General features: G+C 69.0%; 50 protein-coding genes and 1 pseudogene (1 of these 51 running past the window's edge). 20 read left to right on the top strand and 31 right to left on the bottom strand.

Annotated features, from left to right (window positions below; all coding sequences use genetic code 11):
• From GLA29479_RS18360 to GLA29479_RS18350, 3 genes are all read left to right on the top strand, one after another.
• A protein-coding gene (locus GLA29479_RS18360; protein ID WP_057916272.1) for a HipA family kinase crosses the window boundary here: on the top strand, window positions 1–348 show its final stretch. 429 nt of this gene lie to the left of the window's left edge; only the last 348 of its 777 coding nucleotides appear in the window; its start codon lies off the left edge, out of view; the stop codon is at window positions 346–348.
• The gene (locus GLA29479_RS18355) at window positions 326–727 is read left to right on the top strand and encodes a DUF3037 domain-containing protein (protein ID WP_057972452.1); all 402 of its coding nucleotides are present in this window, start codon (window positions 326–328) and stop codon (window positions 725–727) included. Before GLA29479_RS18360 ends, GLA29479_RS18355 begins: the two co-directional genes overlap by 23 nt.
• Window positions 728–835: 108 nt before the next feature.
• Window positions 836–1,741 (top strand): EcsC family protein, encoded by a 906-nt coding sequence (locus tag GLA29479_RS18350; protein ID WP_082638796.1) that lies wholly within the window; start codon window positions 836–838, stop codon window positions 1,739–1,741.
• Between the two features lie 25 nt (window positions 1,742–1,766).
• Here GLA29479_RS18350 and GLA29479_RS18345 read toward each other — a convergent pair whose 3' ends face one another.
• Window positions 1,767–3,089: a sensor histidine kinase gene (locus GLA29479_RS18345; protein ID WP_082638795.1), complete on the bottom strand. Its 1,323-nt coding sequence runs from the start codon at window positions 3,087–3,089 to the stop codon at window positions 1,767–1,769.
• Entirely contained in the window at window positions 3,073–3,783 is a 711-nt protein-coding gene (locus GLA29479_RS18340) for a response regulator transcription factor (RefSeq protein WP_057972451.1), read from the bottom strand. Before GLA29479_RS18340 ends, GLA29479_RS18345 begins: the two co-directional genes overlap by 17 nt.
• 365 nt (window positions 3,784–4,148) lie before the next feature.
• Here GLA29479_RS18340 and GLA29479_RS18335 point away from each other — a divergent pair, with 365 nt between their 5' ends.
• Both GLA29479_RS18335 and GLA29479_RS18330 read left to right on the top strand, forming a co-directional pair.
• Window positions 4,149–4,928: a phosphatase PAP2 family protein gene (locus tag GLA29479_RS18335; RefSeq protein WP_057972450.1), complete on the top strand. Its 780-nt coding sequence runs from the start codon at window positions 4,149–4,151 to the stop codon at window positions 4,926–4,928.
• Window positions 4,925–6,598, top strand: coding sequence for a phosphoethanolamine transferase (locus tag GLA29479_RS18330; protein ID WP_057972449.1), 1,674 nt, complete (start codon window positions 4,925–4,927; stop codon window positions 6,596–6,598). Before GLA29479_RS18335 ends, GLA29479_RS18330 begins: the two co-directional genes overlap by 4 nt.
• Window positions 6,599–6,641: 43 nt before the next feature.
• Here the strand turns inward: GLA29479_RS18330 and GLA29479_RS18325 are convergent, their stop codons facing one another.
• The 4 genes from GLA29479_RS18325 to GLA29479_RS24775 all read right to left on the bottom strand — a co-directional run bounded on the left by GLA29479_RS18325 (window position 6,642) and on the right by GLA29479_RS24775 (window position 14,135).
• Window positions 6,642–7,910: a patatin-like phospholipase family protein gene (locus GLA29479_RS18325; protein ID WP_057916277.1), complete on the bottom strand. Its 1,269-nt coding sequence runs from the start codon at window positions 7,908–7,910 to the stop codon at window positions 6,642–6,644.
• Between the two features lie 198 nt (window positions 7,911–8,108).
• Window positions 8,109–9,422, bottom strand: a complete 1,314-nt coding sequence (locus GLA29479_RS18320) for a glycosyltransferase (RefSeq protein ID WP_057972448.1) — start codon at window positions 9,420–9,422, stop codon at window positions 8,109–8,111.
• 10 nt (window positions 9,423–9,432) lie between these two features.
• A complete protein-coding gene (locus tag GLA29479_RS18315) occupies window positions 9,433–13,437 on the bottom strand; it encodes a non-ribosomal peptide synthetase (protein ID WP_057972447.1) in 4,005 nt (1,334 codons plus the stop codon).
• Between the two features lie 359 nt (window positions 13,438–13,796).
• On the bottom strand, window positions 13,797–14,135 hold the full coding sequence (locus GLA29479_RS24775) for a hypothetical protein (protein ID WP_144436602.1): 339 nt from the start codon (window positions 14,133–14,135) through the stop codon (window positions 13,797–13,799).
• Window positions 14,136–14,206: 71 nt separating this feature from the next.
• Between GLA29479_RS24775 and GLA29479_RS18310 the strand changes: the two genes are divergently transcribed.
• A complete protein-coding gene (locus GLA29479_RS18310; RefSeq protein WP_057916281.1) occupies window positions 14,207–14,830 on the top strand; it encodes a TetR/AcrR family transcriptional regulator in 624 nt (207 codons plus the stop codon).
• A 21-nt stretch (window positions 14,831–14,851) separates the two neighbouring features.
• Here GLA29479_RS18310 and GLA29479_RS18305 read toward each other — a convergent pair whose 3' ends face one another.
• The 4 genes from GLA29479_RS18305 to GLA29479_RS18290 form a co-directional block, all read right to left on the bottom strand.
• On the bottom strand, window positions 14,852–15,295 hold the full coding sequence (locus GLA29479_RS18305; protein WP_144436601.1) for a hypothetical protein: 444 nt from the start codon (window positions 15,293–15,295) through the stop codon (window positions 14,852–14,854).
• A gap of 102 nt (window positions 15,296–15,397) precedes the next feature.
• On the bottom strand, window positions 15,398–16,774 hold the full coding sequence (locus GLA29479_RS18300; RefSeq protein WP_057916283.1) for an ATP-binding protein: 1,377 nt from the start codon (window positions 16,772–16,774) through the stop codon (window positions 15,398–15,400).
• Complete coding sequence (locus GLA29479_RS18295) at window positions 16,775–17,473, bottom strand: response regulator (RefSeq protein ID WP_057972445.1); 699 nt, start codon at window positions 17,471–17,473, stop codon at window positions 16,775–16,777.
• A gap of 554 nt (window positions 17,474–18,027) precedes the next feature.
• Window positions 18,028–19,011 (bottom strand): alpha/beta fold hydrolase, encoded by a 984-nt coding sequence (locus GLA29479_RS18290; RefSeq protein WP_057916285.1) that lies wholly within the window; start codon window positions 19,009–19,011, stop codon window positions 18,028–18,030.
• A gap of 91 nt (window positions 19,012–19,102) precedes the next feature.
• Between GLA29479_RS18290 and GLA29479_RS18285 the strand changes: the two genes are divergently transcribed.
• The 3 genes from GLA29479_RS18285 to GLA29479_RS18275 all read left to right on the top strand — a co-directional run bounded on the left by GLA29479_RS18285 (window position 19,103) and on the right by GLA29479_RS18275 (window position 20,946).
• A complete protein-coding gene (locus GLA29479_RS18285; RefSeq protein ID WP_248842760.1) occupies window positions 19,103–19,996 on the top strand; it encodes a helix-turn-helix domain-containing protein in 894 nt (297 codons plus the stop codon).
• 112 nt (window positions 19,997–20,108) lie between these two features.
• A complete protein-coding gene (locus GLA29479_RS18280; RefSeq protein WP_057972444.1) occupies window positions 20,109–20,564 on the top strand; it encodes an SRPBCC family protein in 456 nt (151 codons plus the stop codon).
• A gap of 70 nt (window positions 20,565–20,634) precedes the next feature.
• A complete protein-coding gene (locus GLA29479_RS18275) occupies window positions 20,635–20,946 on the top strand; it encodes an ArsR/SmtB family transcription factor (RefSeq protein WP_248842759.1) in 312 nt (103 codons plus the stop codon).
• A gap of 46 nt (window positions 20,947–20,992) precedes the next feature.
• Here GLA29479_RS18275 and GLA29479_RS18270 read toward each other — a convergent pair whose 3' ends face one another.
• The 3 genes from GLA29479_RS18270 to GLA29479_RS18260 are packed head-to-tail and all read right to left on the bottom strand — an operon-like array spanning window position 20,993 to window position 23,062.
• Complete coding sequence (locus GLA29479_RS18270; protein ID WP_057972442.1) at window positions 20,993–21,466, bottom strand: cupin domain-containing protein; 474 nt, start codon at window positions 21,464–21,466, stop codon at window positions 20,993–20,995.
• 45 nt (window positions 21,467–21,511) lie between these two features.
• On the bottom strand, window positions 21,512–22,318 hold the full coding sequence (locus tag GLA29479_RS18265) for an MBL fold metallo-hydrolase (protein ID WP_057972441.1): 807 nt from the start codon (window positions 22,316–22,318) through the stop codon (window positions 21,512–21,514).
• Between the two features lie 39 nt (window positions 22,319–22,357).
• The gene (locus GLA29479_RS18260) at window positions 22,358–23,062 is read right to left on the bottom strand and encodes a glutathione binding-like protein (RefSeq protein ID WP_057972440.1); all 705 of its coding nucleotides are present in this window, start codon (window positions 23,060–23,062) and stop codon (window positions 22,358–22,360) included.
• 107 nt (window positions 23,063–23,169) lie between these two features.
• On the opposite strand from GLA29479_RS18260, the gene pdxR reads away from it, so the two are divergent.
• Window positions 23,170–24,633 (top strand): MocR-like pyridoxine biosynthesis transcription factor PdxR, encoded by a 1,464-nt coding sequence (gene pdxR / locus GLA29479_RS18255; protein WP_057972439.1) that lies wholly within the window; start codon window positions 23,170–23,172, stop codon window positions 24,631–24,633.
• A 7-nt stretch (window positions 24,634–24,640) separates the two neighbouring features.
• Here the strand turns inward: pdxR and GLA29479_RS18250 are convergent, their stop codons facing one another.
• Window positions 24,641–25,087, bottom strand: a complete 447-nt coding sequence (locus tag GLA29479_RS18250) for a hypothetical protein (RefSeq protein WP_144436600.1) — start codon at window positions 25,085–25,087, stop codon at window positions 24,641–24,643.
• A gap of 459 nt (window positions 25,088–25,546) precedes the next feature.
• On the opposite strand from GLA29479_RS18250, the gene rpoH reads away from it, so the two are divergent.
• Entirely contained in the window at window positions 25,547–26,425 is an 879-nt protein-coding gene (gene rpoH, locus GLA29479_RS18245; protein WP_031373242.1) for an RNA polymerase sigma factor RpoH, read from the top strand.
• 161 nt (window positions 26,426–26,586) lie between these two features.
• Window positions 26,587–27,054, top strand: coding sequence for a DUF1203 domain-containing protein (locus GLA29479_RS18240; RefSeq protein ID WP_057972437.1), 468 nt, complete (start codon window positions 26,587–26,589; stop codon window positions 27,052–27,054).
• Window positions 27,055–27,170: 116 nt separating this feature from the next.
• Here GLA29479_RS18240 and GLA29479_RS18235 read toward each other — a convergent pair whose 3' ends face one another.
• The gene (locus tag GLA29479_RS18235) at window positions 27,171–28,457 is read right to left on the bottom strand and encodes an NAD(P)/FAD-dependent oxidoreductase (protein WP_057972436.1); all 1,287 of its coding nucleotides are present in this window, start codon (window positions 28,455–28,457) and stop codon (window positions 27,171–27,173) included.
• A gap of 16 nt (window positions 28,458–28,473) precedes the next feature.
• Window positions 28,474–29,424, bottom strand: a complete 951-nt coding sequence (gene tal, locus GLA29479_RS18230; RefSeq protein ID WP_057972435.1) for a transaldolase — start codon at window positions 29,422–29,424, stop codon at window positions 28,474–28,476.
• Between the two features lie 171 nt (window positions 29,425–29,595).
• Here tal and GLA29479_RS18225 point away from each other — a divergent pair, with 171 nt between their 5' ends.
• Window positions 29,596–30,468: an NYN domain-containing protein gene (locus tag GLA29479_RS18225; RefSeq protein WP_057972434.1), complete on the top strand. Its 873-nt coding sequence runs from the start codon at window positions 29,596–29,598 to the stop codon at window positions 30,466–30,468.
• A gap of 904 nt (window positions 30,469–31,372) precedes the next feature.
• On the opposite strand, the gene GLA29479_RS18220 is transcribed toward GLA29479_RS18225, so the two are convergent.
• Window positions 31,373–33,625: a primosomal protein N' gene (locus tag GLA29479_RS18220; protein ID WP_057972433.1), complete on the bottom strand. Its 2,253-nt coding sequence runs from the start codon at window positions 33,623–33,625 to the stop codon at window positions 31,373–31,375.
• A gap of 443 nt (window positions 33,626–34,068) precedes the next feature.
• On the opposite strand from GLA29479_RS18220, the gene GLA29479_RS18215 reads away from it, so the two are divergent.
• The 3 genes from GLA29479_RS18215 (at window position 34,069) to GLA29479_RS18205 (ending at window position 36,141) form a co-directional block, all read left to right on the top strand.
• Window positions 34,069–35,100: a hypothetical protein gene (locus tag GLA29479_RS18215; RefSeq protein WP_144436599.1), complete on the top strand. Its 1,032-nt coding sequence runs from the start codon at window positions 34,069–34,071 to the stop codon at window positions 35,098–35,100.
• The gene (locus GLA29479_RS18210; protein WP_057972431.1) at window positions 35,087–35,731 is read left to right on the top strand and encodes a DUF3106 domain-containing protein; all 645 of its coding nucleotides are present in this window, start codon (window positions 35,087–35,089) and stop codon (window positions 35,729–35,731) included. Before GLA29479_RS18215 ends, GLA29479_RS18210 begins: the two co-directional genes overlap by 14 nt.
• A gap of 92 nt (window positions 35,732–35,823) precedes the next feature.
• The gene (locus tag GLA29479_RS18205) at window positions 35,824–36,141 is read left to right on the top strand and encodes an antibiotic biosynthesis monooxygenase family protein (protein WP_057972430.1); all 318 of its coding nucleotides are present in this window, start codon (window positions 35,824–35,826) and stop codon (window positions 36,139–36,141) included.
• A 54-nt stretch (window positions 36,142–36,195) separates the two neighbouring features.
• Here the strand turns inward: GLA29479_RS18205 and GLA29479_RS25430 are convergent, their stop codons facing one another.
• A complete protein-coding gene (locus GLA29479_RS25430) occupies window positions 36,196–36,525 on the bottom strand; it encodes a DUF4286 family protein (RefSeq protein WP_057972429.1) in 330 nt (109 codons plus the stop codon).
• Window positions 36,522–38,000 (bottom strand): DUF3667 domain-containing protein, encoded by a 1,479-nt coding sequence (locus tag GLA29479_RS18195; RefSeq protein WP_057972428.1) that lies wholly within the window; start codon window positions 37,998–38,000, stop codon window positions 36,522–36,524. Before GLA29479_RS18195 ends, GLA29479_RS25430 begins: the two co-directional genes overlap by 4 nt.
• 122 nt (window positions 38,001–38,122) lie before the next feature.
• Here GLA29479_RS18195 and GLA29479_RS18190 point away from each other — a divergent pair, with 122 nt between their 5' ends.
• Together GLA29479_RS18190 and sppA are read left to right on the top strand one after the other, a co-directional pair.
• A complete protein-coding gene (locus GLA29479_RS18190) occupies window positions 38,123–39,553 on the top strand; it encodes an MATE family efflux transporter (RefSeq protein ID WP_081930882.1) in 1,431 nt (476 codons plus the stop codon).
• Window positions 39,554–39,665: 112 nt separating this feature from the next.
• Window positions 39,666–41,552 carry a signal peptide peptidase SppA gene (gene sppA / locus GLA29479_RS18185; RefSeq protein WP_057972427.1) on the top strand — a complete coding sequence of 629 codons (1,887 nt, stop codon included), beginning with the start codon at window positions 39,666–39,668 and terminating at the stop codon, window positions 41,550–41,552.
• A gap of 77 nt (window positions 41,553–41,629) precedes the next feature.
• Here the strand turns inward: sppA and GLA29479_RS18180 are convergent, their stop codons facing one another.
• Complete coding sequence (locus GLA29479_RS18180; RefSeq protein WP_057916304.1) at window positions 41,630–41,866, bottom strand: hypothetical protein; 237 nt, start codon at window positions 41,864–41,866, stop codon at window positions 41,630–41,632.
• A gap of 85 nt (window positions 41,867–41,951) precedes the next feature.
• On the opposite strand from GLA29479_RS18180, the gene GLA29479_RS18175 reads away from it, so the two are divergent.
• A complete protein-coding gene (locus GLA29479_RS18175; RefSeq protein WP_031372121.1) occupies window positions 41,952–42,728 on the top strand; it encodes an SDR family oxidoreductase in 777 nt (258 codons plus the stop codon).
• A gap of 111 nt (window positions 42,729–42,839) precedes the next feature.
• Window positions 42,840–43,163, top strand: coding sequence for a YbaY family lipoprotein (locus GLA29479_RS18170; RefSeq protein ID WP_057972426.1), 324 nt, complete (start codon window positions 42,840–42,842; stop codon window positions 43,161–43,163).
• Here the strand turns inward: GLA29479_RS18170 and GLA29479_RS18165 are convergent.
• The 11 genes and pseudogenes from GLA29479_RS18165 to GLA29479_RS18115 all read right to left on the bottom strand — a co-directional run.
• Complete coding sequence (locus GLA29479_RS18165) at window positions 43,106–44,104, bottom strand: MvdC/MvdD family ATP grasp protein (RefSeq protein WP_057972425.1); 999 nt, start codon at window positions 44,102–44,104, stop codon at window positions 43,106–43,108. The genes GLA29479_RS18170 and GLA29479_RS18165 overlap by 58 nt on opposite strands.
• A 15-nt stretch (window positions 44,105–44,119) precedes the next feature.
• Window positions 44,120–45,382: a Dot/Icm T4SS effector Zinc-dependent metalloprotease LegP gene (gene legP, locus GLA29479_RS18160; protein ID WP_057916307.1), complete on the bottom strand. Its 1,263-nt coding sequence runs from the start codon at window positions 45,380–45,382 to the stop codon at window positions 44,120–44,122.
• 478 nt (window positions 45,383–45,860) lie between these two features.
• A complete protein-coding gene (locus GLA29479_RS18155) occupies window positions 45,861–46,523 on the bottom strand; it encodes a DUF4124 domain-containing protein (protein ID WP_082638792.1) in 663 nt (220 codons plus the stop codon).
• Window positions 46,523–47,314 (bottom strand): DUF4124 domain-containing protein, encoded by a 792-nt coding sequence (locus GLA29479_RS18150; RefSeq protein ID WP_057972424.1) that lies wholly within the window; start codon window positions 47,312–47,314, stop codon window positions 46,523–46,525. The genes GLA29479_RS18155 and GLA29479_RS18150 overlap by 1 nt, the downstream gene beginning before the upstream one ends.
• 123 nt (window positions 47,315–47,437) lie before the next feature.
• On the bottom strand, window positions 47,438–48,004 hold the full coding sequence (tsaC, locus tag GLA29479_RS18145) for an L-threonylcarbamoyladenylate synthase type 1 TsaC (protein ID WP_057916309.1): 567 nt from the start codon (window positions 48,002–48,004) through the stop codon (window positions 47,438–47,440).
• Window positions 48,005–48,130: 126 nt separating this feature from the next.
• A complete protein-coding gene (locus GLA29479_RS18140) occupies window positions 48,131–49,132 on the bottom strand; it encodes a lytic polysaccharide monooxygenase (RefSeq protein WP_057972423.1) in 1,002 nt (333 codons plus the stop codon).
• A gap of 215 nt (window positions 49,133–49,347) precedes the next feature.
• On the bottom strand, window positions 49,348–51,876 hold the full coding sequence (locus GLA29479_RS18135) for a DNA topoisomerase I (RefSeq protein WP_057972422.1): 2,529 nt from the start codon (window positions 51,874–51,876) through the stop codon (window positions 49,348–49,350).
• Between the two features lie 239 nt (window positions 51,877–52,115).
• Window positions 52,116–53,126, bottom strand: a complete 1,011-nt coding sequence (locus GLA29479_RS18130; RefSeq protein WP_057972421.1) for an RDD family protein — start codon at window positions 53,124–53,126, stop codon at window positions 52,116–52,118.
• Between the two features lie 79 nt (window positions 53,127–53,205).
• Window positions 53,206–53,973 (bottom strand): pilin, encoded by a 768-nt coding sequence (locus GLA29479_RS26000; RefSeq protein ID WP_057972420.1) that lies wholly within the window; start codon window positions 53,971–53,973, stop codon window positions 53,206–53,208.
• A gap of 261 nt (window positions 53,974–54,234) precedes the next feature.
• Complete coding sequence (locus GLA29479_RS18120) at window positions 54,235–54,723, bottom strand: DUF494 family protein (RefSeq protein WP_031372132.1); 489 nt, start codon at window positions 54,721–54,723, stop codon at window positions 54,235–54,237.
• Window positions 54,724–54,824: 101 nt separating this feature from the next.
• Window positions 54,825–55,529, bottom strand: a pseudogene (locus tag GLA29479_RS18115) (DNA-processing protein DprA); the annotation flags it as partial.
• Window positions 55,530–55,537 lie beyond the last annotated feature (8 nt).

Genomic DNA, 55,537 nt, shown 5'->3' with positions numbered 1-55,537 from the left:
CATCGGCGCCTGACCCTGATCGACCACGGCGCCGCCCTGTACTTTCATCACGACTGGGCCAACGCCGGCAACGCCGCGGGCAGTCGTTTCGCGCCGGTCAAGGACCATGTGCTGCTGCCGTTCGCCAGCCACATCGCCGAGGTCGACGCGGCGATGGCCGCGGCGGTCACGCCCGCGCTGGTGCAGTCCATCGTCGAGCTGGTGCCCGACAGCTGGCTGGTCGACGAACCCGGCTTCGCCGATGCCGCCGCGCACCGCCAGGCCTATGCCGATTATCTGAACCGCCGCGTGCAAGCGCCGCGCGCATTCGTGGAGGAGGCGATCCATGCCCGCTCGCTCTCCCTATGACTATGCGGTGATCCGCGTGGTACCGCGGGTCGAACGCGAAGAATTCGTCAACGTCGGCGTATTGGTCTCGTGCCCGGGTTCGAGCCTGCTGGTCGCCGGGATCGAACTCGACGAGGCGCGCCTGCGCGCGCTCGACCCCGGCGTCGACATCGAGGCGGTGCGACTGCACCTGCAGGCGATCGAGCGCATCTGCCGCGGCGGCCGCGACGCCGGCCCGATCGGCCAGTTGCCGGCGCGGGCTCGGTTCCATTGGCTCACCGCCAAGCGCAGCTCGATCATCCAGATGTCGCCGGTGCACACCGGCCGTTGCCTCGAACCCGAACGGATCGTCGAGCACCTGCTCGAGCGCATGGTGCGGCCGATCCCGGCGCGGGACTGACGCCGCGCCGGCGCGGGCTTGTTGCGCGGCGCCGGCGCCCCTATGTTCGCCATACCGCGATCGTCCGATCGCGGCAGCGAGCGGCAAGCCGAGACGGAGCGAGAGCGAATGGAGCAGGGCCAGGACATCTTCGACGACACCGCCGACGCGGCCGATCTCAAGCGCGCGGTGGCGCTGCTGGAAACCCCGTCGATCACCGCGCGCATGACCGCTTTCGTCGGCGCACCGATCGAATTCGGCATGTCCAAGCTGCCCGGCTTCGTCAGCCGCAGGATCCAGAACATCGTGCATGGCGCCCTGCATAAGGCGGCCGCGGCGGCGCTGTGGACGGTCAAGGACGAGCCGAGCAAGGCCTCTTCGACCAAGAGCCACAAATTCGTCGCCGGCGCGGTCGGTGCGGTCGGCGGTTTCTTCGGCGCCGCCGGCCTGGCCGCGGAGTTGCCGGTGTCGACCGTGGTGATGATGCGCGCGGTCGCCGACATCGCCCGCAGCGAAGGGTTCTCGCTGTCCGATCCCGAAGTGCAGGCCGCTTGCGTGGAAGTGTTCGCCTTCGGCGGCGGCAGCGACGAGGACGATGCGTCCGCGTCCGGTTACTACGCCGTCCGCACCGCCCTGGCCGAAGTCGGCCGGCTGGAACTGGCCGGGCTGGCCGGCCGGCGCGGCGCCCAGCACGCCACCCATGCCTACGCCAAGAAGCAGGCCACGGCCTGGATGAGCAAACTGGTCGACGTGGTCGCCACGCGCTTCGGCGTGGTGGTCGGCGAGAAGACCGCGGCGCAGCTGGTGCCGGTGATCGGCGCGGCGACCGCGGCGACGATGAACATGCTGTTCACCAATCACTATCAGGACATGGCGCGCGGCCACTTCATCGTCAAGCGCCTGGAACGCAAATACGGTCACGCCGAAGTCGCGCGCGCCTACGAACGCCAGCGCACCGCCCCGGCGTCGCTGTCGGCACCGGCGCCGACGCGGGCCTTGCCGGCGCCGCGCGGAGACGAAGCGGCGGGCGACTAGGCCACCCGCTCGCCATCCCCGCGAATCAACCGGGCCGCAAGCTCAGCGTAGTGCGCGTGCCGCGTTCGGCGGCATCGAAACGCAGACTCCAGCCCAGGTGCTCGCACAGGCGCGAGATCAGGTCCAGGCCGATGCCGCCGCCTTCGCGGCCGCCGCGCGCGACGCGCGCATAGATCGCGCTGATCTCCTCCGGCGTCATGCCGTGGCCCGGGTCTTCGATGATTACGGTCGCATCCGCGGACAGGCGGATCGCGATCTCGCCGCGGTCGCTGTTCTCGATGGCGTTGCGCAGCAGGTTGCCGATCGCCGCCTGCACGATCGGCAACGGCGCGACGATCTCGCAATGCGGCATCGGCCCCAGCGCCAAGCTCAGGTCTTTGTCGCGGGTCAGGTGACGGTGGTCTTCGACGATTTCCGGCAGCAGCTGATCCAGGGCGACGCGGTCGGCGCTCGCGGCCAGGCGCTGCGGGTCCTTGGCGAGCACCAGCAACAGCGAAATCAGCTGTTCGACGTCGCGCGCGGTACGGCGGATGCGTTCGAGCTGCAACTGCGCGCCGGTCGGCAGTTCGCGTTGTTCGAGCGCCAGTTCGGTCGAGCCGGCGATCACCGCGATCGGCGTGCGCAGTTCGTGGCTGGCGCTGTCGATGAAGGCGCGTTCGCGTTCGACGAAGCGATCGTTGCGTTCCAGATAGTCGTTGACCGCATCGGCGATCACCACCAGTTCCGAACTCGCCGCGTCCGGCACCTCGATGCGCTGGCCGGCGCGATCGGGCTGCAGACCGCCGATGCGTTGGGCCATGTGGCTGAGCGGGCGCACCAGGCGGTGCACGCCCCAGGCGATCATTACCGCCAGCAACAGCAAGGTCGTCAGCGCCGCGCCGGCGATGGTCAGCGCCAAGTCGAATTCGCTGTGCTCCATATCGGTGATGTCGAGCGACAGGGTCAGGCGCCCGCCGTCGACGTCGCGCACCATCACCACGCGCTCGCCGCCGTCGACCAGGATGTCGTCGTGCACGCCGGGCCCGAGCGCCTGCAAGTCGGCGGGAATCGGCCGGGTGCCGCGGCTGTCGTAGAGCCTTAGCGATTCGGTGTCGATCCAGCGGTAGTCGGGCTCGATCCGGCGGCGCTCGATGAAGTGATCGAGCTCGGAATCCATCAGCGAGGTCCACACCAGGTGCTCGGCGTGCTCGTTGACGATGAAACCCTGCACGACCACCGCGATCGACAGCAGTGCGGTGTAGCCGAGCACGCCGAGCAGGATGCGGCGTTGCAGGCTCGAACGGAAACGGCCGCGGCCGTTCGCGCTCGCGTCGGCAGAGGCTGCGCGAGGGTCAGGCGGCGCCGGCATCGTCTCCCTCCGCGGCCGCGACCGGCACTGCGATGCGATAGCCGACGCGCGGCAGGGTCTGGATCAGCTTGACCGGATAAGGGCCGTCGACGGCGCGGCGCAGCTCGTAGATATGCGAGCGCAGCATGTCGCCGTCGGGCGGGCTGTCGCCCCACAAGGCGTGTTCGAGGCGTTCGCGGGTGACCGCGGCCGGGCTCGACTGCATCAGCACTTCGAGCAACTTGCGGCAGGCCGGATACAAATGCAGCGCACGCCCGTCGCGGCTGACTTCCAGGGTGGTCAGGTCGAGCCTGAGGTCGGCCAGTTGCAACACCCGGCTGCGGCCGCGTCCGGCCGCGCGCGCGATCAGCGCTTCCAGGCGGACCTCGAGTTCGGGCAGGGCGAAGGGTTTGGTCAGGTAGTCGTCGGCGCCGGCGCGGAAGCCGGCGATCTTGTCGGGCAGTTCGTCGCGTGCGGTCAGCATCAGCACCGGCACGTCGGACCCGGCTTCCTCGCGCAGGCAGCGCAACACCTCGCGCCCGTCCAGGCGCGGCAGCATCCAGTCCAGCACGATCGCGTCGTAGTGTTGGGTCACCGCCAGGTGCAGGCCGGTCGGGCCGTCGGGTGCGGCATCGAGGGTGTAGCCGCGCGCCTCGAAATAATCGAACAGGTTGGCGACCAGGCTGCGATTGTCTTCCACCACCAACAGGCGCATGCGCCGAGTCTCCCGCCGCCGCTCGCGGCTCGTTGCGATAGTGCCCGATTCGCATCGGCGCGGCCCGTGGCCGCCGCCGACCGTGTTCGGTCCGGACCTGGCGCGGGCGCCGGGCCCCACCGCCGGGTCAAACCGCCAGCGTCGCCCAGGCCGTGTCGGAGCGGTGTCGGAGCGTCGCCGGGACACTCGCGATCCACGCCGGCAGCTGAACGCTGGCGGTTGCGGCTTGCGCCATCGGCTGCGCTTTAACGAAGCGCGAACCTGGCTCCGACCGCTCTCCGACAGCCGCGCTTCGATGATCGCCGCCGGTCCGGCCGATCCCATTGCGGGATCGCCTTCGCCGCCCTGCGAGCCCGCCGCCGTCGATGAACCATTCCGCCTATTTCCTCGCCCGTTCCGCTCTCTTGCCGCCGCACGACCCGACGCATCGCCGTTTCCTGCGGACTCATCTCGCCGCGCCGCTGCTGCTCTGGTTCGCCCTGACGGCCTGGGCGATGACGGGCGGCGACTTCTGGCTGGCCGACCGTTTCTATGCCTGGCAAGGCGGGCATTGGGCGCTGCAGAACGCCTATCTGACCGAGCAATTGGTCCATCGTTTCGGCCGCGACGCCAGTACCGCCGCCTGGTTCGGCGTGCTCGCATTGTGGATCGTCGCTCGCCTGCGCCCGGGCTTGAGCGAATGGCGGCGGCCGCTGGCGTATCTGTTGCTGTCGACCGTGCTGGCGATAGCGCTGGTGTCGGCGCTGAAGTCGCTCACCGACATGGATTGCCCCTGGGACTTGAGCCGCTACGGCGGCGTCAACGAGTTCTTCGGCTTGTTCTCGCAGCGCCCATCGGGGCTGGCGCGCGGGCGCTGTTTTCCGGCCGGCCATGCCAGCGCGGGTTATGCCTGGGTCGCCTTGTATTTCTTCTTCCTGGCCGTGCAGCCGCGGCTGCGTTGGCTCGGGTTGTCGGTCGGCCTCGGCCTCGGCTTGCTGTTCGGTTTCGCGCAACAGCTGCGCGGCGCGCACTTTCTTTCGCACGATCTGTGGACCCTCGGCATCGCCTGGTCGGCGGCGCTGACGCTGTACCTGGCGATGGCGCCGCCCAAGCACGCGGCGCCCGCGGCGGTCGCCTTGCCGTTGGCGCCGGGGGCTGGCCGATGAACGCGATCGTCCGATCGCGGCTGCGTTGGCCGGCCTGGTTCGCCTACCGGCCCGAGGCCAGCGTCGAGACCATCGCCCTGGGCGCGAGCCTGTTCTTCGCGGTGTTCGCCAACGGCGCGTTCTGGCGCGCGGCCTCGGCCGCCGGTGCCCTCAGTGCCGGCAAGGGCGCCTGGATCGCCGCCTGCATGTTCGTGGCGATCGTGGCGATCACTCTGCTCCTGCTCGGGGTGCTGTTGAACCGTTGGACGGTGAAGCCGCTGCTGACTCTCCTGTTGCTGGTCACCGCCGCCGCCGCGCATTTCATGAGCCAATACGGCGTGTATCTCGACACCGGCATGGTGCGCAACGTGCTGCAGTCCGACGGCAAGGAATCCGGCGAACTGCTCAGTGCCGGGCTGATTCTGCCGATGCTGTTGTACGGCGTGCTGCCGTCCCTGCTGCTGTGGCGGTTGAAGTTGAAGCCGCGCCCGCTCGGTCGCGCCGTGCTGGTTCGCCTGGGTACGCTGTCGGCCGCGCTCGCGGTCAGCGTGCTGGCGCTGATGCTGTCGTTCCAGGATGTCTCGGCCTTGATGCGCAACCACAAGGAGATTCGCCACTTGGTGACGCCGGCGAATTATCTGGTCTCGCTGGCGCGGGTGGCGCTGGACGATTCGGCCTCGCGGGTGCGCGGCCGCATGCCGATCGGCACCGACGCGCGCCTCGCCGCCCGTGCTCCCGGCGCCAAGCCGCGTCTGCTGGTGCTGGTGGTCGGCGAGACCGTGCGCGCGCAGAACTGGGGCCTCAACGGTTACCAGCGCCAGACCACGCCGGAGCTGGCGCGGATCCAGCCGATCAATTTCCCCGACATGACCGCCTGCGGCAGCAGCACCGAGGTCTCGGTGCCGTGCATGTTCTCGCCGTACGGGCGCGAGAACTACGACAAGCGCCGCATCGAGGGCTCGGAGTCGTTGCTCAACGTGCTCGAATACGCCGGCATCCAGACTCTGTGGCGCGACAATCAGACCGGCTGCAAGAACGTCTGCAAGGGCCTGGCGTTCGAGTCGTTCGAGCACGACCGCGATCCGGCCTTCTGCGATGCCGAGCGCTGCTTCGACGAGGTCATGCTGCGCGGTCTACGCGAACGCCTCGACGTGCGCGGCGGCGATGCGGTGGTGGTGCTGCATCAGCTCGGAAATCACGGGCCGAGTTATTTCCGCCGCTATCCCGAGCGCCTGCGCCGCTACACGCCGACCTGCGACACCAACGAGCTCGGGCGCTGCAGCCGCGAGCAGATCGTCAACGCCTACGACAACGCGGTGTTGGCCACCGACGAATTCCTCGCCCGCACGATCCGTTACCTGGCCGGCGACGCCGGTCGCGACACCGCGTTGATCTATCTGTCCGACCACGGCGAGTCGCTCGGCGAGAACGGTCTGTACCTGCACGGCGTGCCGTACGCGATCGCGCCGAAGACCCAGACCCGGGTGCCGATGGTGATGTGGATGTCGCCCGGCTTCAGCGCCGCGCGTGGCCTCGACCTGCAGTGCTTGCGCAACGAATCGCGCCGGCCGGCCAGCCAGGACAACCTGTTTCATTCGGTGCTCGGCCTGATGCAGGTCGAAACCGGCGTCTATCGCAAGGCCCTGGACCTGTTCGCGCCTTGCGTGCCCGGCGCCACAGCGCCGGCCTGAGGCGGCGCCGGGCTGACGCAGCGCAGACGGCGCGCCAACGCGCTCAGCTCGCGCCCCACCAGCGCCGGTGCAGCACGCGCCGGTGGCTGTGGCGCAACAGGCGCCGGACTTCGCTTTCGTCGGCGCGCTGCGGATATGGCCAGTTCGCGCTCTGGGTACTGTCGGGATGCCAGCCGTTCTGCCGCCACATCGCGTCGACGGCAGCGAAGTAGCCGTGATTGACCAGGACCTCGAACTCGGGGTCGAGGAAGCGATCGAGATCGGTGCGGAACCGGCCGATCACCTCGCGCACCAGCGCCGGGCTGTAGCCGTCGGCGCCTTCGTCGCGCGAGCCGTTCAAGCTCCAGTACACGCCGGTCAGCGAGCCGCTCTCGGCCTGGCCGAAGAACAGCCGCTTGCGCAGCGCCTCGGCCTGGTTGCCGACGACCTGGGTGTAGCGCAGCAGCCGCTGCAGCCACCAGCGCCGGGTCTCGAACGCGAACGGCCCGCCGGCGTCGGACACCAACACCTCGCGGTAACGGCGCAGCGCCGGCTCGGTGGCGAGATTGTCGTAGACGCCGCCGTCGCTGAGTTCGATGCGCGCGCGTAATTCGTCGCCATCGTCGCCCTGGTAGTGGCCGCCCTGGTAATCGCCGGCTTCGGTGTCGAAGCGGACCGGGCCGAACACCGGCGGAAACGACGAGGACGCGGCCACCGCGCAGGCCAGGCCGACGCGCCGTGCGCCGTCGCGCAGATAACCGGCGAGGTAGTCGCCGACCCGGCGACGCGAAAACTCCCAGTTCACCCCGAAGGTGAGGTCGGTCGCGCAGAACACGAAGGCCGGCGATTCGGGCAATTCGTCGAGCGTGCGTTCGCCGAAGACCTCGGCATAGCGGCGTTCGAGCAAGCCGATGCGGTGCGAGGGCCAGAGCCAGTTGTAGGCGACGGTGGCGAGCACGGGTGCGGTGCGGATGTCGCGGGCGACGACGGCCCGGAACGGCTCGACCACGACCGCGCTGAAATCGATGCGGTCGCTCCAGGCGGCGAAGGCTTCGCCGTCGAGGCGGGTGTCGAGATAGCGGCAGGCGAGCCAGGCCGAGACGATGCTGCCGCCCGAGACCGAGCTGAACATCGTCACCCCGGCGAGCAATCCGCTCTCGTGCAAACGCAACAGGGCGCCCAGGTGGAACAGCGCGGCGCGATAGCCGCCGCCGGACAGGCAGACGGCACGGCCCTCGCGTTCGACTGCGACGCGGGTGTCGGCGGCGAGCGCGGCGCGGCGCGCTTCGCGGCGGATGCGCAGGCGCTCGAGTTCGACATCGGTGCTTTTCATGGAGGACGCCTCGGCGGTTTGAGGCGCGACGAGAACATCGCGCGATCAGCCGGTCATTCTCGCCGAAGCGCGTCTTGCAGGTTGGGATGGGGGGCGGCGCCGCGAGAACCCGTCTGCGCCCCGAGCCTGGTCGCTTCGTACGCCTCGCCCTTGCGGCCTGAGGCGCTCGCGAGGGCGACGGCGCCTGCCTTTTCCCGTTTACGGAAGAAGGTGGCCCGCAGGGCCGGATGAGGGCGGCAGGCCGCCGGGCCGATGCCGCCGCGTTTCAGGCCTCCAAGGCCTCCACCGCGCGCAGCCGCGCCGGTGTTTCCTTCCGAGTTGCGCGGCCGCCTGCACCATAGGCGCCTGCAGCCCGGCGCCGATCGCCTGCGCCATCTGCGCCGCGGTCACGCTCACGCGGTCCAGGGCCGGCGGCGCCGCGCCCAGCTCGTGCATACGCCGCGCCCAGAACGGTTGATCGCCGAAGAACGGCACGAACACCGAGGGGATGCCGGCGCGCGCCGCCGCCGCGGTGGTGCCGGCGCCGCCGTGATGCATGGCCAGCGCCATGCGCGGGAACAGCCAGTCGTGCGGCGCGTTGTCGATCACGTAGGTGCGCTCGTCGCGACGCCCGGGCTCGCCGCGCAGGCCGCCCCAGCCGGTCGCCAGCACGGCGCGGCGGCCGCTGAGGCGCGCGGCTTCGAGCACGGTCGCGGTGAAGGCCTCAGCGTTGTTGGCCAGCATGCTGCCGAAACCGATGTAGATCGGTTTCTCGCCTTCGTCGAGGAAGTCCTGCAGGGCCTGCGGTGGCTGCCACTGCTCGGCCTGGTCGAGGAACCAGCCGCCGGTGACGCGCGCCTCCTCGGGCCAGTCGGTGGGGCGCGGCAGGATGTGGCGGCTGTAGCCGTACAGCACGCGTTTGCGCAAGCGATCGCGCTCGAAATAGGGGCCGTACCAGGGATAGCGCGGCAGGCCGAGTTGCGGGCGGATCACGTCGTTGACCGCGGGCTTGAGCGTGTACCAGGCCAGCAGCTTCATGAGTTGGTAAAGGCCGAGGTTGACCGCGCCGGGGAACCGCGCCTTCGACCAGAACGCCAGCGGCGAGAGTTCGCGCGAAGGCGTGAACGGTTGCAACTGCGCCTGCACGAAGGCGATGCCCTCGGCCTCGCCGAGGGCCTTGGCCAGTTGGGTGGCGATGCCGTTGCCGATCAGCAGCGCCGCGCCCTCGCAGGCCGGCCGCGTCTCGCGCACCCAGGTCGCAGCCATCGAGGCGAATTTCTCGCGCGTGTGCTTGACCAGGAACAAGGGGTTGAGCGCCTTGTCGACGGTCTCGGGGTTGTTGGTCAGCAAATCGCTGAAGTCGGCGCTGAGAGCGAAGAACTCCAGCCCCGCCTCGCGCACCATGCCGGCGAAGTTGTCGCTGGTGACGATGCGGACCCGGTGGCCGGCCTGGCGCAGGGCCACGCCGAGGGCGACGCAGGGGCGTGCGTCGCCTTGGGTGCCGACGGTGAAGATGACGATGGCATCGGACACGGGCGTCTCCTTACGAGTACGCGACCGCGAGCGCGGCCGGCGTCGGTGGCGGGGAAGGCAGAGGCGGCGAGTCCAGCCGCTCGCGCAGCACGCGGCCGATGTGGGCGGCCGCGCGCGGTTCGAGCATCGACTGGTGATGGCAGTCGACGTCGTGGATCTCGATGCGCCCGCCGATGAAGGGCTGCCAAGCCGCGGCGTGGTAATGCAGCAGGCCGTCCAGATCGACGTGCTCCTTGAGGCCGGCGTTGAAGAACACCACGTCGGTCTCGATCGGCGCCGGCCGGTAACGCCGCGCCAGCATCAGATTGTTGCGGGTCACCGCGGTGACGTTCTCGATCAGGCGCGCATCGGCCTTCATGATTTCTTGCACCAGCGGAATCGAGAACACCTCGTACTCGCGGCACAGCAGATCGGCCAGGCTGCGCATGTCCTGCGGCGGGTTGTCGCGGGTGCGGTGGTGGAAGCCGAGGAACTTGAGCACGGCCACGGCCTGTTGGGCTTCGCTCTGGGCGTCGTGGGCGTCGGCCACGAACGGATACGAATCCATCATCGCCAGCAGTTCGATGCGTTCGCCGACCTGCTGCAACTGCGCGGCGATGGCATGCCCGATCAGGCCGCCGAGCGACCAGCCGAGTAAACGGTACGGCCCCTGCGGCTGGATCCGGCGCATCTGCGCGATGTAGTCGGCGGCGATCTCCTCGATGCTGCCGGGCAGGGCGCCGCCGCCGCGCAGGCCGCGCGACTGCAGGGCGTACACCGGCAGGGTCTCGTCGAGGTGGCGCAACATGCCGGCGTAGGACCAGCTGAAGCCGGTTACCGGATGGATGCAGAACAGCGGCCGCTCGCGATCGGTCGGGCGCAGCGACAGCAGCGCGCCGAGCGGATCGTTCTCGCCGCCGCTGCGCTCGAGATACGCGGCCAGGCCGGCGATGGTCGAGCCGTCGAACAGGGCGCCCAGCGACAGCTCGCTGCCGAAATGCTGCGGGAAGGCGGCGACCAGTTCGGCGGCGGTCAGCGAATCGCCGCCGAGCTCGAAGAAGTTGTCGTGGATGCCGACGCGTTCGAGGCCGAAGATCTGCTGCCACAGCGCCACCAACTTGCGTTCGATTTCGCTGCGCGGCGCGGCATAGACGGCCTGGCGGTTGCGCTCCGGCGGCGCCAGCGCCTTGCGGTCGAGTTTCCCGCTCGGCGTCAGCGGCAGGGCCGCCAGTTCGACGTAGACGCTAGGCACCATGTGGTCGGGCAGCTTGGCGGCGAGACGACGGCGCAGGCCGTCGCTGTCGAGGCTCAGGCCGGTCGCCGGCACCAGATAGGCGGCGAGCAGCGCGTGTCCCGCGGCGTCGGTGTGCAGGGCGACCGCGACCTCGGCCACGGTTTCCTCGGCGCGCAGATGGGTTTCGATCTCGCCCAGTTCGACCCGGTGGCCGCGGATCTTGACCTGCTGGTCGGCGCGGCCGAGGTATTCGATGATGCCGTCGTCGCGCCAGCGCGCGAGGTCGCCGGTGCGATACAGACGTGCGTCGGCGGCGCTGAGCGGGTCGGCGAAAGGATCGGCGATGAAGCGCTCGGCGGTGAGGTCGTCGCGCCCCAGATAACCCTTGGCGACGCAGGCGCCGCCGATGTAGAGCTCGCCGACGCTGCCGGTCGGCACCGGGCTCAGCGTGGTGTCGAGCACGTAGGCGCGGGTGTTCGACAGCGGCTTGCCGATCGGCGGCGGCGCGCCGTCGGCGAGGTCGGCCGCGGTGATCTCGATCGCGCTGGCCCACACCGTGGTTTCGGTCGGCCCGTACAGATTGGTCACGCGCGCGGCCGCGGCGACCAGGCGCTGGGCGAGTTCCGGCGGCAAGGCTTCGCCGGTCGACAGCGCGTGCACACCGTCCAGGCGCAGTTCCGGATTGGCCAGCAGCATGCGCCACAGCGACGGTGTGGCCTGGACGAAATTGAGCGCGTGCTCGGCGATCAGGCGGGCCAGGGCGAGCGGATTGCGCACCACCTCGGCGGTGGTCACGACGATGCGCGCGCCGACGCTGAGCGGCAGGAACAGCTCGAAGCAGGCGATGTCGAAAGCGACCGTGGTCTGGGCCAGGAATCGATCGGCCGCGGTCGGCGCGAACAGGCGCTGGGTCGCGAGCAGGAAATTGCCGAGATTGCGCTGAGTGACTTGCACGCCCTTGGGCCGGCCGGTCGAGCCCGAGGTGTAGATCAGGTAGGCGGTGGCGTCGAAGCGCGCGCGCGGCAGGGCGGCGTCGACGTCGATCTCGTAGGCCTCGTCCTGTTCGTGGGCGAACACCAACGGCAGGGCGCGGCCGGCGAAGGCCTCGGCGAAGTTCGCAGTGGTCAGCAACAGACTGGGCGCGGCATCGTCGAGGGTCAGGGCGATGCGCTCGATCGGCGCTTCCGGGTCCAGCGGCAGGTAGGCCGCACCGGCCTTCCACACCGCGAGCAGGGCCGCGATCAGCACTTCGTCGCGCGGCAGGGCGATGGCGACGATGTCGCCGGGGCGCACGCCACGCGCGATCAAGCGGCGGGCCAGGCGGGTGCTGCTCTCGTCGAGTTGGCGATAGCTCAACACGGTGTCGCCGGCGATCACCGCGACCGCATCCGGGGTGCGCGCGGCCTGCTGTTCGAACTGGTCGAGCGCGGTGCTGTCCGGCAGCGGTGCGTCGGTGTCGTTCCAGCCCCGCAGCAGGCGTTCGCGTTCTTCCCCGCCGAGCACGTCGATGGCGCCGAGGCTCAGGGACGGATCGGCCGACACCGATTCGATCAGCCGCATCAGGCGGCGCCGGTGTTCGTCGAGTTCCGCGGCCGGGTACAGGGTCGGGTTGGCGTCGAGGTCGAAGCTCAGGCCTTCGCCGTCGTCGCGGTCGTAGACGAACACGGTCAGGTCCTCGGCCGAACCGTTGTGCAGGTTATGCCCGGTCGCACGATGGCCGCCGAAGCTGCCGTAGTCGAAGGGCTCGATGTTGATGCCGAGCCAGGCCAGGTGCTGGTCGGGATTGACCAGGCCGAGGTCGCGGCGCAGGTCTTCGTAGCGATACTGCTGGTGGCGCAGCGCCTGCCTGACCACGCGCGAGACCTGCGCGAACAGTTCCGGCATGGTCGTCTGCGGGCTCATCGCCAAACGGATCGCGACCACGTTGGCGACCATGCCCGGGGTGCTGCGCAGGGCGTGATTGACGCGGCCGGTGACCGGCATGCCGAACACCAGGTCGTGGGCGCCGGTGGCGCGATGGTAGTAGGCGGCGATCAGCGCGATCAGTACCTGCGGCAGGCTCACGGCGCAATCGCGCGCGATCTCGACCAGGCGCGTGCGCGCCGCGTCGTCGAGCAGGCCGCGCGCGCGGCGCAGGCCGCCGTTGTTGCGCACGCGTCGGCGCGCCAGGGTCACCGCCTCGGGCAGGGCCGCCAGTTGCTCGCGCCAGAACGCGCGGTCGCGCTGGAAACGTTCGGAGCCGCGGTAGGCGGCTTCGCTTTCGACCAGCGCCGCCAGCGAACCGTAGCCGCAGGGCTCGGGCTCGCGGCCTTCGACATAGGCGCTGTACAACTCGCTGATGCGGCGTACGGTCATGCCGCCGCTGTAGCCGTCGTAGATCGTGTGATGGGCGCGCTGGTACCAGCAATAGCGGTCGTCGGCGAGCTTGAACAGCGCGCCGACCCAGAGCGGGTCGTGGACGAAGTCGACCGGCTTGGCGAGTTCGGCCTGCATCCAGCGTTCTGCGGCCGCGCGCGGGTCGGCTTCCAGGCTGAGGTCGAAATAAGGGAAGTCGCTTTCGTATTCCTCGCGCACGATCTGGCGCGGCAGGCCGCCGTGTTCGACGATGCGCACACGGGTGGCATCGGCTTCGCGGGTGAATTGGCGCAGTGCGCGCAGGAACAGCTCGGCATCGACCGGGCCGCAAATCTCCACGGCTTCGGCGATGTTCATGGAGGCTTCGGCCGAGGCGATCTTCTGCCCGACCCACAGTCCGCGCTGGGCGGTGGTCAGGGGCAGGGCAAGGCAGTGGGATTCATTCATGGCGCGCATCCTTTGAGGCGGCCGTTGGCCGCACGCCGTCAGCGGCCGGCGGGCGCCATGCCCGACGACGCGTTGTTCTCGCGCGCGATCCCGCGGCCAGCTCGTTACGAGTGGCCCCCTCTCCATGTTTGTTTCGAAATAAAAGTACGTCGTCGCCGCGGCGCTTGGCGCCGGGGCCGAGCCCTGTCCGTAGCAGCCGACTGCGCTACTCGCGCGGATGGCGGGCTTGCGTTCTTATGTGGTTCGCCTGCGGCGGCGGCGATCCGCATCGCGCTTCGCTGCCGCTTCGGATTCAATATCCCTGAGCGCTCCGGCCGTGTCCATCGAGATCGGTGAGAGACGGATCACAAGTCGAATATTTACGAAGCCGGCGTTGAGAGCCGGATCACAAGACGGATATGTGAAGTTTTTTCTACAAGCGACAAGATCGCGCGAATATTGTCGCCGCAGCGATTTTTCGCGTTTGCGCCGCTGAAATATCGGTATCCGCGCGGTATCGCAACGCGGTTCGAAATCACGATCGGCTTGTGATGCCGCGCGGCATCGAGGCGCTTTCGATTTTCGGTTTCGCGAATGAATTTTCCCGTCGGCGAATATCCGCGGCGCGCGCGCTGCCGCTTTGAGCGATGCGGGGCGATCGATTGCGACGCGCGGCCGGCCCGGATCGAGACGTCCGGCGAACGCGGGGCAAGCGGCATGGCCGGTAGCGCCGGCGCGCGCCGTCATGGCCTGGGATATGATGAGAGCCATTCTCATTTGAGGCCGGTCGATGCCGTCCCCGTCGTCGTTTGCCCTGCCCGAGCCCGCTTTCGCGGCGGCCGCCGTCCCGACCCGCGAAGCGCTGCTGGACGTCGCTGCGCGCCTGTTCGTCGAGCGTGGCACCGAGCGCGTCGCCCTGGCCGACATCGCCGCCGGCGCCGGCCTGGAACTGCGCGTGCTGCGCGACCACTTCGCCAGCCGCGAGCATCTGCTGCTGGCCTTGCAGCAGCGTTTCGTCGAGGGCTTTCGCGTCCGTCTTCACGACGCCATGGACCGCTGCCGACCCAACGATTGGCCGGCACGCCTGCGCGCCTGGGTGCAGAGCGCGGTCGAGGGCTACCTCGACCAGGTCGCGCTGCACGATGTCGTCTTCCACGACCTGCGCACCCACGACCGCCATGCGATGCAGGAGAACCCGGTCATCGATCAGCTGGTCGAACTGCTCGAAGGCGGCATCGCGGCGCGGGTCTGGGCCGCGCCGGACCCGCGCCTGACCGCGGTGATCTTCTTCACCGCGATGCACAGCGCGGTCGACCGGGTCATCGCCTGCGGCGAGCCGCAGGACCGGCAACGCCTGGTGCAGACCCTGATCGGCTACTTCGAGCGCTCGGTGCAATGGTGGGCGCGCTTCTGAACCCGCAGCGCGTCGTCGCGATCAGGCGGCGCGGGCGGTCATGAGCTCGGCGATGGCATCGCGATGGACGTGGTCGATCGCGTCGAGGAACTCCGCACCGATCATGCTGCGCGCCTCCTCGAGGGCCTCCAGCGCGGCCTGCACGCGTCCGCTGCGGTACAGCGCCTGACCCAGCAGCAAGGCCGCCAACGGCGCCTGGTGGTGCCGGCACCAGTCGCGGGCCTCGCGGGCCGCGGCGATGCAGGCTTCGTCTTGACCGAGCCGGTAGTGGGCGTCGGCGATGCCGCTGCGCAGCCAGTAGCGGATCTCGTCGTCGTGCATGCCGGTATCGGCCAAGGCGATGGCCTGTGCCCAACGCTGGGCGGCCTGGCGGTAATCGCCGCCGGCCTGGTGGCCGATGGCCTGGTTGGCGAGGTCGAGGACCTGGGACTCGACGTCGTCGAGGGCGTTCATTTCCATATGCATATCGGTTCCTTCCCGGCCGCCGTCATTGGCGGCCTGCGCATGGGTTAACGCACTGCGCCGGAAAAAGGGGTCACCGCTGGGCGCCGATCCCTTCGGTGCCGATCATTGCAGATGAAACGAATGTTCGAAGTGGCCGGCGTCCGCCGCGGGTTCTTCGCGCGGGGCCCGGCTGCGGCCGCGCCACTCGCCGGGCTGGTGCCAGGGAATGCGCATGACGAAGCGCGCGCCGCCCAACGGCGAGCTCTCGATGTGGATCTCGCCGCCGTGGCGGTCGATCACCTGGCGCACGATGCTGAGGCCGAGCCCGAAGCCGCCGGTGGCGCGGTCGCGGCTGCGGTCGAGGCGATAGAACGGTTCGAACACGCGCAGGCGGTCCTCCGGCGGGATGCCGACGCCATCGTCCTCGACCACCAACTGCCAGCCGTGCTCGACCGCTTCGGCGCCGACCCGGATGGTGCCGTCGGCATAGCGCAGGGCGTTGCGCATGAGGTTGGAGAAGGCGCGGCCGAGGCTGCGCGGTTCGACCACGACCTCCTTCAGGGCCGGGGCGAGCTCCCACTCGATATGGGTGCTGCGGATGCGCAGCTCCTCGGCCGATACGCCGGTCGAGGCGCGCAGGAACGCGGACAAGTCGATGCGCTCCAGCGCCGGCATCGGGCCGCTGCGTTCGAGCATGCCCAGGGTCAGCAGTTCGCCGACCAGCAGGTCGAGTTCTTCGACGTCGCAGCGCAAGGCGTGCACGCGCGCGCGCGCGACCCGATCGTCGAGGGTGTCGCCGAGGTTGGCCAGGCCGAACTCCAGGCGGGTGATCGGCGTGCGCAGTTCGTGCGAGGCGGCGTTGACCATGTCGCGCTGCGACTGGATCAGGCAGCCGATCTGGTCGGCCATGTTGTTGAAGTAGACGCATAGCTGGCGGATCGACGAGCCGCCCGGCAGGCGCGCGCGGGCGTTGAGGTCGCCGTCGCCGAAGCGCGCGGCGGCGTCGCGCAGCCGCTCCAGGTCGCGCCAATGCGGCTGCAGCCAGATCATCAGGCCGACCAGCACCATCGCGAACACGGTGGCGTAGGCGATGTAGCGGATCGGGAAATCGCTTTCGTCGTAGCTGATCTGGACCACGTCGCCGTGGTCGAGACGGACATAGACGTGGTGATGCTCGGTGCTGACGTGGTCGCTGGCGGTGCCGGAGGCGGCCAGTTCGGCCAGCACCCGCGCCGGCAGGCGCAGCGCCATCGCCGGCGACAGCACGCTGTAGCGGTCCGGGTTGCTGCGGTTGAGCGCGGCGATGCGCTCGGGCAATTCGCCGATGCCGACGCCGCGCAGGTGCTCGCGCAGCAGCGCCAGCTCGCCGCTGAATTCGTGCCGCGCCGATTGCGAGTACTGGTCCGGAAACAGATACGGAAAGGCTTGCTGCACCAACAGCATCGAGCACAACAGCAGGCCGGCCACGGTCAGGTACAGCCGCACCAGCATCGCGAACATTCAGTCCTCCCAGGCGATTGGACTGAACAGGTAACCGCGGCCCCATACGGTCTTGATCTTGCGCGGCTCGTGGGCGTCGTCGCCGAAATGCCGGCGCAGGCGCGAGATGCTGACGTCGACGGTGCGGTCGACGCCGTCGAAGCCGATCCCGCGCCAGCGCCGCAGCAACTCGTCGCGATTGAGCACACGGCCGGCGGCCTGGGCCAGGATCACGAACAGGTTGTAGTCGGCGGTCTTGAGGTCGATCTCCTGGCCTTTCCAGCGCACCTGGCGCGCGGTCATGTCGATCTGCAGGCCGCCGTACAGCAGCATCGAGGAGCCGTTGGGCTGCGGCCGCGCCTGGCTGCGGCGCAGGATGGCGCGCAGTCGCGCCAGCAGCAGCCGCGGTTCGACCGGCTTGAGTACGTAGTCGTCGGCGCCGACCTCCAGGCCGGTAACCTGATCGAACAGATCGCCGCGCGCGGTCAGCATCACGATCGGCAAGCTCGATTGCTTGCGGATCTGGCGGCAGACGTCGAAGCCGTCCATGCCGGGCAGCATCAGGTCGAGCACGATCACGTCGGGTGGATCGTCCTCGATCGCGGTCAGCGCCTGGTCCCCGCGCAATACCACCGAGGTTTGAAAGTCGTAGCGTTGCAGGTATTCGGATATCAGCCCGGCCAGTCGGGCGTCGTCCTCTATCAGCAGGACTTTATTCATGGCCACCTCATGCGAGCCGGCATGGTAGCGCCGGCGGGTGGTGCTCGTCGGGACCGTACAAATAAACACATCCGGGTATCGAAGCCGGGGTCGGGCGGCGCGCGCGGCGGGCGCCGCGGCGGCGGACTGGCGCGCGCGTTCGCAACCGGGTCGGGCGAAGGACGTTCGTTTCGGAAACGCAGCGGTGAGGGCATCGAAGGCGGCGCAGTAAGTGGGCTTGCTGACAGTGATGCCGCGATCGTGCGCAGGGTTGCAAGCGCGATGCGCGGGCGGCGTGGGCGGCGACGCGATGGCGCGGCGACCTTGCACGACAGCGTAATGGCGGTTGCTGTACGCAGAGACAAGGCGAAACCGATGGACGGATCGCAAGAGCGTACCAGCGGCGCATCGAGGACCGCTGCGATACGCGCGACGGCGGCATTGCGCCGCCGTCGTAGTCGAGACACGAGCCTGGCGATGGCCAGGCATGAACTTCATCGTTGTCGTCGCAACGCGCTGGCGCGGCCACGATTGATGACAAACGTCATACGGATGCGACGCAGATTTCGCTGCGATCAGAGCGTCGCCCAGAGCTGCCGCGCTTCGTGCGCGATCACTTCCGGAAACTCTTCCGGGTAGAACAGTTTCGCGCCCTCGATGAAGCGGATGCCGCGTGAGTTCGGGAACAAGCGGTCGAGGTAATGCGGGCTGGCCGGCGAGAAGATCGTGTCGCCGGTGCCCCAGACGATCCGTACCGGTTGCGTGCAGCGCTTCAGTGCCGCCTCGATACCGGCGAGCGGGTTCGGGTCCAGCCCCATCGCATAGGCGTCGGTGAGCTGCGTGCGTTGCGGCGTGCTGACCAGCGGGGTGAAGTAGGTCTCGATCGCTTCGTCGCTCGGATGATCGGGATAGGTGAAGCACTGTACGCCGATGCCCTTTTCCGAACGGGCGAAGGCATGGTCGGCCAGCTGCGGCGGAAACGTTTCCAGTGCGAAGCGGCCGCGGCGTGCGGCTTCGATCACCGGCACCACCGCGGCCGGCGGGCTGTCGTTCTCGACGTCGCAGTTGGTCAGCAGCATGCTGCGCACGCGCTGCGGATACTTGACCAGGAACATCTGCGCGACCGCGCCGCCGCTGTCGTTGGCGATCAGGTCGACGCTGTCGACGCCGAGCCGGTCGAGCAAGGTCGCGAGCATGTCGACCTGCGCGTCCGGCGCCACGCTCTGACCTTCTGCGACCCGCGTATAGCCCAGGCCCATGAAGTCGGCGGCGATGCAGCGGCGGTACGGCGCCAGATAGGCCATCGCGCCGCGCCACTGGAAGCTGTTGAGCGGGAAGCCGTGCAGGAACAGGGCCGCCGGCCCCTGGCCGCGCTCGACGTAGGCGATCTCGCCGAACGAGGTCGCGACGAACCGACGCGCGGCGTGGAACGCGGCCGCGTTCCAGGCTGCGGCATCGGCCGCGGTCGCGGTCGCGCCGGACAGGCCGGTGGCGCAAGCGCCGAGCAGGCCGACGCTGGCCGCGCCGACGCCGAGTTGGATGAAGGTTCTGCGGTTCATTTCGTCTCCCAGGCCCGGACGGGCGTTTCGATGGGAGGCGATGATCGATATCGGCGGTCATGCCGGCAATGACGTCGCAGGTGCAATCTGCATGACCTGCGAGGTCATGGTTTTGATCGAAGCCGGCTCCTATCATGGCCGCATGAACATGGCCCTCGCTACGAATCCGAACACCGGCCCGCGCAACCAGTGCGTCGGCGCGCTGCTGCGCGAGTGGCGCGCGGTGCGGCGCTGGAGCCAACTGGACCTGGCCCTGGACGCGGGCGTGTCGGCCCGTCATCTGAGCTATGTGGAGACCGGCAAGTCGCAGCCGAGCCGGGAGATGATCGTCAAGCTCGCCGACGCCCTCGACATGCCGCTGCGAGAACGCAATGTCCTGCTAGTCGCGGCCGGTTTCGCGCCGAAGTACCCCGAGACCGCGTTGGCGACGCCCGAGTTCGCCCAGATCCGGCGGGCGATCGAATTCATCCTCAAACAGCAGGAGCCGTATCCGGCGTTCCTGTTGAACCGGCATTGGGACGTGTTGATGGCCAACGAGGCCGCGGTGCGCACCAATGCCTTCGTCATGCGCGGCCGCCCGAACCGCCACGCCAACATGATCCGGCAGATCTTCGATCCCGAGGATCTGCGCCCGGCAGTCGCGAACTGGGAGGAGGTGGCCGGCGAACTGATCCGCCATCTGCATACCGCCGTCGCCGCGACGCCGGGCGACAGCGCGGCTCGCGCCTTGCTCGACGAAGTCATGGCCTATCCGGGCGTGCCGTGCCATTGGCGCCGGCGCCAGTTCGATGCGGCGCCGTCGCCGCTGCTGACCACGATCCTGCGCCGCGACGAACACGAGCTGCGCTTCTTCTCCACCATCACCACCTTCGGTACCCCGCGCGACGTGACCGTCGACGAATTGCACGTGGAGTGCTGCTTCCCGATGGACGAGGCCACCGCGCAGCTGTGCCGCGCGCTGCAGGACGGTTCGCTCGGGGCCTGAGCCGGCGCGCCGGTCGCGGCGAACGGCCCGGCCGCTGCGGTAGCGATTTAAGGCAACCAAATGGTTGCATTTGGCCGCGGGCGGGACTAGCCTTCGGGTCGGAGGTACGACCATGAACGCATCCACCGATCGCATCGAGAAGCAGATCCTGCTCAAGGCGCCGCGCTCGCGGGTCTGGCAGGCCTTGGCCGACGCCGAGTCCTTCGGCGAATGGTTCGGCGTCCGCCTCGAAGGCCAGCGCTTCGTGCCCGGGCAGATCACCCAGGGCTACATCACGTATCCGGGCTACGAGCATCTGCTGATGCAGGTCGAAGTCCAGCGCGTCGAGCCCGAACGCCTGCTGTCCTTCCATTGGCATCCCTATGCGGTCGATGCCGAGGTCGACTACTCGCATGAAGCGCCGACCCTGGTCGAGTTCACTCTCGAAGAGGTCGACGGCGGCACCTTGTTGCGCGTGGTCGAGTCCGGTTTCGACCGCGTGCCGGCCTCGCGCCGCGACGAAGCCTTCCGCATGAACAGCGGCGGCTGGGACGAACAGATGAAGAACATCGAGCGCTATGTCGGCTAAGCCGGGAGCGGCTAAGCCGGGAGCGGCGAACCGGGCGGCGTTGAAGGCGCCGGCGTTGCGCAAATCGGCTTTGTTCAAGTCAGCACGGGTCTTCGCTGCGCTCAGCGACGAGACCCGGTTGCGCCTGGTCGTGGCTTTGTGCGCGGGCGGTGCGATGTCGATTGCGCAACTCACCGGCGGCACCGACATCAGCCGCCAGGCGGTGACCAAACATCTGCAGGTGCTCGCCGAGGCCGGGCTGGTGCGCGACCTCAAGGCAGGGCGCGAACGCCTGTGGGAGTTCGAGCCCGCGCAACTGGACGAGGCGCGGCGCTCGCTCGATGCGATCTCGCAGCAGTGGGACCAGGCCTTGCTGCGGCTTAAATCCTTCGTCGAAGACTGAAACTGGACGCAGCCGACGCTCGCCGGAGCAACGCCGGCGGCATCGGTCATCGCTCCATCAGATCGCGCAGCGGCAGCCCGTGCTCGCGGCAGTACTGCTCGTACTCGGCACGTTGGGTCTCGGCGGTGGCGCGCATCCGCACCACGCCGCCGGGGCCGAGGAATTCGACCGCGCCCATGACCACGACCAGGGCGATCATCGGTTCGTCGCCGACGATCTTCCACCAGTCGGTATTGCCCGGCGGCTCATAGACATAATCGCCCGGGCCGATCAGCTCGCCGGTGCACAGCAGCCGACTGCCGCAGAGGTTGTAGGCATGGATCTCGCCGGTGTGGCGGTGCAGCGGCATGACCACCCCCGGGTCCATGCGCAGCAGTTCGACGAAGCCTTGGTCGTCGGCGAGAAAGCGCAGCGGCTTGGCGGCCTTGCCCGGGGTCGAGGACGGAATCCACGGCAGGTCGGCGCTGGCGCTGAAACGCGCGGGCAGGTAGTCGTGCAGGGCATCGAGTCCGTGCGACATCGGGTATTCCTCGGAAGATAGGGAAGGCAGCCAGGCGCGGCCGGTTCAGCCGGCGACCGCGGCGAGGAAGCGATCGAAAGACTCGTCGACCGCCTGGCGGCCGCCGCCGACGATGTTGCGGCCCCAGGTGTAGCCGTAGACGTCCTCGAATGCGTAGCCGGCGACGCGTTCGCGCATCGCCCGCACGTCGCTCGGCTTCATCGGGATGTAGTTCGGATAGCTGTACATGAAAGTCACGTGGCGGCGGTCGAACACCACCTGCAGCGCATCGCCCGGGAACAGCGCGCCGCCGCCGCGCGGGCCGCGCTTCCAGTGCAGCGCGGTGCTGCCGGGGAAGTGGCCGCCGCAGCGGATCAGAGTGACGTCCTCGGAGAGTTTGTGTTCGTCGCCGCTCCAGTAGCGGATGCGTTCGGACGGGCGCTGCACCCATTCGCGATCGGCCTCGTGGATCAGGATCGGCACGCCGCCGAGCGCTTCGCTCCACTCGACCATCGAGGCGTAGAAATGCGGATGCGAGATCGCGATCAGGTCGACGCCGCCGCGCGCCTCGAGTTCGGCCACCGCTTCGTCGGTGACCAGGGCCAGGCATTCCCACAGGATGTTGCCGGCGTCGGTCTGCAGATACAGCACGCGTTGGTCGATCGCGAACGCCGGCGCCAGGCCGATGCCGAGCAGGCCGGCATCGTCTTCGAGCCGCAGCGTATGACCTTGCGCCAGCGCTTCGTGGGTGGTCCAGCGCTGCCCTTGCCAGCCGACGTATTGGCGATCGTCTTCGCAGATCGGGCAATGCGCCGGCACGCCGGCATGAGGGGCGAATTGGGTGCCGCAGGTTTCGCAGATCGGCAGAGACATGGCGGGCCTCATGGAGATGGGCTGTACAGGCGCGACGAGTCAGGACTTCGCGCTCGTCGCGCCCTGGTTGAACAGGACTTTTCGCGCTTGCTCCGACAGCACCGGCGCCTTCGTGTACGGGTCGTCGATGCCGGCGTAGACGCGCTGGGTGGCCGGTCGTGCGGCGATGCTCTGGAACCAACGCTGCAGGTGCGGGGTCGCGGCGAGGTCCTGGCCGAGCCCGGTGTGCGGCACGATCCACGGGTAGCAAGCGATGTCGGCGATCGAATAGGTGTCGCCGCCGAGATAGGCGCGATCGGCGAGGCGGCGGTCGAGCACGCCATACAGGCGCTTCACTTCCTGGGTGTAGCGCTCGATCGCATACGGCAGCGGCTCGGGCGCATAGACGCGGAAGTGCCCGGCCTGGCCGGCCATCGGGCCGAGCCCGGCCATCTGCCAGAACAGCCACTGGGTGACTTCGAGACGGGCGCGGGCGTCCTCGGGCAGCAGCAGGCCGGTCTTCTCGGCGAGATAGAGCAAGATCGCGCCCGACTCGAACACCGCCACCGGTTCACCGCCGTCGCGCGGGGCGTGGTCGACGATCGCCGGGATCTTGTTGTTCGGCGAGATCGCCAGGAACTCGGGGGCGAACTGTTCGCCGGCCGAAAGCTGCACCGGCACGATCCGGTGGGCCAGGCCGGACTCTTCGAGGAACAGGCGCAGCTTCAGGCCGTTGGGGGTCGGGCTGTAATAGAGGTCGATCATCGGGAGGGGCTCGTCGGGGAGGGGCGGTGCGGCGGCGTCGTGCCGCTTCCATGGACTCAGCTTAGGAGTACTCTGGCGCCCTGGATGAGCCAAAACGGTGATATTTCATGGGTCCAGTTTTCCCGTTTCCGCTTGCACTGCCGGACCGCGGCCAGGGCACCCTGACCCAGGAACTGCACCAGCAGCTGCGCTCGGCGATCCTCGACGGCCGCCTCGCCGCCGGTGCGCCGCTGCCGGCGACGCGCCAGGTCGCCAGCGAGCTCGGCGTCGCCCGCAACACCGTCGTCACCGCCTACGACCTGCTGATCGCCGAAGGCTATGCGTTGCCGCGCAAGGGGGCGAAGACGGTGGTGGCCGACGTCGCCGGACGTCGCGAACGGCGCGCACCCTCGCATCTGGAGCAGGGGCTGGAAGACCCGCGCCTGAACCCGTTGTGGCGCACGCCGTTCATGCGTCCCTCGCCGCCACGCAGCCTGCCGGAGCGTTGCTTCCGTCTCGGTATTCCCGACCACCGCCATTTCCCGCACGACGTCTGGCGGCGGTTGTCCGCGCAGAGCCTGCGCGAATGGTCGAAGACCCATTTCAGCTATCCGCCGTCGGAAGGCATCCCGGCCCTGCGCGAGGCGATCGCCCAGCACGTCGCGTTCGCGCGTGCGGTCGCCTGCGCGGCCGACGACGTCATCGTCACTTCCGGCGCGCAGCAGGCCTTCGACCTGCTCGCCCGCTTGCTGGTGACGCCGGGAGTGACCCAGGTTGCGGTCGAAGAGCCGGGCTATCCGCCGGTGCGCGCGGCCTTCGCCGCCGCCGGCGCGCGCCTGGTGCCGATGCCGGTCGACGACGAAGGCCTGTGCGTCGATCGCCTGCCCGAGGACGTGCGCGTCATCAGCGTCACGCCCTCGCACCAATCGCCGACCGGCGTGGCTTTGTCGCTGCGCCGGCGCAAGGCGCTGCTGGAGTTCGCCCGTCAGCATCATGCGGTGGTGATCGAAGACGACTACGACGGCGAGTTCCGCTTCGGCGGACGCCCGCTCGACGCGCTGCAAACCCTGGATCGCGACGCCCTGGTGTTCTACGTCGGCACCTTCTCCAAGAGCCTGTTCCCGTCGCTGCGCAAGGGCTTCGTGGTGGCGCCGGCATGGGCGCGCGATGCCTTGATCACGGTCAAGCAATGCGCCGATTCGCATTGCGACACGATCACCCAATCGGTGCTCGCGGCCTTCATCCGCGACGGTCATCTGGCCCGGCACGTACGGCGCATGCGCGCGATCTACGGCGAGCGCCGCGACGCCCTGCTCGACGGCCTGCGCCGCGAACTGCATCCGTGGCTGGAGCCGATTCCGTCGGAAGCTGGGTTGCACCTGGCCGCGCGCATCCGCGACCCCGGGCTGGCGCCGGCGATCCTCACGCGCATGCTGCGCCACCTGCCCGGTGCGCAGTCGGTCGGCGACTATGCGATCAGCGCCTTGGAAAGGCCGGCGCTGACCTTCGGTTACGGCGTCATCGATGCCGACGAGATCGCCCCGGCCTTGAAGCGTTTCCGCCGATCGCTGGAGGAGCTCGGCGGCGCCTAGCTCCGGCTCAGGCGCGAGCCACCGGAATGAAGCAGCGCGGCTTCATCCGGCCGAAGTCGGTCCTGCGTTCGCTGCGCACGCGCGGATTCGGGTCGAGCACGCAGCCGCCTTCGTGCGAGTGCAGATAGACCACCCAGTGCCAGCTGCCCTCGCGGCGGTTGGGATTGATGCCGGCGATGCCGCTGCGATCGAGCGCATCCCATCGCGCCAGGCGGCGTTCCGGCCCGGCGCGCAGGCCGAGCAGCTTGAGCATGCGCCGCAGCTGCCTGGCATCGCTGAAGTAGGCGTTGCGGATCGTGCGGGTTTTGCCGACCCGGCCGACGACCTGGTCGCGCGGGCCGACGCCGAGCCGACGCGCCAGCACCCGCGCCTGCGCGTAGCCGATGCCGCCGAGCATCGCCACGCAGGCCAGGCCGCAGCCGGTGGCGTCTTCCTGGATCTTTCTTCGGATCACGGGCAGTCCGGGGCGGTCGGCGTCGCCTCACTGTAGTGGCGTGCAGGCCGCGGGCGCGAGCAGGGTCGTCGGGGTGAACCTTCGTCCGGATCGCGGGTCGAAGCCCCGGTCGCCGCCCTCGGCCCGGCGCCGGTTTTGCGATCTGGGACCCTGGTCCTGATGGAATGTGCGCCCGGATCAGGCCGATAGTGGCGTTTCGCCGCACCGGTTCAGGCGGCCGACGGCGCCGTGGGCGGATAGTCGAGTGCCCGGGCCCCAGGCTGAATGGGGCCGGCGGCCAGTTCGCTTTAATAAGTTATTAATTGCAAAGGGTATGTTGATGACCGCGCCGCCGTTTCATCGGTCCGGCGTTCCGCCGCCCGGGCCGGTCAAGGCCCGGGCGCCCGTTCCAGTACCGCAACACTGTGGAACTTTCCCCACCTTTAGCAGTCATATATCGCGACTGCTAAGATGACCCCCATGACCTCTATCGCCCAATCCACTGCTCTAGTCGCCAACAACCTGCCTGTGCCCAGCGCGCTCGGTTCGCTGGACGCGTATATCGGCGCCGTGCACCAGATCCCGGTGCTCAGCGTGGAAAACGAGCAGGCGCTGGCGCGCCGCTTCCGTGAAGGGGAAGACCTCGACGCGGCCCGTGAACTCGTCCACTCGCACCTGCGCTTCGTCGTCCACGTGGCCCGCGGCTACAACGGCTACGGTCTGCAGATCGGCGACCTGATCCAGGAAGGCAACATCGGCCTGATGAAGGCGGTCAAGCGTTTCGACCCCGACCAGGGCGTCCGCCTGGTTTCGTTCGCGGTCCATTGGATCCGCGCCGAGATGCACGAGTTCATCCTCAAGAACTGGCGCATCGTCAAGGTCGCCACGACCAAGGCGCAGCGCAAGCTGTTCTTCAACCTGCGCAAGAGCAAGACGCGCCTGGGCTGGATGAACGCCGAGGAAGTGCGCCTGGTCGCCAAGGACCTCAACGTCTCCGAGCGCGAAGTGCTGGAGATGGAATCGCGCCTGTCGGGTCGCGACATCGGTTTCGATGCGCCTTCGGACGAGGACGACGATCATGCGCCGCCGTCGCCGGCCGCGTACCTGCGCGCGAGCGATGAAGATCCGTCGCAGTCGTACGAGCGCGAGGACGAGGAAGACAACCAGCTCGGCCTGCTGCGCGAAGGCCTCGCCGGCCTGGATGCGCGTTCGCGCGACATCATCAAGCGTCGCTGGCTCGATGCCGACAGCAAGATCACCTTGCAGGAACTGGCCGACGAGTACGGCGTCAGCGCCGAGCGCATCCGCCAGATCGAGGCCAACGCCCTGAAGAAGATGCGCGGCCTGTTCGTCGCCTGACCGGCGGCACGCAAGATCGGCAACGACGGCCCGGGAAACCGGGCCGTTGGTTTTTGTGGGGACGGCGCAGTCCGCGCGCCGGCGAGGCGCAGCGCAAGAAGCGGATATCGCCGTCGGCGCGCGGCGTCTAGTTTGTGGCCCTGTCTTCCAGGAGCCGCACCATGTCCCGCTATCGCATCGCCGGCCTGTCGCCGGAACCCTTCGCCACCCTCGGCGCGCTCGACGACGCCAGCCTGCGTGCCCACGGCATGCGCCGCATCGTCGCCGACTCGCCGAACGGCTACCCCTGCCGGATCAGCCTGGCCGACGCCACGCCCGGCGATTCGGTGTTGTTGCTGACCTTCGAGCATCACCCTTGCGACGGCCCGTACCGCTCCAGCGGCCCGATCTACGTACGCGAGGGCGCCACCGCGGCCTCGTACGACGACGCGCTGCCGGCGTTCCTGCGCACCCGCACCTTGTCCTTGCGCGCCTACGACGCCGACGGTTGGATGCGGGGCGCGCGAGTGGCCGCCGGCGCCGAAGCCGACGCAGCGCTGGCGGAACTGCTCGACGATCCGGACACGACCGAAGTGCACGCGCATAACGCCCGCACCGGTTGTTTCATGTGCCGGATCGATCGCCTCTGAGGCGACCTTGCGGACAGCCGCCGAGTCCGCAGCAAACACGAAGGGCGCCGCAAGGCGCCCTTCGTCGTCGTGGTTGCCGACTGCCGTGATGCGCGCATCGCGGCGCGTGCATGCGTTCAAGGCGGAGGTGCGGCAGCGTCGGTGCGAGCGGGCTCGCCGGTGCCGAAGATGATGCGGGCGTGGCGTTGGTAGGTGAAGTAGGCCCACGACCAGTTGAGCATCACGATCAGGCGGTTGCGGAAGCCGATCAGGAAGAACACGTGCGCGGCGAGCCAAAACACCCAGGCGATGAAGCCGGAGAACTTGAAACCGCGCAGGTCGACGACCGCGGCGCGGCGGCCGATGGTGGCGAGATTGCCGAAGTCGACGTAACGGAAGGGCTCGACCGCGCGATGGCCGAGGCGCGCGCGTATCGCGGATGCGACGTAGGCGCCCATCTGCTTGGCGCCCGGCGCGACCCCGGGCACGGGCTGGCCGTTGGCTTGCTTGACGCTGGCCAGGTCGCCGGCGACGAAGATCTCCGGATGCCCGGGCACGCTGAGGTCGGGTTCGACCAGGACGCGGCCGGCGCGGTCGCGCGGCGCGTCGAGCAGGGCGCCGAGCGGGGAGGCGGCTACGCCGGCCGCCCACAACACCGTGCGCGCCGGCACGAACTCGGCGCCGAGTTGGTAGCCGCGCGCGTCGATCGCGGCGACCGGGGTGCCGGTGGCGACTTCGACCCCGAGCCGTTGCAACTGCGCGCGGGCTTTTTCCGACAGCGACTCGGGAAAGTTGGCGAGCACGCGCGGGCCAGCCTCGATCAAACGCACGCGTGCCTGCGCCGGGTCGATGCGACGGAACTCGCGGCGCAGGGTCTTGCGCGAGATCTCGGCCAGGGTGCCGGCGAGTTCGACCCCGGTCGGGCCGCCGCCGACCACGGCGAAGTGCAGCCAGGCCGAGCGCTCTTCCTCGGTTTCGGCGGCTTCGGCGCGTTCGAAGGCGAGCAGGACGCGGCGGCGGATGTGCAGGGCGTCGTCGAGCGTCTTCAAGCCCGGCGCATCGTCGGCCCACTCATCGTGGCCGAAGTAGGCGTGGGTCGCGCCGCTGGCGAGCAGCAGGTAGTCGTAATCGATGACGTCGCCGTCGGCGAGGCGCACCTGGCGCGCGTCGGCGGCGATGCCGGTGACTTCGCCGAGGCGCACTTCGACATTCTTCTGTTTGCGCAGAATATGGCGCAGCGGCGCGGCGATGTCGGGCGCCGACAGGCCGGCGGTCGCGACCTGGTATAGCAGGGGCTGGAACAGATGATGGTTGCGACGGTCGATCAGGGTGATGCGCACCTCGGCCGAAGCCAGGGCGCGCGTCGCCCACAGACCGCCGAACCCGCCGCCGACGATGACGACGTGCTTGCGGGAGTCGCTCATGACGATGGAACCTCGATCAGCTGAGATGACGGGTGAGCAGGTCTTCGAGCTTGCGCTGGTCGGCGGCGAAACGGCGGATGCCGTCGGCGAGCTTGTCGGTCGCCATCGCGTCCTCGTTGTGCTGCCAGCGGAATGCGGCCTCGTCGAGCTTCGCATCGGGCGCGGCGCGCTGGCCGTCGTCGTTGAGCGCGCGCGCGACCGTGTCGTGGCCGGCTTCGAGTTCGCCGAGCAACTCCGGCGAGATGGTCAGGCGGTCGCAACCGGCGAGCGCGAGCACTTGCCCGGTGTTGCGGAAGCTCGCGCCCATGACCACGGTGGCGTAGCCGTGGCGCTTGTAGTACTGCCAGATGCGCGCGACCGACTGCACGCCGGGGTCGTCGGCGGGCGTGGCCGGCTTGGGCGTGCCGTTGGCGAGGTGCCAGTCGAGGATGCGGCCCACGAACGGCGAGATCAGGTACACGCCGGCCTCGGCGCAGGCCACGGCCTGGGCGAACGAGAACAGCAAAGTGAGGTTGCAGTGGATGCCTTCGCGTTCGAGCTGTTCGGCGGCGCGGATGCCTTCCCAGGTCGAGGCGATCTTGATCAGCAGGCGCTCGCGGCCGATGCCGGCCTGGCCGTACAGCTCGACGATGCGACGGGCCTGGGCCAGGGTCGCATCGGTATCGAAGCTCAGGCGCGCGTCGACTTCGGTGGAGACGCGGCCGGGGATCAGTTTGAGGATCTCGCCGCCGATCGCGACGGCCAGGCGCAGGCCGGCGTCGTTGACGCGTGCGGCGGTGTCGGGGCCTTGCGCCGCGGCGACCGCGGCTTCGATCAGCGGGGCATACGCCGGCAAGGCCGAGGCCTTGAGCAGCAAGGAGGGGTTGGTGGTCGCATCGAGCGGACGGAAGCGGGCGATGGCTTCGATGTCGCCGGTGTCGGCGACGACGGCGGAGAGTTCGCGCAGTTGTTCGAGCTGGTTGGTCATGGGGGTGGGGTCGTGTCGTGTCGTTAGGGTCCCCGCCATTCTCACTGATCGAGGTTAGCGCGTCATGACCGTGGCGCTGGTTTCGGCGCCGGCGCGTCGTCGAGGCACCGATGACGGGGTTGCGCTAGGCTGGGCCGCGACAGGGCCGGGACCGGTCCGCAGGGGAATCGCATGGCCGCAGAGGAAAAACGCATCGCGCTGCTGATCGACGCCGACAACGCACCGGCGGCGAAGATCGACGTGATCCTGACCGAGGTGGCCAGCTACGGCGTCGCCAACGTGCGCCGCGCCTATGGCGACTGGAAGAGCCCGAACCTCAAGAGCTGGGAAGCGGTGCTGCACGACTACGCGATCCGGCCGATGCAGCAATTCGCCTACAGCAAGGGCAAGAACGCATCCGACATGGCGATGGTCATCGATGCGATGGACATGCTGTATGCGCGCAACCTCGACGGATTCGCGATCGTCTCCAGCGATGCCGATTTCACCCCGCTGGTGATGCGCCTGCTGACCGAAGGCGCCAAGGTCTACGGTTTCGGCGAGCAGAAGACGCCGGAGCCCTTCGTCAACGCTTGCTCGAAGTTCACCTATGTCGAGGCCCTGGCCCAGCCGGTCAGCGTCGACGGCATGCCCGACGACAGCCCGGCGACGCCGGTGCGCAGCGCCAAAGACCTGCGCAGCGATACGCGCCTGGTGCAGATGCTGCGGCGCGCGGTCGATGCCGCCGGCGGCGACGACGGCTGGTCGCGATTGGCGACGATCGGCCAGCAGATCGGCAACCAGGCCTCGTTCGATCCGCGCAACTACGGTTACCGCAAACTCAGCGACCTGATCGAGGCGATGGGCCTGTTCGAGATACGGCGCGACAAATTGACCGTGTGGGTGCGCGGCAAGCCCAAGGGCGGTGCGAAGAAATCGGCGGACAGCAAACCGCCGGCGAGCACGCCGGCGTCCGCTACGGCGCCGGCCAGCAAGCCCGCCGCGGGCAAGCCGCCCGCGAACAAGCCGGCGGCGAGTAAGCCGAAGGTCAAGGCCAAGACCTGACGCCGGCGCGACGCAGCAGGGGTAGGAGCGGCGTAAGCCGCGACCGCGCTGCTTGCCGTGGCGACGTTTCTTACCGCAGAGCGATGAAGCAACATCTACAGCTTCCGTCCGCTAACGCGGCCGGGTTACTTTCTTTTGCTAAGCCCAAAAGTCCGCCTGGATTCCCTTCGGTCAAAAGTAACCAAAGGGAGGGCTCTCCTTGCAAGGGCACAGGCCACGAGTGCGATGCTCGCGCCGGGATTTTTCGATAGGACATCCTTGTCCTATCGAAAAACGGCGCACGTCCTGTGCGCCGCCCTCCGGGTCTACTGTTGACCGGCACAGCGTCAAAGCCAATCGAAATCACGGCAACGGCAACGGCAGATACCTTCTAATGCTCTGCTTGGCCTATGGCCCTGGCCCTGATTTGCCTTCGATTTTGTTGTGGCTGTGCGTCGTCTCGCACTCGCGAAGGCCATAGAAGACCCGGAGGGCGGCCTGCATGGATGCAGGCCGTTTTTCATCGGGACAGGGATGTCCCGTATGAAAAATCCCTGCGTAGGCACCGCTCGTGCGGGCTTGTGATCCAAAACAAAAGCGTTTTTCTTTGGTGACTTTCTTTTGTCGCTTTTGACAAAAGAAAGTTACCCGCCGCTTTAGTGGCGGAAGCTTTGGGTTTGATCTTGATCTTGATCTCGCTTGATTGAGCGACACATCGCAAGAACGTCATAACGATGTCGCGGCTCGCGCCGCTCCTACCCCGGCGAAGGCGCGCCGCTTCGACGAATGGCGACAGCTTCGTTATCTCTGCGCGGCCCTTGTCGCGACTGACTCGCTCCTACAGGGCTAGATTCGCGTTAAAGCGGGACAAGGGTGTGTTGGCCTGCGACGGCCTACGGCCTCCTGCGCGATGCCTGAGCGCGGCTCAATACAAATCGATCGGATCCACATCCAGCGACCAGCGCACCTTGCGCGCTTCCGGGCAGGCGTAGATCGCCGGCAGGGCGGCATCGAGTGCGGCGTGCAGGTGGCGCCGTTCCAGCGCGGTCAGGATCAATTGCGCGCGCTGGTAACCGGCACGGCGCGGCATCGGCGCCGGCAAGGGGCCGTTGATTTCCAGGGCCGGGCGCTGTCCCGGCGCGGGGCGTCGGCGCGGATCGGCGAAGGCATCGAGCTCGCGTCGTGCCTTGGCCAGGAAGGCGTTGGCGACGTCGACGTCTTGCGCTTCGGCGCGCAGCAGGGCCATGTGCGCGAACGGCGGAAAGTCGGCGGCTTCGCGTTGCGCCAGTTCGGTTTCGGCGAACGCGGCATAGCCGCCGGTCAACAGCGTATGCAGCAACGGATGCTCGGGGTGATGGGTCTGCAGCAGCACCTGCCCGAGCTTGTCGGCGCGGCCGGCGCGGCCGGCCACCTGGATCAATAGTTGGGCGAGTTTCTCCGGCGCGCGGAAGTCGGCGCTGAACAAGCCTTCGTCGATGCCGACCACCGCGACCAGGGTCAGGTTCGGCAGGTCGTGGCCCTTGGCGAGCATCTGCGTGCCGACCAGGATGCCGGGCGCGGTGCCGAACTCGGCCAGATGCTGTTCGAGCGCGTCGCGGCGCTGGGTGGTGCCGCGGTCGATGCGGCGCACCGGGTAATCGGGGAAGCGCGCGCTCAAGGACTCTTCGATGCGTTCGGTGCCGGCGCCCTGCGATTGCAGGGCCAGGCCGCCGCAGTCGGGGCAGGCGTTCGGTGCCGGCCGGCGCGTGCCGCAGTGGTGGCATTGCAGGCGCCGGCCGCCGCCGTGCACGGTCATCGGCGTGCCCTTGAGCGGCGTGCTGCAACGCGGGCAGTGCGCGGTCCAGCCGCAGTCGTGGCACAGCAGCACCGGCGCATAGCCGCGCCGGTTCTTGAACACCAGCACCTGGCCGCCGGCGTGGAGGCCCTGGGCGATGGCGTCGACCAGTTCCGGCGACAGGCCGGCCTCGATGGGGCGTTTGCGCACGTCGACCACCCGCACCTGCGGCGCTTGCGCCTGGCCGGCGCGGCGTTGCAGGCGCAGATGACCGTAGCGCCCGGCCTGGACGTTGCGCAGCGACTCCAGCGACGGGGTGGCGCTGCCGAGCAGGATCGGGATGTTCAAAGCCTTGGCCCGGACCAGGGCGAAATCGCGGGCGTGGTAACGGATGCCGTCCTGCTGCTTGAAGCTGCCGTCGTGTTCCTCGTCGATCACGATCAGGCCCGGCTGCAGCAGCGGCAGGAACACCGCCGAGCGGGTGCCGACCGCGACCCGCGCTTCGCCGCGCGCGAACGCGGCCCAGGTGCGGGCGCGTTCGCCGTCGGACAGGCCCGAGTGCAGGGCGTGGATCGGCACGCCGAGGCGGGCGCGAAAGCGCGCCAGGGTCTGCGGGGTCAGGCCGATCTCCGGCACCAACACCAGGGCCTGCTTGCCGCGCGCCAGGCAGTCGGCGATCGCGTGCAGGTAGACCTCGGTCTTGCCGCTGCCGGTGACGCCGTCGAGCAGGAACGGCACGAAGCCATCGGCGGCCAACACCGTGTCGACGGCGTCCTGCTGTTCCTCGTTGAGCGCCGGCCCCGGGCGCGGTGCCGGGGCGTGCGCGCTGGCCGGCACCGCGATGCGTTCGGCCAGCCCGCGCTTGGCCAGGGCCCGCGCGGCGCTGCGCCAGTCGTCCAGGGCCTCGTCGAGACGGTCTTCGTCCAGGGGGCCGTCCTGCAGCAGGTCGGCGAGGCGGCGCGGGCGGCCGGCGCGCAGACCTTCGCGGCCGGTGCGGCCGGCCTCGGTCAGGCACCAGGCCCAGGCATGGGTATCGGGCAGCGGCTCGCCGTGGCGCAGCGGCCCGGGCAGGGCGGTCGCCAGGACTTCGCCGAGCGGGGCGTGGGTGTAGCGTGCCAGCCAGCGCAGCGAATCGAACAGCTCGCCGTGCAGCAGCGGGTCGGCGTCGATCCGGCCCAGGGCGGTCTTGAGCGCGGCCGGGTCGGCTTCGTACTCGGGCGCACCGACTTCGGCGACCACCCCGACCAGCTCGCGGCGGCCGAACGGCACCCGCACGCGGTGGCCGACCGCGGCGTCGCCGTCGGCCTGGCTCGCAGGCGGCAGATAGTCGAACAGCCGCGGCAACGGCAGCGGCAGAGCGACGCGCCAGACGGTCGACGGCGGTGGAAACAGGGCCTCGGGCATGACGCCAGTCTAGCGACCGGGAACGATCGGCGGCAGCCGAAGGAGTTGCAGGCCATAGCTCGCTATTACGTGACAATAATCACGTAACTTGCGGTATACCAAGGGAAATCCCCCTTATCCACACGGGCTGTGGATAAATCTGTGCATGGCGGGTCGGCAGCGATGCGCGAGAGCGTTGAAATAAGCCCTCGGGTTAGGTTGGTGAAAAAAGTGCCAACGCGGTTATTCGTATATTTATCAGCACGTTAGCCGTGAAACATGGCTGTCATGCGGTTCTCGCCGCCGGCCAACCGAGGCTTCATGACGTTTCCATTACTGCTGTGCACAACCACTTTTGGTCGCAGGCCGCGTCCTGCTTCGCGCTGGCGCGCGTCGGCGCTTTGTCAAGCGGTTTTGCACGCCGCCAGCCTCGCTATGATGGAGCGTATGGTGAAGTCGTTCCGATGAGTTCCAGACCCCCGTCCCCCAGCTCTTCCGCCCCCCGGCAAAACGCTCCGGCCGCCCTCTCGGCCTTCCTCCGGGGCGTCGAACGGCGCGGCGCGGTCCTGGCCGAATTGCAGGCCGGCGATGCCGGCGCCGGCGATGCCGCGCTGGCTTCGGCGATGGCCGGTTTCCGCCAGGTCGCCGCCGACGCCTCGCTCAGCGACTGGCCGACCCGGTTCTGGGCGCTGTTGCTGACCCAGCCCGGCCTGCGCCACCGCACCCCGGTCGCGATCGCGGTCGAGGCCACCGACCGTCTCGCCGATCTCGGCAGCGGTCCGCGCGCCGCCCTGTTGCTGCGCCTGGCCGCCGGGCTCGGCGAAGGCGAGGCCGCCGCGGTGCTCGGCGTCGCCCCGGCGACCTATCGCCTCGCGCTGCAACGCGCCCTGCCGCGTCATGCCGATGGCCGCGCCGACCCGCAGGCCTGGCAGCAACTGCGCGAGCAGGTGCACCGCCGCATCAAGACCCTGCCGGCCGAACGCCTGGCCCGTCTCGGCCAGGTCCGCGAGGCGGCCCTGCAGGGCGTGGCGGTAACCGCCACTGCCGGCGACCGTGCCGAGGCCCCGCCGCGCTTGCGTCCGCGCTGGCTGATGCCCGTGTTGTGGAGCCTGCTGGCGCTGTGCGCGCTGGCGTTCGCGGCGACCTTCTGGCCGTTCGGCGGGCTCGCCGGCGGCTGGCTCGGCGGCCCCGACGGGGTGCGGGTCAGCCCCTTGCCCGAGGCCGCCGCCCCGGCCCAGCGCTACAGCCACGAGGCCGGGCTGATCGCCCACCGCGATTTCGCGTTGCTCGCCGACCCCGACGGCCAGGCCGCCGCGGCCGAAGTCGACTTCCACAGCTGGCTCGCCGCCCGCGACGCCGGCACGATCCCGCTGTTGGCGCCGGCTCCGGCCGACGCGCCGGCGGCCGCCGAGGCCCCCGCCGCCATGCCGGCGCCGGGTTCGGAAACCGACGCCCCCGAAAGCGAAGGCCTGGAGAGCAGCGATGCGCCGCAGTGATTCCCCGCGCCGTTGGATATGCGGCCTGGCCCTGGCTGCCGTGGCGGTGCTGACCCCGGCCGCGGCCGTGCCGCCCGATCTCGGCGAGATCCTGCAGCGCCTGCCGCCGTCGGTACAGGCGCGCCTGCAGGAAAACGCCAAGCGCTGGGCCGGCTGGAGCCCGGATCAGCGCCGCGACTTCAACCACAGCGCGGCGCAGTGGGATGCCCTGAGCGCGGCGCAACGCGGCGAACGCCGCGAACGCTATCTGGCCTGGCAGGCCTTGAGCGCGCAGGAACGCGCCCAGGCCCAGGCCGCGGCGGCGCGCTACGCGGCCCTGCCGCCGGACCAGCAACTCGCCCTGCGCGCGCAGTTCGACGCCATCGACCGCAGCGATCGCCGCGGTTGGTTGCTCGGCCCCGCGCTCGGCGCCGACTACCCGGCCTTGCAGCCCTTGCTGGCGCAGATGCCCGAAGCCCAGCACGGCGCCATGCGCGAGGCCTTGCGCGCGATGACGCCGATGCAACGCAAGGATCTGGCGGTGCTGGTCCAGCGCACGCCGCCGCACGACCGCCAGCGCCTGCGCAGCGGGCTGCTGGCGACCCCGGCGCCGAACCGCGGCGCCTGGCTCAGCGAAGAACTGCAGCGCTGAGCGTTGTGACGGCGGTGGCGGCGGCAAGCCTTGTTACATCTGCCGTCGCCGCGGCCTGTTAGCTTCGGCGCGACCCTCCGCCAGGCCTGCGCATGATCGTCGAATACATCCGCTACACCCTCGAGCCCGACGCCTGCGAGGCCTTCGAGCGCGACTACGCGCGCGCCGCTGTCGTGCTGGACGCATCCAGGCATTGTCTGGCCTACGAACTCTCGCGCTGCGTCGACGAACCGCACCGCTATCTGCTGCGGATCGAGTGGGACAGCGCGCAGGGCCATCTGCAGGGCTTTCGCGGCAGCCCGGAGTTCCGCGAGTTCCTCGCCGCGATCCGAGGTTACATCGGCGCGATCGAGGAGATGCGGCATTACGCGCCGACCGCGGTGGTGGGGGCGAAGGCGGCGACGGCCTGAGCGTCGCGCCGTCGGCGCCGGAGCATCAGTGCAACTCCGCAAGCTTCCCGCCAGTCAGCGCGGCAGCGTCCGCAGCACCCGGCGCGAGGCGTTGAAGCGGCCGCCGAAACGCGCCATGCCGTCGGCACGCAGCCGCGGCGCATGTTCGCGCAGGTAGTCCTCGAGCGCGGCCTGGTCGCGCAGGCGGTACTGCACGCACAAACCGACGCGGCCGTCCGGCGCCGAGGGTTCCAGGGTTTCGTGCAAGTCGGCGCCGAGAAAGCCCGGCAGGGCACAGATCTCGGCGATATGCGCGCGCAGCCACTGCAGATATTCGCCGGCGATGGCGTCGTCGAGGTCGAGCGTGACCTCGTAGACGACCCCGCCGGCGCAATGCGCGCTCACATCCGCACCACGGCGGCCACCGCCAGGATCATCGCGGCGAAGGTCAGCAGGAAGAAATACAGCGTTCCGATCACGCTGTAGCGCAACAGGGTCACCAGCCAACCGTTGCCGTACACGCGCTTTTGCATGATCAACAGATAGATCGGCATCCACGCCCAGAGCAGGCCGATGCCCCAGCCGCCGATCCAGACGAAGCCCGGCCAGTGCGGGGTGATCGCGCCGCCGAGCAGCATCAACACGAACATCGCCAGGATCGACAGGCACAGGTAGACGTGGCTGTAGAGCGCGACCGCCAGGTGTTCGAGATAGCCGCGCCCCGAGCCCAGGTAGGCGATCTTCAGCAGCAGGGCGAACAGCGGCACCATCAGGAACAGGGCGGTCGGCACCGCGCTGATCAGCGTGTGCACATAGCGCCAGGGTTCCTTGCGCAGGCGCTTGATGTTGGCTTCGCCGCGGCCGACCTGCTTGTTGAGCCAGTCGTTGGCGGCCTTCGGCCACCAGCTCACGGTCAGCGGATTGGTCTGCGCGTTCCAGGCCTTGCCGTTGAACGACAGCGGATCGCCGATGTCTTCGCAATCGACCTCGCCGTAGCGCTCCGGGTCGGACTTGCGCGCGACCGGCCCTTCGCTGGCCAGCGCGTGCAGCTGTTGCAACTGGGCGGCGCGGCAGCCGGCTTCGGCGTTGACCAGGCGGATCTTGTTGGCCTGCTCGATCGCGGCGACGGATTTCGGCGCCAGCTTGGCCAGTCCGGCCTGCAGCGGCGCGATGCGCTCGTCGCGCACGCGTTCGACCTCGGCCAGGGTCTTGGCCGCTTCGAGGGTGCCGGTCTTGGGCACGAACGCGTCGCGCACGCCGGCCGCTTTCTGTTCGGCGACCTGCTTCGCATCGAGGCCCTGCTCGACGCGCAACTTCTCGATGCGCTTGTCGGCTTGGCGGTTGATCGTGTTGATCGAGGTGTCGATGGCGTTGCGCGCCTCGGCCGGCACAGCCTGGCTGGCGGCCTGCAGTTCCTTGACCGTGCGCGCGCGCAGCGCTTCGACCTCGACGATGCTGTCGGCGTTCTTGATCTGCTTCTTGCTGTTGCCCAGGCGCACCGTGGTGTTCTGCATGGTGTGCACGTCGAAGCCCTGGGCGTTCTCGTCGACGTGGATCGCGAACTGGGCGACGAAGAAGGTCAGCACCGAGACGATCACGAACAACCGCAGCGGCGCGACATAGCGCACGCGGTGGCCGCCGATGTAGTTGCGGGCCACCCGGCCCGGAGACAGCAGATCGCGCAAAGTGCGGAAAATGCGCCCGTCCAGATGCCAGAACGACTCGAACACTTCCTCCAGGGCGTGGCCGGCGTGGCGGATCGGATTGACCACCGACTGGCTGCAGACATGGCAGTAATGCCCCTGCAACAAGGTCTGGCAGTTCTCGCAATGGGTGAGATCGCCGTGGCCGCCGGCAGGCGAAGATGAAGAGTCAGTCATGCTGGAATCGATCAGGCTCCCCGGCCTTCACTTTCGAGCGGGTAAGATAGCCGTCCGCCGCGACCCGGCGCCAGCGCCCTAGACCGGATGCGCGGCCGCAGTCGTGCTGTTGGTCCTCTCCCATGTCTGCGTCATCCCCTTCCATCTCCCGCGCCGGTCTGGCCGGAGAGATCCGTACCACCGTCGTCCTGGCCGCGCCGCTCGTCGCCGGCCACGTTTCCACCGGGCTGATCGGCTTCGTCGACAACACCCTCGCCGGCCACCACAGCACCACCACGCTGGCCTCGGTCACCATCGGCACCGCCTTGTGGTGGCTGCCGATGATGGTGCCGATCGGCACCCTGCTATCGGTGCCGCCGTCGGTATCCCAGCTCGAAGGCGCCGGCCGCCGAGGCGAAATCGGCGGCTTGTTCCGCCAGGCCTTGTGGATGGCGGTGCTGCTGAGCGTGTTTCTGTTTGCGTTCCTGACTCTGATCCCGCACGCGCTGGCGGCGATGGGGATCGCGGCGGAGATCATTCCCGGCGCGCGCGACTTCCTGCACGGCATCCGCTGGGGCGTGCCGGCGCTGACCCTGTTCTTCTGCATGCGCTATCTCAGCGAAGGCCTGCACTGGACTCTGCCGACGATGCTGCTCAGCGCCGGCGGCCTGTTGATCCTGCTGCCACTGGGCTATGTGCTGACCTTCGGCAAGTTCGGCCTGCCGGAAATGGGCGCGGGCGGGCTCGGCATCGCCTCGGCGGCGATGCTGTGGGTGCAGGCGATCGGCTTCTTCCTGGTGCTGCGCAAGGCCAGGCGCTTCGCCGACCTGCGCCTGTTCGAGCGCTTCGACCCGCCGCATTGGCCGACCATCCGCGGCCTGCTCGCGACCGGCCTGCCGATCGGCGTGACGGTGTTGATGGAGGGCAGTCTGTTCATCGTCACCGCGCTGTTGATCGGCCGCCTCGGCGAAGTGCCGGCGTCGGCGCACCAGATCGCGATCAATCTGTCGGCGCTGTGCTTCATGGTGCCGATGGGGCTGGCCGAGGCGACCACGGTGCGGGTCGGCCATTCCCTGGGCCGGCGCGACTACCACGGCGTGCGCAATGCCGCGTTCGCCGGCTATGCGATCGTGGTCGGCACCCAGTTGCTCTCGGGCATCCTGCTGCTGACCGCCAACGACCTGCTGGTGAGCTTCTACACCGCCGACGCCGCGGTCGCGACCCTGGCCGCTTCGCTGCTGCTGTACGCCGCCGCGTTCCAGTTCCCCGACGGCATCCAGGTGCTGTCGGCCGGCGCGCTGCGCGGGCTCAAGGACACCCGCAGGCCGATGATCCTGGCCGCGCTGGCCTATTGGGGCGTCGGCATGCCGGTCGGCGCCGGCCTGGGCCTGGGCCTGGGTTGGGGCCCGAAGGGCATGTGGATCGGCCTGATCGCCGGCCTGACCGTGGCCTCGGTGCTGCTGTGCACGCGCTTCATGCGCTCCAGCGAGCCCGAGCGCCTGGCCCGGCGCATGGCCGAGGAATCGCCGCACGAGGTCGACCCGCGCGAGACCGGCTGCACCCGCGAAGCCTGAACGACGGCCTCGATAAATGCCCGATACCGCTTGAAAAACTGCGTTACGAATGGCGGATGAAACCCGGCGCCGCGCCGGGTTAGTCTGCGTCTGTACACATGGAGCCTGTGCAATGAACGATACCGCCCCGCGTCGCGGCCCCCTGGCCCGTTTCTTCGTCGGCGCCTGGGACACGATGAACTTCACCCGCCGGTTGATCTTCAACCTGGTGTTCTTCGGTTTCCTGTTCTTCTTTCTGCTCGCGGTGGTCTTCGGCGGTCGCGCACAGCCTTTGCTCGAGCGCACCACCCTGGTGATCGCGCCCGAAGGCACCCTGGTCGAGCAATTCAGCAGCGATCCGGCCTCGCGCGCGCTCGGCCGCATCTTCGGCGACAAGGACGAGGAAGTGCAGCTGCGCGACCTGTTGCGCGCGCTGGACGCGGCCAAGAGCGACAAGCGCATCGAACGCGTCGTGCTGCGCCTGGACAAGTTGCAGACCTCGGGCATGGCCTCGATGCGCGAGTTGTCCGAAGCGGTCGCGCGCCTGAAGGCGAGCAAGAAGGAAGTCATCGCTTTCTCCGAGAGCATGGACCAGAAGCAGTACCTGATCGCGGCGCAGGCCAACGAGGTCTTCCTCGACCCGATGGGCGGGCTGCTGATCGAAGGCCTCGGCCGCTATCGCCAGTACTACCGCGAAGGCCTGCAGGACAAGCTCGGCGTCGACGTGCACCTGTTCCGCGTCGGCGAGTTCAAGTCGGCCGCCGAACCCTACATCCTCGACGCCGCCTCGGAAGAGTCCAAGACCGCCGACCTGTTCTGGATGAACGACCTGTGGTCGCGTTACCTCGGCGACGTCGCCAAGGCGCGCAAGCTCGATCCGGCCCAGCTCGCCGCCGGCATCGACGAGTTGCCGCAGCGCCTGGCCGCGGTCAAGGGCGACCTGGGCAAGTACGCCGTGCAGCAGAAGCTGGTCGACGGCCTGAAGACCCGCGAAGAAGTCGACACCCTGCTGACCAAGCGCGGTATCGCCGACGAAGACGCCGACGGCGGCTTCCGCCAGATTTCGTTCGAAGCCTATGTCGCCGGCCTCGACCGCGTGGTCAATCCGGCCGACACCCGTCCGCAGGTCGCCATCGTCGTGGCCGAAGGCGAGATCAGCGGCGGCGAGCAGCCGCCGGGCACGATCGGCGGTGTCTCCACCGCGGCCCTGCTGCGCGAGGCCCGCGACGACGATCACGTCAAGGCGCTGGTGCTGCGGGTGGATTCGCCCGGCGGCGAAGTGTTCGCCTCCGAGCAGATCCGCCGCGAGATCGTCGCCCTCAAGGCCGCCGGCAAGCCGGTGGTGGTATCGATGGGTGACCTGGCCGCCTCGGGCGGCTACTGGATCTCGATGAACGCCGACAAGATCTACGCCGATCCTTCGACCATCACCGGTTCGATCGGCATCTTCGGCATGATCCCGACCGTGCCGCGCGCGCTGGAGAAGATCGGCGTGCACACCGACGGCGTCGGCACCACCCGGCTGGCCGGTGCCTTCGACATCACCCGTCCGCTGTCGCCGGAAGTCGGCGCGGTGATCCAGAACGTCATCGACAAGGGCTACGCCGATTTCACCGGTCGCGTCGCCACAGCGCGCAAGCGCCCGGTCGCCGACATCGATGCGGTCGCGCGCGGCCGCGTCTGGAGCGGCGCGCAAGCCAAGGAGCGCGGTCTGGTCGACGCCCTCGGCGGCCTGCCCGAAGCGATCGCCGACGTCGCCACCCGCGCCAAGCTCGGCAAGGTCGAGGACTACCGCGTGCGTTACGTCGAAAAGATGCCGACGCCGTTCGAGCGTTTCTTCGCCAGCTTCGCCCAGAGCCGCGCCGGCGCCGCGCTGCTCGGCCAGTCCGATCTCGCTCGCGGTCTGCTGAGCGAGGCGATGCCGCAGGCGGCCGCCGACCTGCGCTTCCTGCAAAGCTCGATCAAGCCGACCAGCGGCGTGCCGATCAAGGCGCTGGCCTACTGCTTCTGCGAGCTCTGAGCCGGGTTCGCCCCGCTCGCCGAGTCAATCGAACGGGCCGCATCGCGGCCCGTTTCTTTTCGGCCCGCGCGCCGGCCTCAGCCGCCGGCGGCCTCGATCGCCGCGCGCTGTTGCTGGGCGGCCTCGTCGACCGCGTTCTCGGTCGACTTGGCCCGTTCGATCGGTTGCTGGATCGCATCGCGCAACTGCGTCGCCTGCGGTTCGACCGGGCGCTCCTTGTCCGGCGGTTGCGGCTTGGAGCAGGCCGCCAGCGCGTACAGCAGCGCGGCGGTCGCCAGGGATGAGGCTATCGGTACGATCCGGTGAGGCGTCATGGCGGGCGTCCTGGGTCGGCGAACGCCGTTATGCTACGCCCGTCGCGCAGCTCGCGCGTCGATCCGAGACTGGTTGGAGGACGGCATGGACCCGAAACGTTGGCGATTGGACGGACAGCTCGCGCTGGTGACCGGCGGCAGCGCCGGGATCGGCCGCGCGATCGCCCGCGAACTGCTCGGTTTCGGCGCCGACGTGCTGCTGGCGGCGCGCGACGCAGCGGCGCTGGAATCGGCACGGGCCGAGCTGCTCGAGGACTTTCCCGAACGCGAGGTGCAAGGCTTCGTCGCCGACGTCGCCGACGACGAACAGCGCCGCGAGCTGCTCGACTGGGTCGAGGATTTCGGCGAAGGCCTGCACATCCTGGTCAACAACGCCGGCGGCAACCGCAGCAAGCCGACCAACGACTACACCGAGGACGAGTGGCGGCAGATCTTCGAGATCAACCTGTTCTCGGCCTTCGAGCTCTCGCGCTATGCGCATGCCCTGCTGACCCGCCACGCTTCGTCGAGCATCGTCAACATCGGCAGCGTGTCGGGCAACCTGCACGTGCGCACCGGCGCGCCCTACGGCATGAGCAAGGCGGCGATGCACCAGATGACCCGCAACCTCGCCGTCGAATGGGCCGAGGACGGCATCCGCGTCAACGCGGTCGCGCCGTGGTACATCCGCACCCGCCGCACCTCCGACAAGCTCGCCGACCCGGATTATCTCGACGAGGTGCTGCTGCGCACGCCGCTGGGCCGGATCGGCGAAGCCGAGGAAGTGGCCGCCGCGGTCGCCTTCCTGTGCCTGCCGGCGGCGGGCTACATCACCGGCGAGTGCATCGCGGTGGACGGCGGCTTCCAGCGTTACGGTTTCTGAACGTGGCGGCGCCGGTCGCGTCGAGAGAGGCGGCCGGACGGGCCTGCCCGCAACCCCGTTGCTGGGCGCGGTTTGGCAGTTGCGCATGAGCGGCGGGCGTATACTCCGGCCATGCGCGTTTCGCTGACCATCGTCGCCGCCGACGGGGCCGAACTTCCGGCCGGCAGCCCCGTGCGGGTGCAGTTGCGCGACACCTCGTTCGAGGACGCGCCGGCGCGCACCCTGCAGGAATGGCGGGCGGTCGTGCCCGAGCACGCCAAGGCCGTGCCGCTGAGCATCGAGACCGATGCCGGCGCCGATGACGCCACCTTCTGGGTCCACGTCGATCGCGATGGCGACCGCCGCGTCAGCGTCGGCGACTACATCACCACCCGTGCCTATCCGCTGCGCACCGCGTCGGCCGAGATGACCCTGGTGGTCAGCCGCATCGATTGAGCCCCGGCCAGCCATTCGGCCACCGCATGCCCGATCGGCTGCCCGGTGCGCTGTTCGATGAAGAGGAATTCGCCGGCGGTGTTGATCTCGAAGAAGTAGTACTCGCCCTGCGGGGTCAGGCGCAGGTCGATCGCGCCGTACTCCAGGCCCAGCCGCTGCATCAGCGCCAGTAGCCGTTGCCGCAGCGGCAACGGCAGCGCGTGCTCGCGCACCGTCGCGGCGCCGAGGTTGGGACGGAAATCGATCGAGCCGGGTACCGGGTCGAGCTTGATCTCGGCCGGGAACAAGCGCCCGCCGACCGCGGTGACGCGGATGTCGGCCGCGGCCGGCACGAATTCCTGGAAGATCACCGGCGCCAGCCTGACCGTGTCCAGGTGGGCCAGGTCGTCCTCGCCGAGCAGGCGTGTCTCGCGCCACACCGCATGGGTGCACGAGAAAGTCTTGTGCACGGTCGCGCCGGGCCCCAGCGCGCGCACGAACTCGCGCACGCGCTGGGGATCGGAACTGATCAGGGTGCGCGGCACCTTGAAGCCGAGTTCGGCGGCGATGCGCAACTGCGCGGCCTTGCGCGAGGCGGCATCGTCGCGGCCGGGGTCGTTCATCCAGCGCGCGTCGCCGAGCAGACGCCACAGGCCGTTGAGCGCCTCGTTCCATTCGTTGGCGGTGAACAGATGCGCCTGCGCATCGGTGACCGAAGACAGGTCGGGCGCCTGCGGCCGGCGCCACCACACCGAGCGCACCTCTTCGAGCGCATGGCGTTCGCCGTCGGCGCGCGCATAGTCGATGCGCGGACGCGCGCCGTCGGCGTAATCGATCGAGAGCGTGGCGCGATCCGGAAACTCGGCCAGATCGAACAGCAATGCCGGTCGCTCCATCGCCTGCAGATGGTCGAGCACGCAACGGGCATGGGCATCGGCTTGGTGCGAAATCAGCAGGATCACGGCACGCTCTCCCGGTCAGCCGTTGCCGCCGCCGGCGCCGGCTCCGGCAGCCAGTTGGGCGAGTACCGCGGCGGTTTCGTCGTATTGCGCCTGCAGCGCGGCCCGGGCCATGTCGGCGCGGGCGAGCTCTTCGGCGAGCTGCTGCAACTGGGCATCGAGCGCGGCCACGGTGTCGGCGTTCTCGTCGCCGACATCGCCGGTCGAGGTCGCCATCGCGAACGGCAAGGCGCCGCGCGCGGCCGGATTGACCAGCAGCGGCGGACGTCCCGGCAAGGTCAGGTTCTCGGCGATGGTCGGTCCCGGATCGTAGATGCCTTCCTTGCGGGTGTCGGTGACCTGCTCCTTGATCGTGTCGGTGATGATGTCCTTGCGGATTTCCTTGAGAGTGTCGCTGAGCTTGTCGCGCACCGCTTCCTTGATGCGTTCCTTGAGCGTGTCGGTGGGCGATTCCTTGATCGTGGTCAGCGGGCAGAACGAATTGACCGCGGCGATGTCGCCGGCCGACAGACCGCTGCGCTGGCCGATCACCGTGCCCGGCGGCACCGCGCCGGTCGGCACGATGGTGTCCTTGCCGTTGGACGAGAATGCGTTGCGCGGGTAATGCATGATCGAGCCGTAGTCGTAGCTGCCGATGTCGTCGCCATCGCTGATGTGCTGGTTGAAGTTGTGCTCGTAGCCGGAAGTGATGTTGGCCCACTGGATGCTCACGAACGAATCGCGGTCCTCGCGGCTCTGTTCGTGCCACAGGCCGACGACGTGGCCGATCTCGTGGATGGTGTTGCCGAGGCTGCAACTGCTGGCGAGGTTGACGAACTGCTGGCCGCCACGCCGGCCGACCTGGGCCGAACAACCGCTGCCGGGACGGAAGGTCACGTAGTCGGCTTCGGTGGTGCGCAGGATGAAGCGGAAGCGCGTCTTGGCTTCCCAGTGCGCGATCGCATCGGTGACGCGGGCCGTGTTGGGCAACGCCGGGTCGATGGTGTAGGGGATCCTGCAGCCGGGCCAGCGGAACTGCGAGCCGCTGATCGCCACGGCCATCGCTATGCCCGAGGTGGATTCGGAGCGCAGCATGTCCGAGATGCGTTCGACCTCCTCGACCGTGCCGAGCACGATGTCGCCTTCGAACATCGCCATGCCGTCGATTTCGACGTACTGCACGGCCTTCGCGCGGAAGGTCTCGCCGCGGATCAACGCGGTGCGGACGGTGCCGCCGCCGCGGAATTCGCCTTGTTTGGCCGGCTTGGCTTTATCGCCGGCGGTGCCTTTCCTGGTTGCCATCTGCCGTCTCCTGTCGCCGCCGCGGTGACACGGGCGCGCGCCCGTGCCGGCGAAGGCGCAGGACGCCGCGTGTCCGTCGCCGCGGCGGCGGGCTTCGGGCCGTGGGCGGCGCGCAATGGCGCGCCGATGCCTCGGCGATTACTGATGTGGACTAGCGGCATGCGTGCGGCGGCGGGCGATCGCATAGGACGCTTGCGCCACAGGGGCGGTCGTCGCGTGGGTGCGCTCGGCGCTCGGCGTGTCGATGGCCGAGCGCGCGGATGAGCTCGCATGTCCGTTCGAGTGGGATGCCGGCCCGTGCTTGGCGTCGTCCACCGTGGTCCAGCGCGTCGTGTCCCTCGACGAGGCGGGGCCGTCCTCGCTGCGGCGGCTCCAGCTATAGGAACGCGCCTGCCGTGCGCGGCCGGACAGATCCGACCGCGTTTCTGTGCGCCGTGTCGGCGATCAAGCGATGCGGGCGCAGCTCAGCCGGCGCAGCTCAGCGGCCGCAGGTGCTCTCGGTGACGATGCGCTGGATGCGCGCGACTTCGGCGGCGGAGGCGTCGCGACTGTCGCTGCGACCGAAACGCAGGGCCGATTCGGCTTCGCGCAGGCGCTGCTTCCAGTTTTCGCACAGCGCTTCGTCGGGCAGGCGCTGGCATTGGTCGTCGACCATCTGGCAGGCCACGCCGGCGCCGGACGCGGTGGTGCCCAGGCCGGTGGTCTGCAGCGCCGCACAGCGCTGCGGCGGGCGGCCGTCGTCGCTGAGGTAGCGGCCGTTGTCGTAGGTGCGGCACTCGAACAGCACCGGCGGCGGCAGGCGGTCGCCGTCGGCGATGGTGGATTTGGGCGCGGCCGGCTTGGCCGCCGGCGGGCGGCTCACCGAGGGCAGTTGCGAGGACACCGGCGGGTGCGGCGGTGGGGCGTTGGCCGGTGCGATCGGCGGCACCGGCGAGGTGATGAACAACGGCGGCGCCGCGCTCGACGGCGCCGAATCGATCACACGCTTGTCCTGCGTGCTGCCTTTCGGGCACGGCGTGTTGTTTTGCACGGTCAACTGGCCGAGGGCGTCGGTGCAGCGGTAGATCACGACCTTGCCGGGCTGGGCGGAAACGCCGGCGCAGGCCAGCAACAGGACGGGCAAGCACCACCACACGCGCATCAGTAAGCTCCGCAATCGGCGTTCAGGCGCGCGTCGATGCCGCGCTGTTCTTGGGTGATCCGGGCGCGCTCGCTCTGCAGCGCACTGTTGTAGCGGCGATCGCCTTCGTAGCGGCGGTCGCGCAGACGGCTGCAGACTTCCTGCTGCGGCAGTTGCTGGCATTCGTCGCGCACCAGCTGGCTGCCGTAGTAGACGCCGTAACCGTAATCGTAGCCGCCGGAATAATACCCGCCGGAGCGGGCAGTGCCGGCGTAGGCGACGTTGCCGTGGCGGCCGGCGATGGCGATGCGCGCGCTCGGATCGCCCAGGCGCGGGGTCGGCGCGCCGATGCGGCCGCCGAGCGAGGTGCGGTTGTTGTAGACCGGCACGCCATAGCCCAGGTCGACGATCGGCATCATGCGCGGATTGCCGTCGCCGTTGTTGCTGGTGTAGCTCGTGCCGTCGGGGCGCACACACTCGAACATCGGCTGCGGCGTGTGCACGATCAAGCGCTGCGGCCGGCGTTCGGAGGCGACCGGCGCCGGCGCGGCGACCGCGGTTTCCACAGGGCGCGGCGGCGGGTCGACCGGCCGCATCATGGTCATCGTCTGCTGGCGCTGGCCGCCGGTGCACGGCGTATCGCGCAGGCTGATGTGGCCGCGCTCGTCGGTGCAGCGGTAGATCAATACCTCGGCGGCGTGGGCGCTGCCGGCCAGCGCGCCAGCGCACAGCCAGGCGGCGAGCACGCTCGGTAGGAGCAGGCTCGGCAAGAGCGCGGCCGGTACGAGGCGGAGGCGGCGGGCACGGGACATGCGCGCATCTTGCGCTTCCGATGCGTTACGGGAAAGTCGAATCCGCTGCCGGACCGCCGTGCGGCGAGTGCCCGATGGCGAGGCGTTCAGTACCGGGACCTGTGCCGGTTCAGCCGCGCACGTTCAGCCGCGCACGACCTCGCCGCTGAGTGCCACGCGGATCGCGGTCGGCGCGGCCAGGCCGCCGGTCTCGCCCTCGCAGACGCCGTCGCTGAGCGCGAGCAGGGCCGGGTCGAGCTCGCCGCGGCGGAACGCCGGCGGAAGGCCGGCGAGGTTGGCGCTGGTCGAGATCAGGGCGTGGCCGAAGGCCTCGCACAGGGCGCGCGCCTGCGGGTGCGCGGTCACCCGCACCGCGACGCTGCGATGAGCGCCGCTGATCCACGACGGCAACGCCGCGGTGGCCGGTACCGCCCAGGTATGCGGCCCCGGCCAGCTGGCGAGCACGGCCTCGCGGCGCGGCGCCGGCAGGGCCTGCCAGTCGACCCAGGCATCGAGTTGGGCGATCGACGCGGCGATCAGGATCACGCCTTTGTCGACCGGCCGCCGTTTGATCGTCAGCAGGCGATGCACCGCGGCTTCGTCGCGCGGATCGCAGCCGAGGCCCCAGACCGCTTCGGTCGGGTACACCACGACGCCGCCGCGTGCGAGGGCGGCGGCGGCATCGGCGATGGACAGGGCTGGGGCGGGCATGACGGCTCCGGACGGTCGCAGGCGGCGAGTGTCGCATGCGCGCACGAGGCCGCTCCAGGCGGAGCGGCCTCGCCGTCGTCGGGAGCCACTACAACCGCAGAGCTTCCGTCCGCTCAAGCGGACGGATCAGTGGCCGTGGTGGGCGTGTTCGTCGGCGTAGGGCTGGGCCGACTCGGGCAAGCGCACGTCGAAGGCGTAGGAGCGATTGCCGGTCAGCCAGACGTGGTTGCCGGCGCTGCCGGACTTGGCCTGGATCGGTTCGGCGCCGCGCTTCTCGCCGATGCGGGCGAAACGCGAACGCGCGTTGACTTCGTCGCCGATTCGGCGCGGCCAGTCGATCACCGAGGTCTCGCCGGCGCGCAGCACGGTCTCGACCTTCTCGGCGTCGGAGCCGTCGGCGTTGAACACGCGCAAGGTGACCGTGGTGCCGACCGGATAGTCGTTGGCGACGTTGAGGTTGCCGGCGTCTCGCCAGGCCGAGTTGCGCTCGGCCAGGGCGTTGCTGAAGTTGACGTCCATGCAGGTGTAGAAGGCTTCGGTCGAGTCCGAGCGCTGCCAGGTGTTGTAGATCACGTGGCGGCCGGTGCGGTTCGGCAGGGTGCAGGTGATGTGGTAGTTGTTGCCGCTCGACAGCGGCACCTTCGCGCTCTTGCAGAACTGCTGCATGCTGCTCCACTGCAGTGCGGTGCTGGGATTCCAGCCCTGCGGCGTGACGTAGAACGTCCATTCCTTGGTCGCATGCGGCGCGGTCGCATAGAAGGTGAAGGTGTGGCTGCTGCCGGAACGCAGCGTGGTGGCCTGCCAGTCGCTGCGCAGCACGTCGAGGCCGCGGAAGGTGGGGTTGCCGCCGCTGCACAGCTTGCCGTTGGGCACCACCGCCTGGTGGTTGCTGTTGGCGTTGGCCTGGTTGATGCCGTTCCAGTCGTAGAACAGCTGCGGTCCGGCCACCGCCCAGGCGGCGCGGCAGGCCGGGTCGGCCGGGTTCTCTTTATTGCCGAGATAGCACTTGTAGATCCGGCTTTGCGGATTGACGAAGGTGCCGTGCGCCTGGACGGCGGACACCGGCAACAGCGCTGCGCACAAGGCGGCGCCGGATACGAGGAGAGAGGTGCGGGCAATGCGGTTCATGGCGACTCCTGTCGTCGGGATAGGTGAAAGACACCCCCCAACAACTTCGGTCGTCCATCGATCAGCGCGATTTCGATCGCGTCTTGAATGCGCACGATCCTAGACGGCGCCTCGGCGCGAATCTGTGCGTGCGGTCGCCATGCGAGGAGACGCCGGCGCATGGAACAGCCACGGAAAGCCCGAAAGCGAGCTTTCCGTCACGCCGTGCGGTCGCCTCAGGCGACCGCTTTCTTCACGACTTTCTTCGCCGCCTTTTTGGTCGCGGTTTTCTTGGCGACCTTCTTGACGGTTTTCTTCGCCGCTTTCTTGGCCGGCGCTTTCTTGGTCGCGGCCTTCTTCACGGCTTTCTCGGCCGGCGCTTTTTCGGCTGGCGTTTTCTTGGCCGCGGCGGTCTTCTTGGCCGCCTTCTTGGCCGGTTCCTTCTTCGCCGCGCCCTTCTTGCCGAAGCGGCCGCGCATCGGCTTGCCGGTTTCTTCCATCAGCTTGACCACTTCTTCCAGGGTCAGCGAGGCCGGCTCGCGATCCTTGGGAATGCGGCCGTTGAGCTTGCCGTCGCTGATGTAGGGGCCGAAGCGGCCGTTGAGGACCTGGATGTCGCTACCCTCGAACTCCTTGATGATGCGGTTGCGGGCGATCTCTTCCTTCTCTTCGATCAGGAACACCGCGCGCGCCAGGTCGATCGTGTAGGGATCGTCTTCCTTCTTCAGCGAGGCGTACACGCTGCCGCGCTTGGCGAAGGGGCCGAAGCGGCCGACGCCGACGCTGACTTCCTCGTCCTTGTCCAGGCCGAGCTTGCGCGGCAGCTTGAACAGCTCCAGCGATTCCTCCAGCGAGATCGTGTGCATGCTCTGGCCGGGGCGCAAGGACGCGAAGGTCGGCTTGTCCTCGTCCTCGGCGGTGCCGATCTGCGCGTACGGCCCGTAGCGGCCCAGACGCACGCTGACCGGCTTGCCGCTCTTGGGGTCGGTGCCGAGCTCGCGCGCGCCGGTGGCTTCGCTGCGGTCGACCGATTCCTTCTTCTCTTCGACCAGTTGCTTGAACGGTCCCCAGAACCGCTCCATCAACGGCACCCACTCTTCCTCGCCGCGCGACACCGCATCGAGCTCGTCCTCGAGCTTGGCGGTGAAGTCGTAGTCGACGTAGCGGGTGAAATGGCCGGACAGGAACTTCGACACCGCGCGGCCGACGTCGGTCGGACGGAAGCGGCGGCTGTCGAGTTCGACGTACTTGCGGAACAGCAGGGTCTGGATGATCGAGGCGTAGGTCGAGGGACGGCCGATGCCGTATTCCTCGAGCGTCTTGACCAGCGAGGCTTCCGAGAAGCGCGGCGGCGGCTCGGTGAAATGCTGGTCGGCGTGGATGCGGTCGAGCGGAATGCGGTCGCCGGTCTTCATCAACGGCAGCTTGCGGCCTTCGTCCTCGTCCTCGGCGGCCTTGGCGTCCTTGCCTTCCTCGTACACGGCGAGGAAGCCCGGATCGATCACGGTGGTGCCGGAGGCGCGGAAGCTGTGCTCGGAGCCGGCGGCGAGATCGACGCTGACCGTGTTGAGCGTGGCCGGCACCATCTGCGAGGCGACGGCGCGCTTCCAGATCAGTTCGTACAAGCGGCGGCCGTCGTCGTCGAGGAAGCGCGACACCTGCGAGGGCGTGCGCAATGCCGAGGTCGGGCGGATCGCTTCGTGCGCTTCCTGCGCGTTCTTGGACTTGGTCTGGTAGGTGTTCGGCTTGTCCGGCAGGGCCTTGGTGCCGAAGTCGCGGGCGATCACGTCGCGGATCTCGGCGACGGCTTCCTGTGACAGGCTGACCGAGTCGGTACGCATGTAGCTGATCAGGCCGACCGTGCCCTCGTCGCCGAGCGCCATGCCCTCGTACAGCTTCTGCGCCACGCGCATGGTGCGCGAGGTGGTGAAGCCGAGCTTGCGCGAGGCTTCCTGCTGCAGGGTCGAGGTGGTGAACGGCGCGGCCGGGCGGCGCTTGCGTTCCTTGCTGGTGACGTCGGTGACGTGCAGCGCGCCGTTGGCGGCCGCGACCAGGCGCTTGCGCGCGGCCTCGGCGGTGTCGCCCTCGGTGATGGTGAACTGCTCGAACTTCTTGCCGTCGAGCTTGGTGAGCTTGGCGGTGAAGGCCTGGGTCGGGTGCGCGCACTCGGCCTCGATGCTCCAGTACTCGCGGGCGACGAAGGCTTCGATCTCTTCCTCGCGCTCGACGATCATGCGCAGCGCCGGCGACTGCACGCGGCCGGCGGACAGGCCGCGCTGGACCTTGCGCCACAGCACCGGCGAGAGGTTGAAGCCGACCAGGTAGTCGAGCGCGCGGCGCGCCTGCTGCGCATCGACCAGGTCGCTGGCGATGGCGCGCGGATGGCTCATGGCCTCCTTGATCGCGCGCGGCGTGATTTCGGTGAACACCACGCGTTGCAGCGGCTTGCCTTCGAGCAGGCCGCGCTCGCGCAGGATCTCGCCGATGTGCCAACTGATCGCTTCGCCCTCGCGGTCCGGGTCGGTCGCCAGGAACAGGTTGTCGGCGCTCTTGGCGGCCTTGGCGATCGCGTCTACGTGTTTTTCGTTCTTCTCGATGACGGCGTAGTCCATCGCGAAGTGATTGTCGGGATCGACCGCACCCTCTTTGGGCACCAGGTCGCGGACATGGCCGTAGGAGGCCAGGACGATGAAGTCCTTGCCGAGGTACTTGTTGATCGTCTTGGCCTTGGCGGGCGACTCGACGATGAGGAGGTTCTTGGCCATGGGTACTCCGCAGGCCCGGTGCGGGCGCTGCACGGCAGCGGTGCCTCGTGAGGCAGGGGTTAAGAAGGCGACGCCCGCAGCGTTCGGCTGCGGGCGTTCAGGTTTCCTTTTTCTAGTGGAATCATGAGCCGGCCGCAGCTGTCAAGCGCGGCCTGCCGGAAACGCCAATAAATTGGCACTGAAACACTTGAAGAGGGCGTGATGGCTTGCAGCCTGTTCAGCTTACAGAGCGTTGCGGCTCAGTTCCCGAACATCGGTAGCAACGCCATCGCGAGCACGACGCCGACATAGAGTAGCCATAGCAGGCCGCCCAGTACGAGCACCACGATCGCCACCGGCCCCAGATCGCGGCGCTGCATCTCCGGACGCCCGGTGTAGGCCCAGCGGTCGACCACCTGGGTCTTGGCCAGGATGTCGTGCAGGCCGCGCTTGCGGTCGGTGAAGGCGATCATCAGGAAGCCGACGCACAGGCTCAGGTAGGACAGCAGGCTCGAGGCCCAGCGGCCGAGCGCGCGCATCCGGGTCAGGCGGCGGCCGTCGGCGTCGACGACCTTGATCCCGACCGCGAGCTTGCCGAGCGTGGCCTGCATCGACGAGGACTCGAAGCCGACGTAATAGGCCGCGCTGATCAGGCCGATGCAGGTGTAGACCACGCCCATCAGCACGGCGATGGCGACGCCGGGGTTCTCCAGCCAGGTCGCCGAGGACAGTCCCGAGGCCGAGGACATGCCGAAGCCGATCAGGCCGACGGTCAGGACCATGCTGACGGCGTAGTAGGCGATGCCGACCAGCAGCGAGTCGATCATGTAGGCGGCCAGGCGCTTCCAGAAGCCGACATGGACGACCTCAAAGCCGTAGACGACGGTGGTGTCGTCGGCGACACCGGCGCGCGGCGCGGCATAGGGCGAATCGGATTCGGCCGTTGCGCTGCTGCCGTCGTAGACCTGTGCGGCAGGCGCGGTCGCGACGGTCACGCTGGCCGCGGCGTGGGCAGGGTCGGCTTGACGGTCGGCCGAAGCCGCCGCTGCGCCGGGCTGGGCTTGCTGCGGACGCTCCGGCTCGGCTGCGAAGCCGGGCTCGGCGACCAGCTCAGAGGCGAGTTCGCGCCAGGGACGCCAGTGCGTCAGGCCGTCGCGCCAGACCAGGGTGTCGGGGCCCAGCTCGCCGCTGCGGTGGCGCGCGGCCATGTCGGCACCGTCGAGCGGCCCGTGCCGATTGCGCTCGTTGTCGCTGTAGTACCACTGGCTCATCGCGAATCTCTGTCCTGTCTCGGTGCGTCGGTTCTACAGGGCGGTCGGGCGGCGATGCCGGCATCGCCGCCCGGGTGCTTCAGCCGCGGCAGCTCTGCGGCAGCAGGCGGTCTTCGATCTCCGAGCTGCAGGTCCACTCGCCGCTGGAGGGGTCGAGTTCCAGCCAGATTTTCTGGCCGTCGGCCTTGCTGCCGATGCCGCGCAGCTCGATTTCGATGCCGCAGCCTTCGAGTTCGCCGAACTTGACCGAAGCCACGCGCGGGCCGGCGTAGGCGGCCGCGGGTTGGAAGCCCTTGCTGTCGTTGCCGGGGCATTCCTCGTTGGCGGCCACGTACTCGGCGACCTGGAGCTTGTACTGGCCCGAGCCGTTGATGGCTTCGGTGACCTTGGCCCGCACCGTGTAGTCCTGATACGCCGGCAAGGCGATCGCGGCGAGGATGCCGACCATCGGGATCGCGAGCACGGCCAGCACGATCGCGACGATCGCGCAGCCCGACAGGCCGCGCCGCGGCGGCGGCGCCTGGCGTTGGTTGAAGTGCGCGGCGGCGGCATCGGCCGGGTTGGCCGAGTGCGCCGACCGCGTCGAGTAGGGCGGCGGACCCGACGCGGTCGGGGTCTGCGGCGGCAACGGCGGCGGCGCTACCGGCCGCGGCGCCGACGACAGCAAGTCTTCGTCCAGGCCGAGTTCGCTCGACAGGCGCTCGAGCGGCTGCCATTCGCGCAGGCCTTCGCGCCACAGCAAGGTGTCGCGGTGGATGCGGCCCTCGCGGTAGTGGCCGCGCACGGCGTCGGCGTCGATCGGACCGACTCGGCCCTGGGCTGCGTCGTGGTAATACCAATTGGTCATGCTGTCCCCCTGATCTCGCGATCGTCCTTGTGAGTGAGCCGCCGGCGCAGTCGGGCCCCGCAAGGGTGCCGTCGCCGGACATGGCTATGCCCCCGCGGCCGCCCCAGGCGCGCGGTGGACGCAAGAAACTAGCATGCCGGCCGGCTCATCGGCCCGGCGATCGGTAATGGCGATGGGGTGCCGCGAGCGGCGATGCCGGCTCGCGCCGCAGCAGGGCCGCGGCTTTGGGGGCGTCGCCGGCGCGGCGACGCGAGGCCGGCGTCAGTGCACCGGCTCGGGTTCGTCGGCGAACATCTGGGTTTCCATCCAGGCGTAGGCCGCCTCGGAGCCGGGCTGGTTGAACAGGACCATCAGCACGACCCATTTCAGGTCGTCGAGGTCGAGTTCGTCCTGGTCCAGCGCCATGGCCCGGTCGAGCACGAGCTCGCGCTGGCCGGCGTCGAGGATGCCGTGCTGCTCCAGGAACAGCAGGAAGCCGCGGCATTCGACGTCGAGCTTGTCGAGTTCGGGGCCGAAATAGACCCGGGTCGGACCGCCCGTGCGCGGCGGGCTGACGGCCGGCCGCTGCAAGGCCAGCGCATCGAGCCACTCGAAGGCTTTGTTGATCTCGGCGGGGCTGAACCCGGCCTGGCCCAATTCGTCGAACAAAGGGCCGCTGCGGAGCGAATCGCGGTCGCGGACAAGGTCCGCATCGTCGGTGAAGTAATGCTCGAAAAGGTACAGCAGGACGTCCAGGATGCTCTCTTTCATTTCCCTCGGCCTGCGCCGCATGCGGCGCGGTGAGTAGGAGTTGCTGATTGACCGCGGGGCGGCCGACTTCCCTCAGTCGGACCGCTCGGCGATGGCGTGGTTCAGCGGTTGCGGAAATAACGGCCGTGCTGCGCCGCGACGCGACCCTCAAGCTCCATGACCAGCAGCATGGAGGACAGTTCCGCGGTCGTCAATCCAGTCCGTTCGACGAGTTGATCCATACCGGTGGGGTCGTGGCCCAGGGCGTCCCACAAGGACTGGTAGTCGGGATCTGCGAAATCCGGGCGGTCGTTAACTCCGTGAGCCGGGTCGTCGCCATCGTGATCGCCCTCCATGACGGCCGCGTGGCTGGCAGAGATGGGGATGCCCAGGCGACGGCGCAAGTCGTCGGCCAGCTCGGCCGCGAGCGGGGCCAGGGCGGCGGCGACTTCGCCCGCGCTCTCGACCAGACCGGCGCCCTCGCGGATCAGGCGATGGCAGCCGCGGGCGAGCGGGTTGTGGATCGAGCCGGGCACGGCGAACACGTCGCGCCCGCATTCGCTGGCCAGGCGCGCGGTGATCAGGGCGCCGGAGCGTTCGGCCGCCTCGATCACCAGGGTGCCGAGGCTGAGCCCGGCGAGGATGCGGTTGCGGCTCGGGAAGTGCTCGGGCTTGGCCTGGGTGCCCGGCAGGTGCTCGCTGATCAGCGCGCCTTCGGCGGCGATGCGCGCGTGCAGGTCGGCGTTGTTGCGCGGATAAGCGATGTCGGGACCGGTGCCGAGCACGGCCAGGGTGACCCCGCCGGCGTCGAGCGCGGCGCGGTGGGCGGCGGTGT

It is taken from the genome of Lysobacter antibioticus (genome assembly GCF_001442535.1).
Classification (GTDB): Bacteria; Pseudomonadota; Gammaproteobacteria; order Xanthomonadales; family Xanthomonadaceae; genus Lysobacter; species Lysobacter antibioticus.
The sequence above is the reverse complement of the archived record's forward strand: the minus strand, read 5'-3'. Positions and strand labels throughout refer to the sequence as shown.

What these genes read in the sequence shown, in the direction of transcription:
- GLA29479_RS18355 (WP_057972452.1), top strand. Translation starts at nt 326, where the DNA reads ATGCCCGCTCGCTCTCCCTATGACTATGCGGTGATCCGCGTGGTACCG.
- GLA29479_RS18350 (WP_082638796.1), top strand. Translation starts at nt 836, where the DNA reads ATGGAGCAGGGCCAGGACATCTTCGACGACACCGCCGACGCGGCCGAT.
- GLA29479_RS18345 (WP_082638795.1), bottom strand. Translation starts at nt 3,089, where the DNA reads ATGCCGGCGCCGCCTGACCCTCGCGCAGCCTCTGCCGACGCGAGCGCG.
- GLA29479_RS18340 (WP_057972451.1), bottom strand. Translation starts at nt 3,783, where the DNA reads ATGCGCCTGTTGGTGGTGGAAGACAATCGCAGCCTGGTCGCCAACCTG.
- GLA29479_RS18335 (WP_057972450.1), top strand. Translation starts at nt 4,149, where the DNA reads ATGAACCATTCCGCCTATTTCCTCGCCCGTTCCGCTCTCTTGCCGCCG.
- GLA29479_RS18330 (WP_057972449.1), top strand. Translation starts at nt 4,925, where the DNA reads ATGAACGCGATCGTCCGATCGCGGCTGCGTTGGCCGGCCTGGTTCGCC.
- GLA29479_RS18325 (WP_057916277.1), bottom strand. Translation starts at nt 7,910, where the DNA reads ATGAAAAGCACCGATGTCGAACTCGAGCGCCTGCGCATCCGCCGCGAA.
- GLA29479_RS18315 (WP_057972447.1), bottom strand. Translation starts at nt 13,437, where the DNA reads ATGAATGAATCCCACTGCCTTGCCCTGCCCCTGACCACCGCCCAGCGC.
- GLA29479_RS24775 (WP_144436602.1), bottom strand. Translation starts at nt 14,135, where the DNA reads ATGCCGCTTGCCCCGCGTTCGCCGGACGTCTCGATCCGGGCCGGCCGC.
- GLA29479_RS18310 (WP_057916281.1), top strand. Translation starts at nt 14,207, where the DNA reads ATGCCGTCCCCGTCGTCGTTTGCCCTGCCCGAGCCCGCTTTCGCGGCG.
- GLA29479_RS18305 (WP_144436601.1), bottom strand. Translation starts at nt 15,295, where the DNA reads ATGCATATGGAAATGAACGCCCTCGACGACGTCGAGTCCCAGGTCCTC.
- GLA29479_RS18300 (WP_057916283.1), bottom strand. Translation starts at nt 16,774, where the DNA reads ATGTTCGCGATGCTGGTGCGGCTGTACCTGACCGTGGCCGGCCTGCTG.
- GLA29479_RS18295 (WP_057972445.1), bottom strand. Translation starts at nt 17,473, where the DNA reads ATGAATAAAGTCCTGCTGATAGAGGACGACGCCCGACTGGCCGGGCTG.
- GLA29479_RS18290 (WP_057916285.1), bottom strand. Translation starts at nt 19,011, where the DNA reads ATGAACCGCAGAACCTTCATCCAACTCGGCGTCGGCGCGGCCAGCGTC.
- GLA29479_RS18285 (WP_248842760.1), top strand. Translation starts at nt 19,103, where the DNA reads ATGACCTGCGAGGTCATGGTTTTGATCGAAGCCGGCTCCTATCATGGC.
- GLA29479_RS18280 (WP_057972444.1), top strand. Translation starts at nt 20,109, where the DNA reads ATGAACGCATCCACCGATCGCATCGAGAAGCAGATCCTGCTCAAGGCG.
- GLA29479_RS18270 (WP_057972442.1), bottom strand. Translation starts at nt 21,466, where the DNA reads ATGTCGCACGGACTCGATGCCCTGCACGACTACCTGCCCGCGCGTTTC.
- GLA29479_RS18265 (WP_057972441.1), bottom strand. Translation starts at nt 22,318, where the DNA reads ATGTCTCTGCCGATCTGCGAAACCTGCGGCACCCAATTCGCCCCTCAT.
- GLA29479_RS18260 (WP_057972440.1), bottom strand. Translation starts at nt 23,062, where the DNA reads ATGATCGACCTCTATTACAGCCCGACCCCCAACGGCCTGAAGCTGCGC.
- pdxR (WP_057972439.1), top strand. Translation starts at nt 23,170, where the DNA reads ATGGGTCCAGTTTTCCCGTTTCCGCTTGCACTGCCGGACCGCGGCCAG.
- rpoH (WP_031373242.1), top strand. Translation starts at nt 25,547, where the DNA reads ATGACCTCTATCGCCCAATCCACTGCTCTAGTCGCCAACAACCTGCCT.
- GLA29479_RS18240 (WP_057972437.1), top strand. Translation starts at nt 26,587, where the DNA reads ATGTCCCGCTATCGCATCGCCGGCCTGTCGCCGGAACCCTTCGCCACC.
- GLA29479_RS18235 (WP_057972436.1), bottom strand. Translation starts at nt 28,457, where the DNA reads ATGAGCGACTCCCGCAAGCACGTCGTCATCGTCGGCGGCGGGTTCGGC.
- tal (WP_057972435.1), bottom strand. Translation starts at nt 29,424, where the DNA reads ATGACCAACCAGCTCGAACAACTGCGCGAACTCTCCGCCGTCGTCGCC.
- GLA29479_RS18225 (WP_057972434.1), top strand. Translation starts at nt 29,596, where the DNA reads ATGGCCGCAGAGGAAAAACGCATCGCGCTGCTGATCGACGCCGACAAC.
- GLA29479_RS18220 (WP_057972433.1), bottom strand. Translation starts at nt 33,625, where the DNA reads ATGCCCGAGGCCCTGTTTCCACCGCCGTCGACCGTCTGGCGCGTCGCT.
- GLA29479_RS18215 (WP_144436599.1), top strand. Translation starts at nt 34,069, where the DNA reads ATGAGTTCCAGACCCCCGTCCCCCAGCTCTTCCGCCCCCCGGCAAAAC.
- GLA29479_RS18210 (WP_057972431.1), top strand. Translation starts at nt 35,087, where the DNA reads ATGCGCCGCAGTGATTCCCCGCGCCGTTGGATATGCGGCCTGGCCCTG.
- GLA29479_RS18205 (WP_057972430.1), top strand. Translation starts at nt 35,824, where the DNA reads ATGATCGTCGAATACATCCGCTACACCCTCGAGCCCGACGCCTGCGAG.
- GLA29479_RS18195 (WP_057972428.1), bottom strand. Translation starts at nt 38,000, where the DNA reads ATGACTGACTCTTCATCTTCGCCTGCCGGCGGCCACGGCGATCTCACC.
- GLA29479_RS18190 (WP_081930882.1), top strand. Translation starts at nt 38,123, where the DNA reads ATGTCTGCGTCATCCCCTTCCATCTCCCGCGCCGGTCTGGCCGGAGAG.
- sppA (WP_057972427.1), top strand. Translation starts at nt 39,666, where the DNA reads ATGAACGATACCGCCCCGCGTCGCGGCCCCCTGGCCCGTTTCTTCGTC.
- GLA29479_RS18180 (WP_057916304.1), bottom strand. Translation starts at nt 41,866, where the DNA reads ATGACGCCTCACCGGATCGTACCGATAGCCTCATCCCTGGCGACCGCC.
- GLA29479_RS18175 (WP_031372121.1), top strand. Translation starts at nt 41,952, where the DNA reads ATGGACCCGAAACGTTGGCGATTGGACGGACAGCTCGCGCTGGTGACC.
- GLA29479_RS18170 (WP_057972426.1), top strand. Translation starts at nt 42,840, where the DNA reads ATGCGCGTTTCGCTGACCATCGTCGCCGCCGACGGGGCCGAACTTCCG.
- legP (WP_057916307.1), bottom strand. Translation starts at nt 45,382, where the DNA reads ATGGCAACCAGGAAAGGCACCGCCGGCGATAAAGCCAAGCCGGCCAAA.
- GLA29479_RS18155 (WP_082638792.1), bottom strand. Translation starts at nt 46,523, where the DNA reads ATGCGCGTGTGGTGGTGCTTGCCCGTCCTGTTGCTGGCCTGCGCCGGC.
- GLA29479_RS18150 (WP_057972424.1), bottom strand. Translation starts at nt 47,314, where the DNA reads ATGTCCCGTGCCCGCCGCCTCCGCCTCGTACCGGCCGCGCTCTTGCCG.
- tsaC (WP_057916309.1), bottom strand. Translation starts at nt 48,004, where the DNA reads ATGCCCGCCCCAGCCCTGTCCATCGCCGATGCCGCCGCCGCCCTCGCA.
- GLA29479_RS18140 (WP_057972423.1), bottom strand. Translation starts at nt 49,132, where the DNA reads ATGAACCGCATTGCCCGCACCTCTCTCCTCGTATCCGGCGCCGCCTTG.
- GLA29479_RS18135 (WP_057972422.1), bottom strand. Translation starts at nt 51,876, where the DNA reads ATGGCCAAGAACCTCCTCATCGTCGAGTCGCCCGCCAAGGCCAAGACG.
- GLA29479_RS18130 (WP_057972421.1), bottom strand. Translation starts at nt 53,126, where the DNA reads ATGAGCCAGTGGTACTACAGCGACAACGAGCGCAATCGGCACGGGCCG.
- GLA29479_RS26000 (WP_057972420.1), bottom strand. Translation starts at nt 53,973, where the DNA reads ATGACCAATTGGTATTACCACGACGCAGCCCAGGGCCGAGTCGGTCCG.
- GLA29479_RS18120 (WP_031372132.1), bottom strand. Translation starts at nt 54,723, where the DNA reads ATGAAAGAGAGCATCCTGGACGTCCTGCTGTACCTTTTCGAGCATTAC.